The 45592-nt window shown below is 59.8% G+C and carries 41 protein-coding genes; 20 read left to right on the top strand and 21 right to left on the bottom strand.

What is annotated here, in order from left to right; genetic code table 11:
* The first annotated feature begins 19 nt into the window (after positions 1 to 19).
* The 13 genes from JO015_16175 (at position 20) to JO015_16235 (ending at position 14013) form a co-directional block, all read left to right on the top strand.
* Complete coding sequence (locus JO015_16175; protein ID MBW0000635.1) at positions 20 to 1015, top strand: glycosyltransferase family 9 protein; 996 nt, start codon at positions 20 to 22, stop codon at positions 1013 to 1015.
* A gap of 63 nt (positions 1016 to 1078) precedes the next feature.
* The gene (locus JO015_16180; GenBank protein ID MBW0000636.1) at positions 1079 to 2098 is read left to right on the top strand and encodes a glycosyltransferase family 2 protein; all 1020 of its coding nucleotides are present in this window, start codon (positions 1079 to 1081) and stop codon (positions 2096 to 2098) included.
* A gap of 37 nt (positions 2099 to 2135) precedes the next feature.
* On the top strand, positions 2136 to 3047 hold the full coding sequence (locus tag JO015_16185) for a glycosyltransferase (protein MBW0000637.1): 912 nt from the start codon (positions 2136 to 2138) through the stop codon (positions 3045 to 3047).
* Positions 3044 to 4375, top strand: a complete 1332-nt coding sequence (locus JO015_16190; GenBank protein ID MBW0000638.1) for an O-antigen ligase family protein — start codon at positions 3044 to 3046, stop codon at positions 4373 to 4375. The genes JO015_16185 and JO015_16190 overlap by 4 nt, the downstream gene beginning before the upstream one ends.
* 178 nt (positions 4376 to 4553) lie before the next feature.
* Positions 4554 to 5492 (top strand): glycosyltransferase family 2 protein, encoded by a 939-nt coding sequence (locus JO015_16195; GenBank protein ID MBW0000639.1) that lies wholly within the window; start codon positions 4554 to 4556, stop codon positions 5490 to 5492.
* A gap of 32 nt (positions 5493 to 5524) precedes the next feature.
* Positions 5525 to 6361: a glycosyltransferase family 2 protein gene (locus JO015_16200; GenBank protein ID MBW0000640.1), complete on the top strand. Its 837-nt coding sequence runs from the start codon at positions 5525 to 5527 to the stop codon at positions 6359 to 6361.
* Between the two features lie 46 nt (positions 6362 to 6407).
* On the top strand, positions 6408 to 7355 hold the full coding sequence (locus tag JO015_16205) for a glycosyltransferase (GenBank protein MBW0000641.1): 948 nt from the start codon (positions 6408 to 6410) through the stop codon (positions 7353 to 7355).
* A 64-nt stretch (positions 7356 to 7419) separates the two neighbouring features.
* The gene (locus tag JO015_16210) at positions 7420 to 8448 is read left to right on the top strand and encodes a glycosyltransferase family 4 protein (protein ID MBW0000642.1); all 1029 of its coding nucleotides are present in this window, start codon (positions 7420 to 7422) and stop codon (positions 8446 to 8448) included.
* Between the two features lie 85 nt (positions 8449 to 8533).
* Positions 8534 to 9676, top strand: a complete 1143-nt coding sequence (locus JO015_16215) for a glycosyltransferase (GenBank protein ID MBW0000643.1) — start codon at positions 8534 to 8536, stop codon at positions 9674 to 9676.
* Positions 9677 to 9832: 156 nt separating this feature from the next.
* A complete protein-coding gene (locus JO015_16220; GenBank protein ID MBW0000644.1) occupies positions 9833 to 10900 on the top strand; it encodes a glycosyltransferase family 4 protein in 1068 nt (355 codons plus the stop codon).
* A 229-nt stretch (positions 10901 to 11129) separates the two neighbouring features.
* Complete coding sequence (locus tag JO015_16225) at positions 11130 to 12017, top strand: glycosyltransferase family 9 protein (protein ID MBW0000645.1); 888 nt, start codon at positions 11130 to 11132, stop codon at positions 12015 to 12017.
* A gap of 80 nt (positions 12018 to 12097) precedes the next feature.
* The gene (locus tag JO015_16230; GenBank protein MBW0000646.1) at positions 12098 to 13045 is read left to right on the top strand and encodes a hypothetical protein; all 948 of its coding nucleotides are present in this window, start codon (positions 12098 to 12100) and stop codon (positions 13043 to 13045) included.
* 17 nt (positions 13046 to 13062) lie between these two features.
* On the top strand, positions 13063 to 14013 hold the full coding sequence (locus JO015_16235) for a hypothetical protein (protein ID MBW0000647.1): 951 nt from the start codon (positions 13063 to 13065) through the stop codon (positions 14011 to 14013).
* A 38-nt stretch (positions 14014 to 14051) separates the two neighbouring features.
* On the opposite strand, the gene JO015_16240 is transcribed toward JO015_16235, so the two are convergent.
* From JO015_16240 to JO015_16255, 4 genes are all read right to left on the bottom strand, one after another.
* A complete protein-coding gene (locus tag JO015_16240; GenBank protein ID MBW0000648.1) occupies positions 14052 to 14807 on the bottom strand; it encodes a nucleotidyltransferase family protein in 756 nt (251 codons plus the stop codon).
* A gap of 99 nt (positions 14808 to 14906) precedes the next feature.
* A complete protein-coding gene (locus tag JO015_16245) occupies positions 14907 to 15953 on the bottom strand; it encodes a dehydrogenase (GenBank protein ID MBW0000649.1) in 1047 nt (348 codons plus the stop codon).
* 371 nt (positions 15954 to 16324) lie between these two features.
* Positions 16325 to 17407 carry an ABC transporter substrate-binding protein gene (locus JO015_16250; GenBank protein ID MBW0000650.1) on the bottom strand — a complete coding sequence of 361 codons (1083 nt, stop codon included), beginning with the start codon at positions 17405 to 17407 and terminating at the stop codon, positions 16325 to 16327.
* 194 nt (positions 17408 to 17601) lie between these two features.
* Positions 17602 to 18753 (bottom strand): ABC transporter substrate-binding protein, encoded by a 1152-nt coding sequence (locus JO015_16255; GenBank protein MBW0000651.1) that lies wholly within the window; start codon positions 18751 to 18753, stop codon positions 17602 to 17604.
* 143 nt (positions 18754 to 18896) lie between these two features.
* On the opposite strand from JO015_16255, the gene fabD reads away from it, so the two are divergent.
* Positions 18897 to 19835, top strand: coding sequence for an ACP S-malonyltransferase (gene fabD / locus JO015_16260; GenBank protein ID MBW0000652.1), 939 nt, complete (start codon positions 18897 to 18899; stop codon positions 19833 to 19835).
* A 270-nt stretch (positions 19836 to 20105) separates the two neighbouring features.
* Here the strand turns inward: fabD and JO015_16265 are convergent, their stop codons facing one another.
* The 9 genes from JO015_16265 to JO015_16305 form a co-directional block, all read right to left on the bottom strand.
* Positions 20106 to 21947 (bottom strand): DUF2339 domain-containing protein, encoded by a 1842-nt coding sequence (locus JO015_16265; protein ID MBW0000653.1) that lies wholly within the window; start codon positions 21945 to 21947, stop codon positions 20106 to 20108.
* Positions 21948 to 21964: 17 nt separating this feature from the next.
* Entirely contained in the window at positions 21965 to 22171 is a 207-nt protein-coding gene (locus tag JO015_16270; GenBank protein MBW0000654.1) for a hypothetical protein, read from the bottom strand.
* Positions 22155 to 22709, bottom strand: a complete 555-nt coding sequence (locus tag JO015_16275) for a hypothetical protein (protein ID MBW0000655.1) — start codon at positions 22707 to 22709, stop codon at positions 22155 to 22157. Before JO015_16275 ends, JO015_16270 begins: the two co-directional genes overlap by 17 nt.
* A 243-nt stretch (positions 22710 to 22952) precedes the next feature.
* Entirely contained in the window at positions 22953 to 24197 is a 1245-nt protein-coding gene (locus JO015_16280; protein ID MBW0000656.1) for a GAF domain-containing sensor histidine kinase, read from the bottom strand.
* Positions 24198 to 24258: 61 nt separating this feature from the next.
* Positions 24259 to 24939: a response regulator transcription factor gene (locus JO015_16285; protein MBW0000657.1), complete on the bottom strand. Its 681-nt coding sequence runs from the start codon at positions 24937 to 24939 to the stop codon at positions 24259 to 24261.
* Positions 24940 to 25186: 247 nt separating this feature from the next.
* The gene (locus tag JO015_16290) at positions 25187 to 26155 is read right to left on the bottom strand and encodes a hypothetical protein (GenBank protein MBW0000658.1); all 969 of its coding nucleotides are present in this window, start codon (positions 26153 to 26155) and stop codon (positions 25187 to 25189) included.
* A gap of 297 nt (positions 26156 to 26452) precedes the next feature.
* Positions 26453 to 27112, bottom strand: coding sequence for a response regulator transcription factor (locus JO015_16295; GenBank protein ID MBW0000659.1), 660 nt, complete (start codon positions 27110 to 27112; stop codon positions 26453 to 26455).
* A 608-nt stretch (positions 27113 to 27720) separates the two neighbouring features.
* Positions 27721 to 28479 carry a cytidylate kinase-like family protein gene (locus JO015_16300; GenBank protein MBW0000660.1) on the bottom strand — a complete coding sequence of 253 codons (759 nt, stop codon included), beginning with the start codon at positions 28477 to 28479 and terminating at the stop codon, positions 27721 to 27723.
* Positions 28480 to 28648: 169 nt separating this feature from the next.
* A complete protein-coding gene (locus JO015_16305; protein MBW0000661.1) occupies positions 28649 to 29167 on the bottom strand; it encodes a hypothetical protein in 519 nt (172 codons plus the stop codon).
* Positions 29168 to 29229: 62 nt separating this feature from the next.
* Here JO015_16305 and JO015_16310 point away from each other — a divergent pair, with 62 nt between their 5' ends.
* Positions 29230 to 30288: a M23 family metallopeptidase gene (locus JO015_16310; protein MBW0000662.1), complete on the top strand. Its 1059-nt coding sequence runs from the start codon at positions 29230 to 29232 to the stop codon at positions 30286 to 30288.
* A gap of 288 nt (positions 30289 to 30576) precedes the next feature.
* On the opposite strand, the gene JO015_16315 is transcribed toward JO015_16310, so the two are convergent.
* Genes JO015_16315 through JO015_16325 form a run of 3 tightly spaced genes read right to left on the bottom strand, consistent with a single transcriptional unit; the run spans position 30577 to position 34122 of the window.
* Complete coding sequence (locus JO015_16315) at positions 30577 to 32154, bottom strand: DHA2 family efflux MFS transporter permease subunit (protein ID MBW0000663.1); 1578 nt, start codon at positions 32152 to 32154, stop codon at positions 30577 to 30579.
* A gap of 24 nt (positions 32155 to 32178) precedes the next feature.
* Entirely contained in the window at positions 32179 to 33465 is a 1287-nt protein-coding gene (locus JO015_16320; protein ID MBW0000664.1) for an HlyD family secretion protein, read from the bottom strand.
* Between the two features lie 3 nt (positions 33466 to 33468).
* Positions 33469 to 34122: a TetR/AcrR family transcriptional regulator gene (locus JO015_16325; protein ID MBW0000665.1), complete on the bottom strand. Its 654-nt coding sequence runs from the start codon at positions 34120 to 34122 to the stop codon at positions 33469 to 33471.
* Between the two features lie 525 nt (positions 34123 to 34647).
* Here JO015_16325 and hisB point away from each other — a divergent pair.
* The 3 genes from hisB to hisA are packed head-to-tail and all read left to right on the top strand — an operon-like array spanning position 34648 to position 36651.
* Positions 34648 to 35238 (top strand): imidazoleglycerol-phosphate dehydratase HisB, encoded by a 591-nt coding sequence (hisB, locus tag JO015_16330; protein MBW0000666.1) that lies wholly within the window; start codon positions 34648 to 34650, stop codon positions 35236 to 35238.
* A gap of 37 nt (positions 35239 to 35275) precedes the next feature.
* Positions 35276 to 35905, top strand: coding sequence for an imidazole glycerol phosphate synthase subunit HisH (hisH, locus tag JO015_16335; GenBank protein MBW0000667.1), 630 nt, complete (start codon positions 35276 to 35278; stop codon positions 35903 to 35905).
* Positions 35902 to 36651 (top strand): 1-(5-phosphoribosyl)-5-[(5-phosphoribosylamino)methylideneamino]imidazole-4-carboxamide isomerase, encoded by a 750-nt coding sequence (gene hisA / locus JO015_16340; protein MBW0000668.1) that lies wholly within the window; start codon positions 35902 to 35904, stop codon positions 36649 to 36651. The genes hisH and hisA overlap by 4 nt, the downstream gene beginning before the upstream one ends.
* Positions 36652 to 36735: 84 nt before the next feature.
* On the opposite strand, the gene JO015_16345 is transcribed toward hisA, so the two are convergent.
* Positions 36736 to 38931: a carboxy terminal-processing peptidase gene (locus JO015_16345; protein MBW0000669.1), complete on the bottom strand. Its 2196-nt coding sequence runs from the start codon at positions 38929 to 38931 to the stop codon at positions 36736 to 36738.
* Between the two features lie 97 nt (positions 38932 to 39028).
* Here JO015_16345 and JO015_16350 point away from each other — a divergent pair, with 97 nt between their 5' ends.
* Positions 39029 to 39646, top strand: a complete 618-nt coding sequence (locus JO015_16350; protein MBW0000670.1) for an MBL fold metallo-hydrolase — start codon at positions 39029 to 39031, stop codon at positions 39644 to 39646.
* 44 nt (positions 39647 to 39690) lie between these two features.
* Here JO015_16350 and JO015_16355 read toward each other — a convergent pair whose 3' ends face one another.
* The 4 genes from JO015_16355 to JO015_16370 form a co-directional block, all read right to left on the bottom strand.
* On the bottom strand, positions 39691 to 40170 hold the full coding sequence (locus JO015_16355) for a TlpA family protein disulfide reductase (GenBank protein MBW0000671.1): 480 nt from the start codon (positions 40168 to 40170) through the stop codon (positions 39691 to 39693).
* 131 nt (positions 40171 to 40301) lie between these two features.
* Positions 40302 to 40721 carry a beta-hydroxyacyl-ACP dehydratase gene (locus tag JO015_16360; GenBank protein ID MBW0000672.1) on the bottom strand — a complete coding sequence of 140 codons (420 nt, stop codon included), beginning with the start codon at positions 40719 to 40721 and terminating at the stop codon, positions 40302 to 40304.
* Between the two features lie 221 nt (positions 40722 to 40942).
* The gene (locus JO015_16365; protein ID MBW0000673.1) at positions 40943 to 42625 is read right to left on the bottom strand and encodes an MFS transporter; all 1683 of its coding nucleotides are present in this window, start codon (positions 42623 to 42625) and stop codon (positions 40943 to 40945) included.
* 110 nt (positions 42626 to 42735) lie between these two features.
* On the bottom strand, positions 42736 to 44436 hold the full coding sequence (locus tag JO015_16370; GenBank protein ID MBW0000674.1) for an MFS transporter: 1701 nt from the start codon (positions 44434 to 44436) through the stop codon (positions 42736 to 42738).
* A gap of 215 nt (positions 44437 to 44651) precedes the next feature.
* Between JO015_16370 and JO015_16375 the strand changes: the two genes are divergently transcribed.
* On the top strand, positions 44652 to 45284 hold the full coding sequence (locus JO015_16375; GenBank protein ID MBW0000675.1) for a hypothetical protein: 633 nt from the start codon (positions 44652 to 44654) through the stop codon (positions 45282 to 45284).
* Positions 45285 to 45592 lie beyond the last annotated feature (308 nt).

Consider the following 45592-nt stretch of genomic DNA (forward strand, 5'->3'; position numbering starts at 1 on the left):
CCTTTAGGAGCCTGTAAAGATGCATTTTGTTACCTACAAGATCGGGAAGGCGCTTGCGCGACCATTTCTGCGCCGTTCCGGCCCGATCGCTCGTCTACTGCTTCATCGGCGGTTGCTGAGGCGTCCGTGGAAGAGCCCGGTGGTTGAGGTCGTCCGCGACGTGGCATTGGGCGACGTGCTGATGTGTACCCCGGTCCTGAGAGAAGTAAAGCGCCGGAACCCCCGATGCCGCATCCGCTTCTACACAAAATACGAGTCATTGGTAAAGGGGTTGCCCTATATCGATGAAGTCCTGCCGCACGAGCAAGCTCCTCCCGGCGCCGTGTTACTCCGGTATGAGCACGGGGTGCCGCCAGAGGTGCATCTGTCGCGCATTCTCGGCGACAGGATTGGTCTCAACGTCACCGATACTCGTCCGGATTGCGTGGTGCGCGAGGATCTGGTGGAAGGGTATAAGCAGGCCTTAGCGCACTTACCCCGCCCCCGGATCGTTTTCCTGCGCCGCGCCAGCGTCTGGACACCGAACAAGAACTGGCCTGATTCGAACTGGGTGGCATTGATCACCTCGTTGGCACCTAATGCCACCATGATCGAAATTGGCCAGAAGGAAGCGTCCACTCAGGCCATTGCCGGGCTGAACTATGTGGATATGCGGGATCAAACGTCATTGGAGCAACTCGTCGCGCTCATCGCCGTCGCCGATTTGTATGTCGGCCCGGTCTCCGGACCGATGCACATCGCCGTAGCCGTGGGCACTTCGTCGGTGACGCTCTGCGGAGGCTATGAAAGCCCACGCGGCTTACAACACGCCCCGGGCGTGAAGAGCACCGCCAATGTCTTCCTATCCTCGGATCTGCCCTGTGCCCCTTGCTGGCTGCGCGAGCCGTGCCCGATCGGTTTGAAATGCCTGACCTCCATCGCACCCGCGCAGGTCCGGGAAGCGATCGTCGGCGTGCTCGGCACGGCCGGCGATGTCCAGAGCAGTTCAGGAACCGGCTCAGGCCGCCGAGTATAGACCGGCGAAAGGGATCAAGCCTTATTCCGAGTACGCCAATCAGACTACCCAAAGAGATGCACCATGAAGCTTAGCGTTGTTATCTGTACACACAACCCGCGCCCGGCTTTTCTTTCCCGCACGCTGGATGCCCTGCGCGAGCAGACACTCCCGCTGTCCGAATGGGAACTGCTCATCGTCGACAATCTATCAGATCCGCCGGCTTCAACTTTGGCCAGCCTCGATTGGCATCCGGACGGCCACCACCTCCGGGAGGAGGTTCTCGGCCTGACTCCGGCGCGTCTGCTGGGCATCCGGAAGTCACGAGGAGAGCTGATCGTTTTTGTCGATGACGACAACATTTTAGATAAGGATTACCTGGCCAACGCCCTCAACATCTATCACGAGTACCCGTTCCTTGGCGCGTTCGGAGCCAGCATAGACGCTGAATTTGAAGTGGACCCGCCTGCGTCGATCAGGCCGTATCTGGAGAACCTCGCCATCCGGCCGGCTACGCGCGACTACTGGTCGAATATCAAGAGATGGTCCGAGGCTACCCCATTCGGCGCCGGCCTGTGCATTCGACGTGAAGTCGCCGACCTGTACGCAGAGCGTGTTCAGGGCGCTGGACTTCGTTTCAGCCTTGACCGGAGAGGCGTGGTCGGCCTCAACGGGGGCGGGGATATCGACATGGCGTGGACGTCGGTTTCGTTGAATAAAGGTATGGGGTGTTTCGCGCGGCTGCATTTACTCCATTTGATCCCCAAAGAGCGTCTAACCGAGGCGTACATCGAACGCCTGGAAATGGGCTCGGGGTATACCGAAACGATCCTTGAGCATGAACATGCGGAGCATCCGAATGCGCACGTTCTGCAAACCCACAGGAGAACATTCTGGAACACGGCGATTTACTGGGGCCGCTACCTTCGGTCATCCCCGCTCGGCCGGAGGCTGATGAAAGCCAGACGCGCCGGTAACAAGGCAGCGCACGAGGCCGTTGTTAAAGTGAGCTGCATCCAGGCCGCCGGTAAGCCTGTCAAGCAAACGGGTCACGACACCGGGTCCCGAACCGAAGCGCAACCGGTCTCCTTTAAAGGGGCTTAAACGTACCTGCACCCGCATCGGGCGCCCGCTTGAGCGTATGAACGACGCGGAATCGCTTGCAAGAATGAATATCGCCAGTCAACCGGAAGCGAAATCAAGGCAGGTGGGCATCGGCATCTCCACCAAGGATCGCTGGGACGATCTCGCCGTGACCCTGTCCGAGTTGCGCAAAAGCGGATACGGGGACCTTGAAACGATCGTCATTGACGACGGCTCCCGGCAACCGGTACCGCCGGCACTGCGCCGCGATTTTCCGAGGGTCCGTTTTGAAAGGGTTGATACCTCCCTCAATTACGTGGTGCAACGGAATCGACTGGCGCAGATGCTGACTTCAACTTATTACCTTAGCCTGGATGACGATTCTTTCCCGGTGGCCGGTGATCTCGGTGCAGCCGTCACCTGGCTTGAGGAGCATCCGTCCGTGGCCGCGCTGGCATTCCACATCATAAATCGGGATGATCCCGCGCCCCCGCCCGAAACGCTGGGCGAACCGTATCCCGTCCGGTATTACATCGGCTGCGCTCATCTGCTGCGGCGCCGGCAATTTCTCGAACTCGGCGGCTACCTGGAACGCCTGCATTATTTCGGGGAGGAACTTGATTTTTGCCTCAAGGCCTTACGCGAAGGCTTCGGCACGTATACCTTTCCGGGAGTTGTCGTCCGGCACAACCGGACCCCGGTGGCGCGCAACTCAGCCAAGGCGGCCCGCTATTACATCCGCAACGAGGCGATTGCCGGCCTGCTCCATTTCCCCTTCCCGTTTTCGATCCTTCGCGCGGTGAACTGCGTGCGCATCCTGGAGAACCCGAGGTGGAATGTGCACGCCCGCAGCCTGGTGTTGGGCTGGCTGGAAGCATTTATTTGCGGGACCTTTTGGTGGCACCTGCGCCGTCCGTTGTCCATGGCGCAGTTTCGTGCCTGGAAAAAGCTCCCGTTGCCCGTGCAATGATGAATGCGAGCGCCGCACCTGCCGGCTGGATCAAGGGCTTGCCCAGGTGGTTTATGCCCCTGTGGTGCCTTACGATGCCGATCACGTCGTTTTTGCTGATCCCCAGCATCCAGGGGACCCTGCCGGCGTACATGCTGGCGTTTGCCTCGGTGTTCTTCGTGGTGCTGAGCCGCACGGCGGGGGAGGCAAACCCTCAGCGAACCCGTTACTTCACCGTTGCCCTCACCGTGGCGGGGATCTGGTTACTCTTGTTATGCGGGAGCCAACTCGGGCACCTCGTCACGAACCGGCATGACTTCGGCGACATGTCGCTGATCAACACCGACGATACCCGGGTGGCATTCCGGACCGCGCTCTTCACGCAGAGCCTGTATTTCGCCGCGTGCGTCTGCATCGCTTTGTTCTTTCGATTTTTCTTCCGCGAAGAGTGGATCCGGTATGTCCTTTGGGGCGCATGGTTCCTCGCCCTTTACGGGATCTATGAGTGGCTGTACTTCGCGATCTTTCACCAGCCGGGCGATTTTATCGTGAACCGCGCTTACGGCGGGGGCGCCCACACGGCAAGCTGGTCACAGGTGGTCCAGATCGGACCGTTCAGCTTGTTACGCATCAAATCCACCTACGGCGAGCCTTCCTGGTTTTCCGCCGGGGTCGTTCCCTACCTTTTACTTGCCCTGGAGAAAAGGAAAAAATGGCTTACCGTCGCCCTCCTCTTCTGCCTTATCTTCTCGACCTCGACCTCGGCATACCTGGCGTTCCCGTTTGGTTTGATTCTGTATAGCCTTTTCCAGAAAAGGCTGAATGCATCAGTCATCGTGGTAGTTCTTCTATTCGCTGCCGCGTTCGCTACCTTGTATTACGTTTTTCCCGATACTTATGAGGGAATGTTCACCTCCAAGATCAGCGGTGAGAACGACTCCGGCCAGTCCCGGCAGGAGACCGGCCTGGCGCTGGCTGAGACAGCACGGACGTTCACGTTAAACAATCGTATTTTTGGGATCGGTTTTGGGTATTGTTATTCCGGAGTGTTTTATGCAGTGGCTGTAAATACCGGCTGGATCGGCATGGCGATATATTTTTACGCTTTTCTGAAGCCCGTGATTCTGTTACGTACAACCCATGGAGCCCTGGCGTTTAAAGTGGCGGTCGCCGTACTTTTCTTTCTGTTTTACATCTCTGTCTCGGAGCTCTTTCTGCCTACGACGTGGATGTTTTTAGGATTGGCCTACTGGCGCCTTGATCAGCAAAAGTATGGGGGTGAGCCCGCGTCGTCCGGGCAGGCTGAACCTGGCGGCGGCCGCTATCTGCTGCGTCCGGGTGCGACATGAACCCGGCTGTGGCCCGCGCCGGGAACCCGGCTTGCAGGCGGCACCTCCCGGCACCCCGGGGGCGAGGCCGCCCTGGCGGATGCGATCCCTTCGTAAACAACAACCAAGTTGATGACCTGCCTTTCCTGCCCGGCCGGAGGAGGTTTGGCCGGACCGGAATCCAGCCGATTCAGAGATTGTGAAAGTGAATGAGAATGGCCTTGCTGTCTCGGTAATTATACCAAGTTTCAACCGGCCACAACTCACCCTCCGTGCGGTCCAGAGCGTTCTCGCCCAGACTTGGAGCAGGTTCGAGGTATTGGTTATCGACGACGGTTCTCACCCGGACCAGATTTTTCCCATTGGATCGGTCAACGATGAGCGGGTCAGGCTGATTCGCCATCCGGCTAACCTGGGCGTTTCGGCCGCGCGCAACACCGGCGTGAAGGCGGCCCGCTTTCCCCTGATTGCGCTCCTGGATTCCGACGACCACTGGCTGCCGGACAAACTTGCCGGCCAAATCGAAGCGTACGGTAAGCACAGCACAAGAGGTAATCTTCTTATCTATTCCGCTTATTATCTCGAAGAGGGCACCGCCCGGGCGGTCTATCCATTGACCTCACGCCGAAGAAACGAATCTTTAAGTGACTTCCTTTTCCTGGATTGCGGCAGTGTGAATACCAGCAGTTGGCTTACGAGCCGGGCACTGCTTCAGCAATTCCCGTTTGATGTGCATTTATCCCAATGTGAGGATTACGATGTACTTTTGCGTATGGAGGCGGCCGGCGTTGAATTCATCTATTGCAGCGCGCCATCGGTGGTGACCAACTGTGATCCCCGCCGGGGAGACCGGCTCAGCGGGCGCCTGCGCAGGGAATATTATGTAAAATTTCTCGAATTTAACGGCCAGCGGATGACTCCGATGTCCTACGTGGTGCTGGAGTCAATCATTCTTAATGCGGCGCATCGTGGTTCTCTGGGAAGCAAGGTTCATAATCATATCATCCACTTCCTTAAGAGTCCCCGGCTGGGCTGGGCGGCCAGAATTCATCTGGTGATTACTTACCTGGTCCGGCGCTGTGCGGTAAAGGTCAAGGCGCGCCTTCAGAACACGCGTGCGTACGTCAAGGAAAATTAGGTGTGCTCCGGGGATAATCGGATCTGCTTGGCATGAAGATTTCGCTCATCCTGGCGACGAAGAACCGAGTCGAAGAGGTTAGACGATTTGTCGAGTCTCTGGCCGTCCAGGCCCATCGTGATTTGGAGCTGGTGGTCGTTGATCAGAATGATGACGACCGGCTGGAAAGCGTTTTAGAAGACGCGGCGCCGGTCTGCCCTCCCATCCGTTTACGGTGTGAAGCGGGCTTGTCCCGGGCCCGGAACGCCGGTTTGGAGGTTGTCACCGGCGACATCATCGGTTTCCCCGACGATGATTGCTGGTATCCGGAAGGACTGCTGTCGCGCGTTGTCCATGAGTTCGAAAGCCAGCCCGGGTTACACGGTCTGACCGGACGCTCCGAAGACGGCGAGGGTCACCCGTCCGGAGGGTCCTTCAGCCGATCCCGCGGGGGCGTTGATTTCAATAACGTCTGGAAAAGGGGCATCTCGTATACCATTTTCCTGCGGTCGTCAGTCTGTGAGGCGGTCGGCACCTTTGATGAAGAACTCGGCGTGGGAGCGCGGACCCGCTTCGGTTCAGGCGAGGAGACCGATTATCTTATCCGGGCGGTGAAAATGGGCTTTCGGATTCAATACCTGCCCGACCTCGTCGTCTATCATCCCAATCCGGTATTATACACCCGGAGCCATCGCGACAAGGCGTTCCGCTACGGGCTCGGCATGGGCCGGGTGCTGTCGAAGCATGATTACAAATTGTCTTTCAATTTCTTCGCCATCTTCCGGCCGGTCGCCGGGGCACTCCTTTCTCTGCTTACGTTGCGCCCACAGAAAGCCGCGTACCACCTGGCGATCGCCGGGGGCCGCCTCTGCGGTTTATGGTCATCGTGAGATTGGGTGATGCCTGGTTCATTTCCGCAATCGCCTTGTGTTTCTAATGGAAGCTGAAGCGGCCATCCCCATCACCCCGAAACCGGCAACGCCGCCGGACGGTGCGTCTGTGGCCGTCATCGTGGCCACGAAGGGCCGCCCTGAGATCCTCGCGGAAACGCTCCGATCTCTCAGGCGGCAAACCCGGCGCGCCGCGCACGTTTACGTCAGCGTCAGCTCCGCCGCGGATGCACCTGTGGCCGGCGACGGGGCCGAGGGGATCATCGTGCTCGTCGGATCGCCCGGGGGAAGCGCGCAACGCAACACGGCCATTCGCCAGGTGCCCCCCGGCGTGAAGTACATCGCGTTTTTTGATGATGACGTGGAGATGCATCCCTCCTACCTTGAAAATGCCGTCGGCTTCCTCGAGGAAAATCCTGACGTCGTGGCCATTTCCGGCATCATGCTCGCCGATGGGAATATCTCTCGAGAGGCCGCGCGAACCCTGCTGGAACAGGACGCGACCTGGATGCAGGCCGCTGCCTTGCAGGACCGGGGACGCCACCACATACTGTATGCCTGCAACGCGGTCGTCCGGAGCGGGCCGATGCGGGAAACGATGTTCGACGAAAATCTTCCGCTCTACAGCTACGGCGAAGACTATGACCTCTCGCTGCGCCTCAAGAGATTCGGACGGGTTGGGCGCCTTTCCAATGCGATCGGCGTGCATTTGCAGGCCCAAACGGCGCGCGTCTCCGGGCGACGCTACGGCTACGCCACCATCGCAAATAACTGGTATTTCCTGCGGAAAGGGGTGTGCCACCTTCCCGCTCCGTGGAGTTACGTCCGGTTCGTGCTCATTGTCGTCTTGAAGTGCATCTGTCTGAATTTCCGGAACGCGCTGGCCGGGCGATCGCCGCAGCGGGACCCGTGGGGCCAGGTCCAAGGTAATCTGCTCGCCGTGGCGGACATCATGCGCGGCCGCTCTTCTCCCGATCGCATCCTTGATCTCTGAACCTTTGAGTCGCAAACCCGTACGCGTCCACCCCCGGGAGCGAAGTTAAAAACCAAGTAGTCCCATGACGTTGCAACCGTGTGTCAACCTGCGCACGCTCGGATACCACACCACCGGCGTCCAGAGATATCTCCGCAGCCTTTTGCCCTGCCTGCCTTCCGAATTGGAGGCGGTCAAGCCGCAGCATGCCTTGCAGGGCATCAAGGGACATCTCTGGGAACAGTTATACCTTCCTACCCGGCTTCGGCGCCGGCTGTTGTGGAGCCCCGGAAATACCGGCCCGATTACGGTGAGCCGGCAGGTGTTAACCGTGCACGACGCCTCGAGCCTGGATCATCCTGAGTGGTTCGATCGGAAATTCGCGCTGTGGTATTCAGCTCTGCTGCCGCCCCTCATTCGTAAAGTACGCGCGATCATCACGGTTTCTAACTTTTCGAAAGAGCGCATCGTCCGCCTCACGGGCGTAAAGCCGGATCGGGTGCAGATGATTTGCAACGGCGTCGACGAGCGCTTCCGTCCCGCAACTCCGCCGCGGGTCAAGCAGGTGAGCGCAGACTACGGCCTGGACGGCCCATACATCCTGTACGTCGGTTCACTGGAGCCGCGCAAGAATCTGCGTGCCCTGCTGGAGACGTGGCGGGCGGGTGGTTTTGACGGGGCCACGCTGGCGGTGGTGGGAGCCGGCGGCCATTTATTCCCGAAAATGCAGTTTGGTTCCCTGCCGGCCGGCGTCCGCCTCCTTGGCCGGGTAGAGGACGACGTGCTGCCTGCCCTGTATTCCGGTGCGACCGGATTTGTCTATCCGTCGATCTATGAAGGGTTCGGCATGCCGCCGCTGGAGGCGATGGCATGCGGCTGCCCGGTCGCCGTTTCCGACATCCCCGCGCACCGGGAGGTGTGCGGCGACGCGGCGCTCTACTTTGACCCGTTCAAGGCCGAGGAAATGTCGGCCGCGCTGGAGTCGCTCCTGCGCCTTGACGGTCCGCTGCGGGCGTCTCTGGTGCAACAAGGATTGCTTCGTGCCGCCCGTTTCAGCTGGAAGGATGCCGCCGGTGAAACGTGGCGCACCCTCGAACTCGCTGCGTATGGCTGATACCACCGATCAAAAACAGGTTGAACCCGGCGCGGCCGCGCCGTCCGGACTCGGGCGCGTGCAGGAGCCTTCACACGGGCGCAACCTGCGCGTGGCGATCGTCCACCATTGGTTGATCTCGCTGGCAGGTGGCGAACGCGTGGTCAACACCATCGCCGGCCTGTTCCCGGCGGCCGACGTCTTCACCCTGTTTGCCGACAAGCACAACCTTCCGCCCGCGCTGCACAAATGTAAAATAACCACCTCGTTTCTGGATAAAATCCCCGGCGCGCACAGAGTTTATCGCCACCTTCTACCCTTCTATCCGCTCGCCGTTGAAATGCTCGATCTGAGCGGTTATAACCTTATCATCAGCTCCGACAGCGGGCCGATGAAGGGCGTGCTTACAGATCCCGGTTCGACCCACATCTGCTACTGCCATTCGCCGATGCGCTATCTCTGGGATGGGTACCCGGCCTATTCGCGCCAGATGTCTCCCCTGACAAAGGGGCTTTTTGGCCTGATCTCGCATTACGTCCGGAACTGGGACTATGCCGCGGCTCAGAGGGTCGATCATTTCATCGCCAATTCCAACTACGTAGCCGGACGCATCCGCAAGTATTACCGGCGGGACACCACCGTCATTCATCCGCCCATCGACACCTCGCAAAGCTTCCTGGCCGGCAACCATGAAGACTATTACCTGGCGGTAGGACGCCTTGTTCCCTATAAACGCACGGACATTTTGATCGAGGCCTGTTCCAAACTCGGCCGTAAATTGCTCATCGCCGGCGATGGACCGGAAATGAAGCGGCTCAGGAAGGCTTCCGCGAGGAACGTCGAATTCCTCGGGGAAGTCTCCGAATCGCAGCTGCGAAATCTTTACGCTCGCTGCCGGGCTCTCCTGTTCGCCGCGGATGAAGATTTCGGCATGGTTCCGCTGGAGGCCCAATCTTATGGGCGTCCGGTAATCGCGTTCGGGAAAGGGGGGTCGCTTGAAACCGTCATCGGGACCGGAAAGCCGTCCGGAGACCGGAAAGCCGAGCGAGACGGGTTGAGTACCGGCCTCTTTTTCGAAGAACAGACGGCTGCTTCACTCGCTGCGGCGATCCTGGCGTTCGAGTCCTGCGAGGAGACGTTTGTGCCGGAAGCGATCCAGGCGCACGCTCGCAGGTTCGACACGTCGATCTTTGTTGATCGCATGCGGAATTATATAAATTGTGTATTGTACAATACGTCGTGCGCTTAAAATCCAACGCGTTCTTAAAGCTCAGGAGCAACGGGTTCTGCCGTGGAAGGTGCCGGCTCGAGCGGGCGCCAGGTTGTTTTTGACATGCCGGAAGAGTGAGCGACCTGCCGCGTGGGACTAACCGTTTCGTTTCCCAGCTAACCAGATTTGAGCGGTATGCGAATCATGCACATGCTGAATCACACCCGGCCGAGCAACGGTCACGTGCACGTTGCCGTCGACCTGGCGTGTGTTCAGGCGAGGATGGGACATTCAATCTCAGTCGTCAGCGGCGGTGGAGCTTTCGATTCGCTTTTCGAGGCCTATGGCGTCAAGCATATCGTCATAGATCAGGAGCGCCGGCTGCTCAATTTGATGAAGGCGACCTGCAGATTGCGCTCGGCGGTTGCTGCGTTCTCGCCCGACATCATTCACGCCCACATGATGACGAGCGCAGGGCTGGCCTTTCTTCTGCGGCCCTTCATGAAGTTCAAACTCGTAACGACCGTGCATAACGAATTCGAGAAGGTGGCTATCATCATGGGCGTGGGCGACAGGGTTATCGCGGTAAGCAAGGCGGTGGCAGCGAGCATGGAACGGCGCGGCGTTCATAAATCCAGACTTCGGGTCGTGTTGAACGGAACGATCGGTTCGCCGAGGCTTAGCGCTGAAACCCCGCCAACCAAAGACATTGATCGACCGGCGATTACCTTCGTCGGCGGGCTGCACCCACGCAAAGGGGTGGACGACCTGATCACGGCATTCAAGACGGTCTGTGCGCGAGTGCCGTCGGCGTTTTTGTACCTGGTTGGAGATGGTCCTTGCCGGTCCGTTTATGAAGGATTGGCCTCTCGGACCGGGTTCGGCGAACGGATTCGGTTTTGCGGATCCCAGGCCGATCCGCGTCCCTACCTGCTGGGATCCGATCTCTTTGTGCTGGCCTCCCATGCCGAACCTGGTGCGCTGGTTCTGCCGGAAGCCCGCGAGGCGGGCTGCGCCATTATCGCCACCTCGGTTGACGGCATCCCGGAGATGCTGGACGGCGGCAAGGCAGGCATTTTAGTTCCTCCACGGAGACCCGACCTGCTGGCCGGTGCGATCATGGAGGTTCTTGGTGATAAAGCGCTTCTTGCCGAAATGCGGGCTCGGTCCCGCTCGAATCTGGATCATTTTACGGTTGATCGAGCGGCTAAGGAGTACATCTCGGTATACCGCAGCCTGTTAGATGGAAGTCACCGCCCTTGATCGTCGCCGGCGGCGGGCCTGCTGAGATCAAGGATGTTCGGGCCGCGGGCAAGTTTGGTCATTCCATCAATGGTACCCGGTTAAACTCAATGCTCGTTTCAAACTGAGCCGAAAGCTTATGAGGATTCGCGTTCCCGCATACAAAACGTCCGCAGCGATCGTCGATGCGTTGCAACGACGATCCGGACCGGTTGCTCGCCTCCTGTGCAGGCTCCTGTACCCCAACCACATGAAGCGCCCGTGGAACGGACCAACGATTGAGCTGGGGCGCCCCGCGGCCCTGGGCGACGTGCTGATGTGCACGCCGGTGCTGCGCGAATTGAAGCGCCGCAACCCGCAACGTCGTATCCGCTTCTACACGGATTACGGGCCGCTGGTGAAGGGTTTGCCCTACATCGATGAGGTCCTGCCCTACGACCGCAGGCCTGCCAACATTCTCGAACTGGGTTACGAGCACGCCGTGCCGCCCGAGGTGCACATTTCGCGGATCATCGGCGACAAACTTGGTCTCAAGCTGACCGACACCCGGCCGGATTGCATCATTCGGAGCGATCTGGTCGAGGGTTATCGGAAAACGTTGGCCCAACTGCCTGCCCCACGCATCGTTTTCCTGCGCCGCGCCAGTGTCTGGACACCGAACAAAACCTGGCCCGACCCGAACTGGGTGACGCTGATCAACTCGGTGGCGCGCAAGGCTGCCATGATCGAGATCGGACAAAAAGATGCGGCTGCCGGAACCATCGCCAGCCCGAATTATGTCGATCTGCGGGGAGAGACATCACTGGAGGAACTGGTGGCACTAGTTGCGGCCTCTGACCTCTACGTCGGACCCGTTTCGGGGCCAATGCACATCGCCGTGAGCGTCGGAACCCCGTCGGTGACGATCTGCGGTGGTTATGAAAGCCCCCGCGGCTTACAGCACGCTCCGGACCTACAGAGCACCCCTAACGTATTTCTCTCTTCAGATCTGCCCTGTGCTCCCTGCTGGCTGCGCGAACCGTGCCCGATCGGTTTAAAGTGCCTGAACGCAATCTCGCCCGCGCAGGTGGAGAAGGCCATGGACGGCGTACTTGCCGCTCATGCCCCGGTCACCGCGACTGCAATCGCAAGAAGTTGAAAACCAGGGATATGCAACACGCTCGGTCTTCGCGAGACGGCGACCCGTGATCGGTATGCCCTGATAACACTTTTGCGTTCATGTCCATTAAAATAGGATTTGCAATCGTTTCGCATAATCATCCGGAGCAACTTCGCCATCTGGTGGCAACGCTCACCGGGATGTTCGATGGGCCTTCCATTGTGTGCCATCACCATTTCGGCAGATGTCCGCTTCGCCCGGAGGATTTCCCAAGCAACGTGCGCTTTGTCGTGCCGCACATCGATGCCAGGTGGGGCCACGTCAGCCTGCCGTTGGCCGCGTTGAGCGCGCTCAGGCTGCTGAGGCAGTATGGACAGCCGGACTGGTTTTTTCTTTTAAGCGGCAGCGATTACCCGGTACGGCCGGCGGATGAGATCACCAACGATCTTTCCGTCACCGATTATGACGCTTTCCTGGACCACCGTGAAATCCTGTATAACGCGGTCCCGCCTGGCCAACTGTCCCGGTACGGGTTCGGACGTCCTGAGTGGATCCCTTTGGCCTACGACAGGTACTGCGCCTATCGTTTCCGGTTGATCTACCCATCGCGAGCGCTCCTGTATTCAGGTTCTTTTCCATTTTGGAAGAGGCCTTTTCTCATCCGTAAGCCCGGACTGATCCGTTTGATCGAATGGTTTCAGCCCCGGTTAAGGGCGTGTCGTCCTGCGAAGATTTATGGCGGGGATTTCTGGTTTCACGCCAATCGAAAAACCATCGACCGGCTGCTGGATTCGCCTCTGGAGAAACTCGCCCGCTACTATCAAAACATTTACGTTCCTGAGGAATCATTCCTGCACACGGCATTGTGCAATCACGCCGGCCTCCGGATCTGTGCGGATCACAAGCGCTACGAAGACTGGAGCCGCGACGAACCCCATCCGAAATGGCTTGAGGAGTCGGACGTGCCGAAGATCCGTGCATCCGGCGCCTACTTCGCCAGGAAATTCCGGCCGGACGGGATCGTGCGAAGGTTAATCGACGAGGAGGCGCTGCGGATCTCCAGTTAACCACTGCCGGAATCCAGATGTCGGTTAAAGTCGGATTCGCCATCGTCTCGCACAATCACCCGGAGCAACTGTTCCGCCTTGTCAGAACGCTCAACGCGATGTTCGACGCGCCTCCGATTGCGTGTAACCACAACTTCAGCATGTGTTCGTTGCAGCCGGAGATTTTTCCCGGCAACGTACGATTCGTCATTCCGCACGTTAACGCGCGGTGGGGTCACATCAGTATTCCCCTGGCGGCCTTGAGTGCGCTTCGGCTCGTGAGGCAGCATGGACAGCCTGACTGGTTTGTCTTGTTGAGCGGCAGCGATTATCCGGTGCGGCCGGCCCACGAAATCATGCATGACCTGTCCACGACGGGGTACGATGCGTTTCTGGACCACCGTGAGGTTCGTCTCAATTCGCCGTCACCGTCCCCGGCCGGCCCGGTAGTCCGGCACGGATACGAACGCCCGGAATGGGTCGGTGAGGCATACCGCAGATACTGCGCCTATTGTTTCTGTCTACCTTGGCCTTCGCCGAAGCGCCTGCTTTCAGGTGGTTTGCCGTTCTGGAAGAGGCGAGTTCCCATCCGCCATCCCGGGTTGATCCGGATGATTGAACGGCTCCAACCCCGGTTGACGGTTTGCCGGCCGCCGAAGATTTTCGCGGGGGATTTTTGGTTTGAGGCGAATCGGAAGGCCATCGATTGGCTGCTGGATCCTTCCTTGGAGAAGCTGGTACGTTTCTACGAGAGAAAACACATTCCTGACGAATCCATTTTCCATACGGCGCTTTGCAATCACACGGCTTTAGGCATCTGCGCGGATAACAAGCGGTACGCAGACTGGACGGGCGGCGGATCGCATCCCAAGTGGCTCGACCTCTCCGATGTGCCAAGGATAATTGCCTCCGGGGCGCATTTCGCCAGGAAGTTCCTGCCCGGCGGCAGGGTACAAGACTATATCGATAGGAAATTGTTACAGCTATGACGCGCAAAACTATACGGCAAGCGGACCGGTTCCAGGCCTCATGGCCGGGTTCTTCCCACGCGTTCGACAGAACTCCGGGCGGGCGCCGGCGACGCCGCGAGAACCGGGATTAACCGTTGCGCCAGCGCGTAATCTGCGGGCGTCCCGATATCAACGAACCCCCTGACTGCCTTGACGGCAACGGGCTTCAATAAAGAAAGGTATTTGGGTAGAAAATCGCGCTCAAAGGAAAACGCGTCAGGAATTGGATACCTGCAGAAAAGGTCCCGCCGAAGGCAGTAAATCCCCGCGTTGACGTAGCCGCCGGTTGAGCCTTCTTTCTCGTGGAAGCCCGTCATAATACGGCTTGCCTCGTGGATGCTGATCGCCCCGTATCGCGCGACCTCATCCGAATGGGCAATCGCGACGGCGAGGTCAACTCCCGGCGCTTCGAACGGGTGCATCATTTCTCGAAGGTCGGCATCCGCGTAAGTATCACCGTTCAACACGATTACGTGGGGTTCCCTGGCTTGTGCTAACGCCAGTTTGATCGCACCACCTGTTCCCAACGGTTCGCCCTCGACAGAGTACGATATACTGATGCCGTTAAATGCCTCGCCGAAATAGTCCTGAATGGCTTGTGATTTGTACCCGGTTGCAAGGATCACGTGCCCGACCCTTTGCTGATGCAGACGCGTCAGCAACCACCAGAGAAACGGCTTTCCGGCAATGTCCGCCATCGGTTTCGGCAGGTCGCGAACCAATGCGCTTAGCCGGGTGCCTTGGCCGCCTGCAAGCACGACAACCTCAATCATGGTACGTACGAGAAGCCTCCCTGGGCCGTTTAACTGGACCACGCTGTAAAACTCATGGGCAGGCACGTATCAGGCGCCGGATCGACGACGCCTTGCCCGTCACATCACTTTCCAGGAGAGGACGCCTCGTTCAACGAACCGGCAAGTGGAGACGTACTCCGCAAGCTCCTGCAGGCAATTCATAACGCGCTTTCTCTTGAGGGGGTCGACGATAAACATCATAAACCCACCGCCCCCCGCCCCGGACACTTTCCCGGCCCGCGCACCCGCCTTCATGGCGACCTCATAGAGTTCATCAATCCGCGGATTACTGATTCCGTTTGCAACACGTTTCTTCGCGGCCCACGAGGTCTGCATCGCGGTGACCAACCCGTCGAAATCGCCATTCAGGATGGCCCGTTTCATGGTCACCGCTTCGGCTTTCAGAACGTGCATGGCGCGCAAGGCGTTCTGATCGCCCCTGCTTACATTCTGCACCTGCTCATGCATGAGCCTCGCCGACGGCCTGCGCACCGCGGTATAGACCAGGAGAAGGGAGGATTCTAACTCGGCCCGGAGTTTTTGCCTGATCGGCAGCGGGTTGACGATGACCCGGTCGGCATAGAACTCCATAAAATTCAACCCGCCGAACGCAGCAGTGTAGTGATCCTGCTTCCCGCCGGCAAAACCCAGGTCGCCCCGTTCGATCTCGTAGGCGAGGCGGGCGTTCTCGTGCGCACTCAACGGCGCCCCGAGGTATTCACCCAAAGCTTGAACCAGCGCTACCACCAGCGTGGATGACGATCCCAGGCCGGACCCCGGCGGGGCATCGCAGTGGGTCTCGATCGAAATGGATAAAGGTTTCCTATCCCCGAATTCCCTCGCAAACCGGTTGTAGACTCCCGCATGCAATTCCAAGCCTTCCATCGAGGGAAGGGCTTCACCCGTGCGACCGTTCCAGGAGACCTTACCATCGGCCGCGAGCAACTCTACCCGGCCATCGTCGCGAGGCGTAATGGCGGCGTGCGCATACCGGTCGATAGCGGCGTTCAAAACGAAACCGCCATACCGGTCCGAAAAGGGCGAAATGTCCGTTCCCCCACCGGCAAAACCGAGCCGCAGCGGCGCCCGCGCTCTAATCTGGTTAAATGAAACTTCTGATTGCATACACCCGGATCGCCCGATTCTCCTCTAGATTAGAATGCCCGGCCCGTCAACGCCTTGAATCTGCAGGCTCGTTAGACCACTGATAACAAGTCGATCTTAGATAACTCTTCGATCTTTTTATACGCTTGTCGGCCCCCGTGGTTCGGGCTTCCTCGCCAATGACGGACGAAACCGGCCCCTTCCCGGCAGGCCGTCTCCCGGCCCGCCGGCCCTAAGGCCGGTTTAACCGGTTATGGAGCATCGTCCGGCGCCGACATCCCCCTGAGCCGGCATTCTACCGAGATAACTATCTGAATGGTATTACGCGTCCCTGGGCGGCGCGCTGACCCGCCTGCCCTATTTAACCAATTGGCAGATTACACATGGTGAGCTTACGGCGCGATCCGCTCGACGATTTCGAATTTGCCGTCCTTGACCGTGATCACCAAGGCCGGTTTCGACGCGTTCCGTTGCGGGTCAAATGAAATGCGACCCGTAACCCCGGGGCAATCCCGGGTCTGCGCGAGAGCGCTCCGGATCGTCTCCGAATCGATTTTGCCGGTTACGCGCTCGATTGCGCCGGTGAGGAGCATGGCCGCGTCGTAACCGAGTGCACCGAAGGTGTCCGGTATCTGCCCATATTTTTGACGGTAAGCCTGCACGAACCGCTGCACCGCCGGGGCCGGGTCGTCAGGTGAGAAATGGTTCGTGAAGTAGGTATTTTCGGCCGCCTTACCCGCGACCGACAGCAGGGTCTGGTTCGCCCAACCATCACAGCCGAGCACTGGAAACGTCATCCCAAACTGGCGGAGCTGCTTCAGAATCAGAGCGACTTCAGCGTAGTATCCCGGTACGTAAAGCGCATCGGGTTTCACCGCGCGGATGGCGGTAAGCTGGGCCCGGAAGTCGGTGTCACCGGTCGAATAACTTTGCTCGCGCACGATCGCGCCGCCAAGCCGGGTGAATTCCTCTTTGAAAAACCGCGCCAAGTCTACGCTGTAATCCTGCTTCACATCGGTGAGGATGGCGAGCTTTTGCACTTTTAACCGGTCGTGCGCAAACCTGGCAATGACCCGGCCTTGGAACTCGTCGAGAAAACAAACCCGAAAAACGCAGTCACCGATCTCCGTGATGCGCGGGTTGGTCGCGCTCGGGGTGATCATCGGCACCCGGGCCTGCTGGGCAATCGGGGCCGACTCCAGCGTGGCGGAGGAAGTCGCGTCGCCCAGGATGGCAAGCACATGATCCTGCGTGATCAACTTGCGGACCGCGGTGGCGCTCTGGCCCGGCTTGGACTGGTCGTCCTCGGAGATAACGTCGATCTGTTGCCCTGAAATTCCGCCGTTCGCGTTTACCTGCTCAAGAGCAAGCGTAATCCCATTGTGACAACCGATGCCGAACTGCGAAACGCCACCACTCAACGGGTCGACCTCACCCAGATGAATCTGGGCGGTGCCGGGCAAAGCGAATGCCACAAATGAAAAAATGCCACGAATGCCACAAATCAGGACATGCCACAAATGGCGGAATCCTGGGGTTGCGGCTTTTATCCCGGATTGCATTCCCGGCAGTTTTTCGATTGCGGCATTTGTTCGCTTCCGCGGTGGGTGAAGTGCCGCAAATCAAGCTCAGTCATTTGTGGCATTTCACCCGTGGCATTCCGCCTGCGTTAGCCCTTCGGCGGTTTGGCCGAACCCTTCGGCGGTTCGATCGTCTCCCAGTAATGTACCCCGCCATCTTTGATGGTAAGAATCACGGCCGACTTGGTGGCATTACGCTCCGGGTTGATGGTGATGCTGCCTGAAACGCCCGGAAAATCTCTGGTGTCAGCGATCGCGTCACGGATTTTAGCCGGATCCGGTCCACCGGCCCGCTTGATGGCGTCGGCCAGGAGTTTGACGGCGTCGTAACCGAGCGCGGCAAATGCATCGGGCATGGCGTTGTACTTCTTCTGGTACTTTTGCACAAACGTCTGCACAGCCGGCGATTTATCCTCGTTGGAGTAGTGATTGGAAAAATAAGCGCCCTCGATCGCCTTGCCGCCCACCGGGATCAACGAAGAGCCATCCCAACCGTCTCCGCCCACGAAAGTCGCCTTGATCCCGAACTGCCTGGCTTGTTTGGCGATCAATGAGGCTTCGGGATAGTAGCCGGTAATGATGATCACGTCGGGATTTGCCGCCTTGAGATCGGTGAGTTGGGCTCGAAAATCTTTATCGCCGGAGCTGTAGCTCTGCTCACGAACGATCTGTGCGCTGTGTTTCTCGAGGTAATTCTTTGCGATCCCGGTCAAACCGACGCTGTAGTCCTGCTTCACGTCGGTCAGAAAAGCGACTTTCGTCTTTTTCAATTTCTCCAGGACAAACCGGGCGATCACCACGGCCTGAAAATCATCGGTAAAACAAACCCGGAAAACGTAATCGCCCGTTTGGGTGACCCTGGGATTCGTCGCGGCGGTGGCGATCAGCGGGATCTTGGCCGCTTGAGCAATCGGGGCGGCTTCCAGCGTTTTCGAAGACGCGACCTCACCGATCAACGCGATCACGTGGTCCTGGGAAATCAACTTGCGCACGATGGTCGTCGTTTCACCCTGCTTGGTTTGGTTGTCCTCAACAATGAGGTCGATCTTCTTGCCCAGGACACCTCCGGTATCATTGATTTCCTGCACCGCTAATTGGACCCCGTTATTTTGCGAGATTCCGAAGCTGGCGTTATCGCCGGTCAAGGAACCAAACTCGCCAATTTTGATCGTGTCCTGGGCCAGGGCCGTGGCGGCTAGCGCAATGCCCAGGAAAACCGCGGATAGAAACCGACGCTTCATGACGCCGGGTATAACGTTTTGCGCCCGTGCGGTGCAACCGCAAACCGCGAACAACCGGGAGAAGCGCCGGAAGGAAACCGCGGCGGGAATGCCGCCGGCCATTTCAGGATTGCAAAATTGTTCGTGCGGGCATAACTCGGGCCATGGCGAGGAAAATTGCTCTGCTGTTCTCCGGGCAAGGCGCCCAGCAGGCAGGCATGGGTAAAGACCTGGCGCAACGTTATGCCGTTGCCGCCAACCTGTTTGCCCAGGCCGACCGATTGCTCAGACGCTCGTTGAGCCGCATCGCTTTCGACGCGCCCCTGGAAGAGTTGACGCAGACGGCTAACTGCCAACCGGCTCTCTACGCGCACGGGTTAGCTGCGTTAAAGGCGCTGCAGGAAGAGGCTGGTGAGTTTCCAATTGCGGCCTGCGCCGGCTTATCGCTTGGTGAGTTCACCGCACACGCCGCGGCCGGGACGTTTTCCTTCGACACCGGCCTTCGCCTGGTGGCCTTGCGCAGCCAGGCGATGCAGGACGCCTGCCGGCAAACCCGTGGGACCATGGCCGCTTGCGTCGGGGGCCAAGAAGCCGAGGTGCGTGCGCTGGCGGCCCGTACCGGGGTCGACGTCGCCAACCTCAACGCCCCGGGTCAGGTCGTCCTCTCAGGCGAACAGGCAAGAATTGAAGAGGCGATCACCCTGGCAAGAGAATACGGCGTGCGCCGCGCCGTCATGCTGACCGTCGACGGTGCTTTTCACTCCCGCCTCATGGCCAGCGCCGAGGCCAAACTGCGGCCCGCGCTGGAAGAAGCGGAGATTCAGGTCCCGCAAAGCCCGGTAATCGCCAATGTCACGGCGCAGCCCGCCGACACGCCGGAAAAAATTCGCGAAACGCTGGCGCGGCAGGTCACCGGTTCGGTTCGCTGGACCGAGACCATCAATTTCCTCCTGGACGAAGCCGGTTGCGACTTGTTTCTGGAACTCGGTCCCGGCGGAATCCTGTCGGGACTGGTAAACCGTATCCGGAAGGGCGTTGAGGTATTGTCGATATCGGATGTGGCCAGCCTCGAATCGGCCGCACGGGTGGCGGGTAACTGGTAATATCATTCAGACAGTTATCTCGGTAGAATTTCGGCTCAGGGGAGGCGGCGCCGGAGGATGCTCCGTAGCTGGCTGAAGCGGTCTTACGCTCAACGGGCCAGGAGACGGTTTGATGGCCTGAAGGGCCAAAGGAACTTAGCCCAGGGTTTACCCTGGGTAACCGTCAAATCACGGTCGAGCCCTGAAGGGGCGGCAGAACCCGCCGGCAACGCCTTCTGCCGCCCCTTCAGCCACCGGCGGATTTTATGCGCACCCGTTACCCGTTACCCGTTACTTCCGCAGGAGTCGGTCGCTGTGGCGGTAATACACGGAGGAAAGCACGACCAGGGTTGCCCCCAGAATGATGCACGAAACAATCCTGTAAGGTGCCGATACTTCGGACGTGTCCAGCACCAGGACCTTGGCGGCGGTGACGAACAGCAGAACGATCGCCGCCAACCGGTACGACTTGCGCCGGGCAAAAAATCCGTAAACGAGCATGGCCGCGCCGAACATCGCCCAAAGCAGCGAATACGCGACGGAAGCAGCCCGAGGATTGAATTGTGTCGCGGCACGATCGATCTCCAGGTTAAGAAACCCGAACAAGCCCACCACCCAGAGAACCTCGAACCAGGGATAAACGCGCCCCTCAAAGCCGGGTACCGGACGGCTGCGGTCGAGGCTGATGACGGCCGCAAAGCAGGCCAGGGTCACCCCGGCCACAAACCAGCGGCTGATCAGGTGACCCGTCAACGGGGTGTGACCTGTAAGGATCGGATCCCAGAAAAGGCCGACATCCGACAGGAGTAACCGGTGGGTGGCAAACCCTGCGACGATGATCGAGCCAACGAGCAACACCCGATCGCGACTCCGGGCCGCCACCCAATACAGGGCGACGGCCTGGCCTGCACAGAAAACCGTGATCCAACGCTCCGGCAAGGCAACGGCCCAGGTGGTAAGCAGGTAAATCATCCCTTCCGCGATGAGCCAGGTCGCCGCCAGACCCGGGCGCCGCTCCTGCCAGAACCATAAAGCGAGCCCGAGTGCGACCGCTGCATACGCCGCGGTCACGATCGAGACCGGGACTTTGTGAAACTCGAGCAGGTAACCCGAGTTCCAGACGCACAACAGGCCGTTGACCATGCTGAGCCAGAAACCCTGCGGCTTCTCGGTATCCGCACGCACCAGGGCGCGGGCAAACGGCGCCACGCTGTAAAGGAAAAACAAAAACTGCGTAAAGGTGAAAGTCTCCAAAAACCGTTCACGCTGCTCGTGGTTAAGCGCCCAAATGCCGAGGCAGACCCACGAACACGAGGCGCCGAACGCATAGAGCAACGGCCACCGTCGCTGGTAGGCCAGGATCTGCGAGGCCACGTTGAGCACGGCGACGTAAAGAAAAAACAACCAGTGCCCGAACCTCTCCGCCACGAGCACCATCGGGGCCAGGTATCCCCCGAGGAAGGCGAGTACCGCCAGGAACAAGGAGTCCCAGGCGTTTGCCAGCACGAGGCCGAACGCCGCGATAATCAAGGCCAGGATCAGGCTCAGGTAATCGGGCAGCAGATCATAAATCTGCGAACCGGCGTAAGCGGAGAGGTAAAGCAGACCAAGGCCGAGGGCGGCCAAGCCGTTCTCGAGCCCTCCCGGACGGCGGCGCCGCCAGATGTGACCCAGCCCCAGGCAGCCAAGTCCGGCCGCAAAACCGAGCGTAATCTGGACGGGCGGGCCGATCCACCGCTCGTCAAAGGCGTACTTCAGGAAAAAACCGGCACCGAGCAGGATGACGATAACGCCGAGTGCCAGGAACCATCGTTGGCCGACGGCGACTTCGTTGAGGCCGCGACGGACGCGCCCGGCGTCCGGCCGGCCACGTCCTTGCGCTGGAGGAGCGGGTTCCGAAACCACGGGTCGGACCGGTGGCGAGCCATCGTCGCTTCCGGTCCCGGGACGTTCGCTGGTTCGCGCCGTCGACGGAACGCTCGGTAGGGGCGGCGGCAGGCCCAACGCCGAGATCAACCGTCCGACGTCCGTCCGGAGCGCTCGCACTTCCTCATGAACCTGCAGGTCCAGACCGCAAGCGGGACAAACGAACCGTTCAACCTCAGCCGAGCACCGCGGGCACTGTTTCGCCATCCGGCTGCCTCCCAGGCTCAAGCAGCCAACTCGCCGTCACGGCATCGTTCCGTTCGCCATTGACGGACCGCGTAGATGAACATGGCAAGTTCCGATAACCAAGCCAGACGCTGCTCCTGGCTCATCCGGGTAAACTCGGTATGACCATCAAAGTGCTCTGCGCGAAGGTCGCCCCAAACGGCGGAACGGGATCCGGCGTGCTCAGATTCAAGGGTGTCCTTCATCTCGCTTTTGCTCCTCTTCTTCAATTTGCTTCAACGCCTGGATGTCGCTCAGGTCCTTTGGACGGACCGGCTGCACCCGGCGCTTCATGTCTATCAACTTCTGTCGCGATGCAAAGCGAATGGTTCGTCCGCGGATCGACAACTCCTGGGCGTCAGCGACGAGGTAGTCAAAGCTGTTTTCACGGGTGAGGAACATATCAATCTGCCGGTAAGGCTCCCGCGGGCTCCAAAAAGTGAAGACCAAGGCATTTTTTTCGCGGATCAGTTGGTCGATGCGTGCAGGCTGCAGGATAAACTCAGCCGGTACCGGCGCCCTTGGCTCAAGTTCCAACTTGCGTAGAGCCGTCAAGAAACGCTCCAGGTTCGCCCGATCGAGCGACACCGCCACGTCCAGGTCGAGCGTCATACGCTCAACCCCATGCAAGACCGCGGCCACCCCGCCGGCGACCACAAAATGCACGTCGTGATCCACCAGCGCACAAAGCGTCTCCACCAGATAACTGTCCCGTTTAGCGGTCACGTCAAAAGCTTCGCTCAAAGATCGCGAGCGGTCAGGCCTACCCGTTCGGAGCTCTGAGCTCGGCGTTCGGCGTTTGGGGTTCGGGGTTCGGAGCTCATCTTCGCGCTGTGCGCGCCGTGAGACCGTATCAGTTCCGGGTGGCGGGTGTCGAGTGCCGGGTGCCGGGTGCCGGCTCTGCCCCTTTCAGTGCGTGTTCTGCGGGCGGGATCCACCCGCACCCGTCACGCGGCGCCTCCGAACGCCGAACCCTGAACCCCGAACTCACTCTGGGGTACCCGCCGGACCTGCCGCGGCTGCCGTCGAATCAGCCCTGAACGTGCAGCTGACGCAGGTCCCCTGGCCCGGAGCGGGGCCGATTCGGATGGCGGCGCCGACCATCTCCGCGCGGTAGTCCATGATTCGCAGGCCCATGCCTCTTACGGCGGGCCGCTCACCAGCCATTCCGCAGCCATCATCCATAATCGTCAGGGTTACGTCCGGGCCGGATTGCTCAAGCGCGACGCTGATCCTCTTTGCCCGCCCGTGTTTTACGGCATTGCTGATGGCCTCCTGAGCAATCCGGTAAAGGTGTGTCGCCACTTTTGCATCGGCGAGGTAGACCGGGCGCGGGCATTCCCAACGGCACGTGACGTTAAAAAGCTTTTCAGACGCTACCGCCAGCGTCTTCAGAGCCGCCATGAGTCCCTGGGGGCCCGGTTGCACGGGCAACCACCCATGCGCGAGCATTCGCGCCTGCTGCATGGCGTCTCGAAGCAATTTGCCGAGTTCAAGCGCCTCTGCCCGCAAATGCGGATTGCCGGCGAGCTCCTGCACAAGAACCGCATGCCGAAACTCAATGCCGGCAAGCTGCTGGCACAGACCGTCATGCAGATCCTGGCCGATGCGCTGCCGTTCGCGATTGCTGATCAGGAGGAGCTCCTGCTCGAGCGCCGCCCGCTCGCTGGCGGCCGCGATGGTATCCGCCACGGACTGGATGAAAAACCGGTCGTCGTCCGTAAAGTCGCGCGAGGTTTGCGTGTAAGCACCAAGTACCCCGTACGATTTGCCGCGGCCCCAAATGACCACGGCGATGCCGCTGACGATCCCGTGGCCAGACAACAGAGTGGATCCGGGAAAGCACCCCTCGTCAGTCAGGTGTCGAAGCGTTACCGGTCCGGCTGAAACCAAGGTCAAACCTTCATACGATTCCCTGCCGGCGGTAACGGTCGCGTGGCCCACCACCCCCTTTCGCCAGCCTGCGCCCCCCCGCAGGAGCAGCGATCTTTCATCCTCCTGCAATTCCAGCACCGCGCAGAACGGCACGTTGAGCAGGCCAAGTACTTTGGAAACCGCATCGCTCAGCAATCCCGTCATGTCCCGGCTTTGCAGGGCACGCTGCCGCAAGGCGGTCAGCGCGTGCTGCCGGCCGGCGCAGTTTTCGAGGATGACGGCCTGCTCTTCAACCAGCCTCCGGTACCGTTGGAGTCGGGCCCGCAGACCGCCAATCTCGCTTGCAGAACTGTCCATCGGACGCCCGGTTTTCAAGCCGCATTTGGAAAGGGTTGGGGCCGAACCACACGCGTCGTCGTTATCCCTTGTCGCCACGACTGGCAGCCCATCGGGCCGCGTACGAAATAAGTTCGGCAGTCGTTTTGAAATTGAGCTTTTTCTTTATGCTCGCGCGATGCGTATCGACCGTTTTTGCGCTCAGGTGCAACCGGTCGGCAATACGCCGGGAAGAAAGGCCGGTACCGATCAGCTCAAAAATTTCGAACTCACGATCGCTGAGCTGCTCGATTGAGGACCGTTTTCGCTCGGTCTGCCCTCGGGTGAAAATCTCCAGGATACGTGCCGACACGGAGTTGCTGACGTAAATGTCCCCCCTTAAAACCTGGCGGATGGCCTCGATCACCTTCTCGCCTCCGGCCTCCTTGGTAATGTACCCTCGGGCGCCGGCCCGCAGGACCCGCTCGGCGTAAAGTGATTCCTCGTGCATGGAAATGACAAAGATCGGCAGGCTCGGACGCAGGGCTCTGATGTCCTTGATCAATTCCAGGCCGCTTTTTCCCGGCAGCATCAGGTCGACGACGACCAGATCGGGGTCACTGGACTGCAACATTTCCAGCGCCTGGGCGGCGGCCTCGGCGTGACCGCACACCGTCATGCCCGGCTCGCGATTGATCAAATAGGCAAGCCCTTCCCGGGTTATCGGATGGTCCTCTACGATCAGGACCCGAGTTTGCTCTCCAGCCAGCTTTCCCGATTTCATCACGCTCCGTGTACGGGGTCCACTCAACCATCACGGTTCCATCGTCTGAGCCAAGCCGATTCTCAACCGCTCCTCATCCGGGCGCGGTGAAAATCAGGATCTGCAATTTCACCCCACGACGGCTCCAACCGCTGGTGGCGACCTACGAAATCAGCGTTGCATTCAGGTCGCCATTGGTCAAGCTGGGCCGGAGTTGTCGGGCGGGATCTGGACTCCCGGGATCCGATGGTCACCCGACGATTGCGTTCTACGCCGCAGGCGCCGAAAGATTCCGGGCGTGCGCCGCATAGAATGGCGGGCCGGGACCGGGCACAAAGTCGAGCCGGCCGGTCGCGTTGAGCGCGGCGGGCTCCAGGCGCAAATACGCCTCAACCACAGGCCCGTCAGAAATGGCGTGCTTGAGCGAGAAATCCAGCGGCCAAGGGGTCTGGCCTCCAATCGGGATGACGATCAGCAAGCGTTCTTCACCCGGCAACAGGGGCCGGCAAGCCCGCCAGCGACGGGCCGCCGGCAGCCCCCGCCCACCCTGCAAAGGCTGCTCGCGCCAGTCCCGCTCGTCGGGTCGGAAATCCAGGCAACACGTGGGCGAATGGCCCAGCTCCACTTCGAATGCCGCCAACGGCTCACGGCTGGTGTGGTGGAGCGACACGTAAAGGTAATGGCTCAGCGAAGCGCCCATGGGATGAGGGCAAGAAGCAGCCGACTGAACTCGTAACTGGCCCCGTACCCGGGCCGAATTGGCACGGGGCACCGTGACCCCCCAGGCGCGCATGCGCTCCAGCGCAGTCCGCCCACTCGGGCCCTGCAGCCACCGGAGCAACTCGGCCCCGGCGAACACCTCGATGGCTGTCGGCTGGTCCTTCCGCCAATGCTCAAGCCATCGCCGGTCTTCAGGCGCCAGGGCCGCCGGCACACAAAGCGCCCAACGCCACGGGCCACCCGCCCCCTCCTGGATCAGCGTTCGCTGGAAGGCTTCCCGAACCTGCTGGCGCTTGAAACTGCACCAGCGTCCCAGAAAATACTTCGGCTGATAAATGGTTATCGCCAATGGTGAACCGGCTTTCGCTCCACTGACCCGAAGTCTCCCTTGAACATCATAAGGGCTCACCGCCTCAGTGCCAAACTCTCCTCGCAGGAGGGTTTCAACGATTTCGTTGAAGGCCGCCCTCGGTTCCGGCACGAAGAACTCGAGCTGTTCGAATGGGTTTAGACTCATAGCTGACATGTGACCCCACCGGTTCCCCCGGGATTACGGCCGGCGCAAAATCCGAGAATGGCTGCGAACGCTTTGTTGTCGCTTCAGGACTAACGGGCAACCGGCCATCGGCCAACAGACCGGGAGGGGCCACAATGACCTCGAGTGTGGGCAGAACTTGGCTGGCTCCGCAATAAGAAAATCTCCCCGCCCGACACAAGGAACTGCGCTTGCAGTGATACCATCAACAGACCGGCCCGGCAGGAGCCAAGCCGCAGCTACCCTCAGCATGTTTGCGTTCCCGACCGGAGCCCTCACCTACCGCGTGTCCTGCGTCTCTACCCAACGGGCCGCGAAAGAGATGAGCTCGGGCATGGTCCTAAGTTCCAGCTTCTCTTTGATCTTGGCCCGGTGCGCTTCGACCGTTTTCGTACTCAGATGGAGCTCTGCGGCAATGTCCGTAGTGCTTTTGCCGCGGCCGATAAGTTCGAACACCTCAAACTCCCGGTCACTTAACAAACCGAGCGGAGACGACTCCACCCGATGGCCAGCGAAGCTCTCCAGAATGCGAGCCGAGATCTTCTCGCTTACGCAGAGTTGGTTGGCAAGCACCTGGCGAATGGCCTGGACCATCACCGGACCGGTTTCACGCTTCATGACGTACCCGCGCGCCCCGGCACGAAGAACGCGCTCGGCCCAGAGTAATTCGTCGTGCATCGAAAGAACGAGGATCGGCAGAGCCGGGTGAAATGCACGGAGGTCCTTGATCAACTCCAACCCGTTACGGCCAGGCAGCCCGATATCAACCAGCACCAGGTCAGGGTTAAGTTCCGCAGTAGCCTTAAGACCTTCGGCGGCTGTTTCGGCCTCACCGCAGACGCTCAGGTCCGGTTCGCGGCTGATCAAAGTGCGCAGACCTTCCCGGATCATCGGGTGATCATCGACGATGAGGATGCGTTTTGTCGTTAACGGCGGCATGAGGCGAACGTTTCAATCGGGCGCCTGCGCAGGCAGCAATTTTCGAAACGTGCCGATCCGACCAGGAGCGCTTGGAAAACGCTTTCCGCCGGCAAACCTCAACACCCTTTCCCTCGCCTACACGGCGACGTGGAGCCTAAGTTGCCGGAAAACTTACTTGTCCAGCATGCACCCTAGGGTGCGAGACGGGCTAAAACAACTACATCCCTTCCCAAGTCGCAAGCAGGAAAAAGCCTTAGCGCCACAAGGCGGTTTCCTCAATGGCTCTCAGGTCACACGGCGGGCACAGCGACAGAGTTCACACGGCGAACACGGCGAGCCACGGCGAACGCGGCGAGAAGATTAAATCATCCGCAGAACACGCAGAGAACGCAGAAAAGAGGAAACATCCACAGATTACACAGATTGACACAGATTAAGAGGACCTGGCGGCAACTCTAAGACTGACGCTCGCACCCACCCCCCACGCTCGAACTCCGAACTCCGAACTCTTTCCCCCTCTTCCCGCCGTGGTCGCCGTGTTCCGCCGTGGTCGCCGTGTGAACTCTTCCGTTGTGCCCGCCAAACCCGCCGTGCCCGTGGTGTGACCGAACGCCAATCCGTTGCCTTTAAAGCACGACGCTCTCGGACGGGGCATTCTCGATGGCGGCGGCACCGCCGGTCCGTTTGAACTCGCGGTGATGAAACAAGGCCGCTTCGACGATGACGTCCGCCGAGTGGGCAAAGCCCAAGCGGCCGGTGTTGAGCGTCAGGTCATACAAGGTCGCGTCATCGATCTCAGCGTTAAAATAACGCCGCACATACGCGCGCCGCGCGTGATCACGGCTTTTGGCGATGCGAGCGGCTTCGGCCTGACTGACCTGATTTTGGGCGGCCAGGTGCTCGACCCGCCGTGTCCAGGGCGCGACCAACCGGACGTGAAACAGCTGGGGCATGCGCGCGGTAATGATGTTTGCGCCCCTTCCCACCAGGATGACGTGCCCCAGGCTGGCCAGCCGCAGGATGGTTTCAGTCGTAAGTTGTACCAGCGTCCAGGGCGAAGGGGTTAATCCCAGGAGTTCCGCGACGGCCGTATCCACCGGCGGCCGGGCCGCCTCTTCCATAAAGCGGGCCAGTTTGTCGGGCAGGTGGTGATCTTTCAAAACCTCCTCGGCCAGATTCGCATCAAATACGGCCCAGGGCCGGGATTCACTGCTCGTTTCGAGGGCGCGCATCCGTTCAGCAATCATCCCGGCAATCGTAACGGCGCCGGCGCCCGCCTCGCGGGAGATTGTGATCGCCAACGGTTGCGGTTCACGCTGCTTTCCGGGCACAGTCGCGTGCGCCTGCAGGTAATGTCGGAAGGATTCGAGGGGGGAGGTTCGCATAAGCTCCGGTTCTGTTTATTTACCCTACATCAATCACATTTTCATCCTCGCATGCAATCGTTCGTTCCCTCGGCTGCACTGGCCGGCAACGCCCCCATCGCGAGAGGCCGCCCGGTGATGCTGATGGGAACGCTTGCTGCGAAGAAGACCGGCCGCCGGAGCGGATCAGTCAGGGTACAGCCTGGATTGACGCGACCTGCCGCAGTCTGTCATAACCCACGACCAATCCTTCCAGCGTGTACGTCCGTCCTGCCACCATGTCCCGCGTCGAAACGGTACCGTTAAATTCCGCGCGTTCGTCCGGGTTAATGATCGCCGTGCTCAGGGTTTGGCTTACCGGCTGGTCGTCTGACCACTGGACCAGTTTCTTACCCGTGGCATCACGCAGAATAAAATCGTACCGGTGGCTGTTGTTGAAATACAGGTTTACGGGGTTCCTGGACCGGTTGATCAATACCAGCCGCGCTTCGATCGTGCGCGTGTCCGCGAGTCTGACCACCTGCGGATTCACCTCGAGCCTCACCTCAACCCCGTACGCCACCGATCCCCTGACAGCGCCATTAGCACTGCCTTTTACCGGCTTGACTTTGGGGGCCGCCGGCGTGCTTGCACGCCGTCCGAACGGCAACCAGGCGCATCCGGCCAGGAGCAGCAGCATCAGCGCAGAGGAGAACACACGGGTCAGCATGCAAATCGTTTAGCAGAGCCCCGGGAGGTTGCAAACTCTAAGCAGTTTCATACCAGTCGCTTATGCGTGAACATCGAACCGGCGGATGGCTATCCGCCATGCTCCTCCTGGCGACATCAATCGCAGGATTCAGGCTGCCGCCAACCGCCCGGGCGGAGCCATTACAACTGGTACTGCCAACTGATAACGACGGACTCTTAACCGGCCATCCGGAAAACTTTTACCAGTACGTGCGACGCGATTTCGAAGGAGTACGGACGTTCGCGTGGGAAGGCGGCCAGTACGGGTTTGTGCGCAATCCGCACCGGTTCGGCCCCGAGGTCATCTACAGCCGTTTCCACGAGGGGATTGATATCCAGCCACTGCACCGTGACCCCAAGGGCGAACCCGAAGACGTCGTCGGGGCGATCGCACCGGGAGAGGTCGTCTACGCCAACGCACAACCCTCAGGTTCCAACTACGGCCGTTACGTCGTGGTCGAACATCAATTCGAAGGCTGCCCGTACTTCAGTTTGTATGCCCACTTGAAGCTCGTCACCGTTCAAATAGGGGACCGGGTCTCAGCCAAGGCGCCCCTGGGCATCATGGGATATTCCGGCGAGGGCATTGACCGTGAAAGGGCGCACGTCCACCTGGAAATTAATCTGCTGTTAAACGCCGCTTTTGACGCCTGGTACGCCCGGCATTTTCCCGGCGACGGTAACCGGCACGGTTTGTACAATGGCATGAACCTGGACGGCATCGACCTGGGAAGGCTTTACCTGGCTCTCCAACGCGACCCAAACTTGACGATCCCGCAGTTTCTGCACCAGGAAACCGTCTGGTACCGGGTTCGTGTACCGGCAACCACGGGCATGGACATCCTCGATCGTTACCCTTGGCTTTCACCTCAGGGGCGGTTGACGCCCGCTGGATGGGAGATCGCTTTCGCCCAGTCAGGGGTTCCGCTCGATTTCGAACCGGTGCAGGAAGCGCCGCCCGGTCCTGAACTGGTCTGGGTGCATCCGTCAAAGTTCCCGCAGCAAATGCTCACGCGCGGCTACCTGCACGGGACGGTACCCAACTGCACTCTCAGCGCCGAAGGCTTGAACTACCTCGACCTGATTTGCCCAAGGCAGTAGGAAATGCCACAAGCCGAAAAATGCCACAAATGGCAGAAAACTTGATTTACCCCGTGCCGGTCCCAATTCGGCTCATGGCATTGGATCACTGCCGCAAAACACGGAAACAGAGGAATGCTGCTTCGCTTATCCATTTGTGGCATCCTCCTTCAGCCGCAGCGATGACATCGCTGGGCGCCTTGTTTTTCAAGCGGTTTCGGAGGAGCGGTTGAGGTTAGATCGGGGCCTGTTCCATTGGTGGCATTTTTCCGCTTGCGGCATTTGTGGCATGCCTTTTTGTGGCATTCCTTAATGGGCCCCGGCCATCTCCTTCGACAGCGGCCGTGAGGCTTTCTTGAACAGGAAGACCAGCGGCACCAGCAACGCACAGCCGATGACTAACATCCGGAACTGGTCGACGTACGCCCACACACCCGCCTGCTGCTGCAGCACCTGATACATCATGCCGTAAGCCTCATGTTGAGCCGCCACGGGATCAACGCCCCGGGCGGCCAGGGAATGCTGCATGACCGCTAACTGGTTTGTGAACGGCGCATCGTAGGGGGTCATGTGGCCGACCAGCAGGTTCTGGTGGGTCTGCATGCCTCGGGTTACCAGGGCCGTAATCAGCGAGATACCGACGGAGCCGCCAAGATTTCGCACCAGGCTGGTTATACCCGTCGCGTCGCCCATACTCTGGCGAGAAACGGTCGCCATGGAAAACGTCGTCATCGGCACAAAAATCGAGGTGACCGCAAAGCCGCTGATGACGATCGGCCAGATCACGTTGCCCGGAGCAATCGAGAGGTTGACCTCGCCCAGCATGTACATCGTGACCGCGAGCAGTACGGCTCCCTGTGCCATCCAGTAGCGGCCGTCGATCCTGGAGATGATGCGCCCGGCCACCACGCTGCCGACGATCGCGCCCAGGCCGCGCGGGCTCATCACCAGACCGGATTGCAGTGCGGGGTAGTTCATCAGGTTTTGCAGAAACTGCGGTAACACCGCCGTGGTTCCAAACAGGATGGCGCCGACGCTGAAATTGAGGATGACGCCGATCGAGAGATTCCGATCCAGCAGCACCCGCAGATTCACGATCGGGTTAGGCACCGTAAGCTCCCAGATGAGGAAGGCGATGAAACCGACCACAGCGCCGGTGGCCAGGATACAAATGAACCTTGAGGAAAACCAGTCCTCGTCCTGCCCTTTGTCGAGCATCACCTGCAGGCACGCAATCCAGAGCGCAAGGAGGCTGAAGCCGATGTAATCGATGCGCCCCGGCTTGCTTTCCTTCAGGTAGGGGGGATCCTCAAGGAAGAGAAAGCACAAGGTTGCCGCCAGGATGCCGATCGGCAGGTTGATGTAGAACACCCAGCGCCACGTAAGGTTGTCAGTCATCCAGCCGCCGAGGGTCGGCCCCAGGATCGGGGCCACCACGACGCCCATGGCATAAACCGACATGGCCGAACCCCGCTTTTCAGGCGGGAACGTTTCCAGCAGGATTGCCTGGGCGATCGGCTGAAGGGCTCCGCCCCCGGCGCCCTGGAGGATGCGCGCGAGGATGAGCATTCCCAGGCTGTTCGCCATCCCGCACCAGGCGGAAGCCAGCGTGAAAATGCAGATGCAGCTGATGAGAAACTTGCGGCGCCCAAAATACCGTCCCAGCCAACCGGTCGCCGGCAGGACGACCGCGTTGGAGACGAGGTAACTGGTCAGCACCCAGGTGGCTTCGTCGGCGCTCGCCGACAGGTTGCCGGCGATATGATTCAACGCGACGTTCGCTACCGAAGTGTCCAGCACTTCCATAAACGTCGCCGCCATCACGGCGCCGGCGATCAGCCACGGGTTGGCCTTTGGACGCCATTCTTTAGTACCTGGACCCGCCATGAAACAATAACCTTTACGGCCTGATTAACCCTGCCCTTTGACCCGCTTGGGCCGGCTCCGGAACCAGAGCGCCAGCAGCATCACGGCGACGGTCGCACCCGCTATCACGATCAGAGCGAAGGATGAATAGTGAAAATCCTGAACCTTCACCGCCGGCACCACCGATTCTCCCGGACCTAACGGCAGCCCCGACTGCGGCAATTCGTCAAAGACGATCTTCACCGGCACACGCTGGACCACTTTGACGTAGTTTCCGGTCGCGTTCTCCGGCGGCAGCAGGCTGAACCGAGCGCCGCTGCCGGCCTGGATGCTGTCGACGCGCCCGTGAAATTTCTGCCCGTGCAGGGCGTCAATCTCGATCTCAACCGGTTGGCCGGGACGCATCAGGTCGAGTTGGTTCTCTTTAAAGTTCGCCGTCACCCAAACTCTTGCGGGAACGAGCGCGAGCAACGTCTGCCCCGTCTGGATGTAATTCCCAGGTTCAACGGCTTTCTTGGTCACGCGCCCGTCTTCGGGTGCACGGATTTCGGCGTACGACTCGTTGAGTTTGGCCGTCTGCAGATCGGCATCGGATTCCTCGGTTTTTGCCTGAACGCTCTTGAGCAAGGCGGCGTAAGTACTGACCGTGGCGCGCGCCTCGGCGACTTGAGCCTGGTCGCTGGCCACCTTCTTCAGGTTGGCCTGCAGTTGCGCCTGGGCGCTGTCCGTCGCGGCGCGGGCGGCGTCAAGATCCTGCGCGGACATCACCTTGGTCCGGAACAACTCCTGGGTGCGCTGAAAATCCCTGGCCGCTTTTTCCGCCTGGGCCCGGGATGCATCCGCGGTGGCTTGATCGGACTCCACGGTGGCTTGCAGGGAATAGACGTGCGCGACGGCCTGATCAATGGAAGCCCGCACGGCGCCTTCCTGGGCGCGCGCGCTTTCCAACGCGGCGTCTTTCTGCTTTCTGGCGGACGCCAGGTCGCGGTCATCCAAGGCCACCACGAGGTCCCCTTTTTTGACGGTTTGGTTGTCGCTGACCAGCACGCGGTCGACGCGCCCGGCCACCTTGGGCGCCACGTTGATGATGTGACCGTCGATGAACGCGTCATCTGTGCTCTGGTAGCCCTGGCCGTGCGCGTAGTAGTACGCGCCGGCAACGGCAGCCAATGGGACCAGGACCATCAGGAACAGGGTCAGCCGCAGGCTGCGGCGTCCCCCCTTTCCCTGTGGTTTGGCCGTGACCGGTTCTTCACGCGCCGGCGGCCGTTGCGCCGGACGTTCTGCAGGGCCTTTGCGGACAGCCGGCTCGGTTTCGATCTGTTGTGCCATACGTTACGATTGCTTGGCGGGCGCGCAGGTCTCGATGCCCCGCACGAAAATTTCGACTAAGGTTTGTAAGTAAACGTCCCGGGGGCAGCTTCGGGGGCCGAAAGTCGACCACCGCAGGACCGCGCTGTGGAGCGCATCCCGCAGGACTTCAACGGCGCCCATCGGATCAACTTCAGGCCGAACCAGGCCGTTTTGCTGGCCCTGGCGCAACCAGTCCGCAATCCGCTCCTTGATCGGCACAATCGCGCCGATGATTGTGTCCTGAATATCCTTCGGCAAAAGGTGACCCTCCCCGATCACGATGCGGGCCACGGCTTCCCGGCGTTCCACCACGCCGACGTAAGCCTTGACGTAATGAAAAATGGCCGCGCGAAGGTCATGGTCTTCGAACTGGTGATTGTCCATAAATGCCACTTCGGCCTTGAGCGTCTCGGAGATGACGGCCCGAACCAGATCCGACCGCGTCCGGAAGTGGCGAAACAAGGTGACCTCGTTAACGCCGGCGCGGCGGGCGATCTCCCGGGTTGTCGCTGACTGAAACCCGAGTTCGGTAAACGCTGCGTCGGCGGCCCGCAACAACTTCTGGCGGGTACAATCGACGCCCGGGGATCGTCCCGGGTCAGCTTCAAGACCGGTAAGGAGCTGGTGCTGTGCCATGCAAGTACTTACCTACAAATCCGGGAAAAATGCAAGTGATTACTTGCGTTGTGGGAATGCCACAAGTGAAGACCGGTGCCGGGTGTCCGTCATACGGCGGGCACAGCGGGTTTGGCGGGCACGACGTAAGAGTTCACAAGGCGAACACGGCGGGCCACGGCGAACACGGCGGAAAGAGGAGGAAAGGGTTCGGAGTTCGGAGTTCGGAGCGGCAGCATGGGGGTTAGGTGCGAGCGTCAACCTTAGAGCTGCCGCCAGATCCTCTGAATCTGTGTCAATCTGTGTAATCTGTGGATGGATCCTCTTTTCTGCGTTCTCTGCGTGTTCTGCGAATAATTCTGTCTTTCCGCCTGGTGAGCGTGACCTTCGGGGGCGATCGGGCCTGGTTCCACGACCTCTCCGAACTCCGAACCCCGAACTCTTCTCGCCGTGGCTCGCTGTGTTCGCGGTGTGATTCATCTGCGGCATTCGCGGCATTTTTCGGCTTGTGCCATTTCAAAATGTGCTAGTCTGGCCGACGCCCCAATGAACAAACGTCAGGCTACCCTGCGCCGCGAGACGGGTGAGACCAGGATCGGCGTCACTCTCGAGCTTGATGGTTCCGGAAAATCCGAGATCCACACCGGCGTGGCATTTTTCGATCACATGCTCACGCTCCTGAGCAAACACAGCCTGATCGATCTGCAGGTCCGGGCTGAGGGCGATTTAAGCGTGGATTACCACCACACCGTGGAGGACACCGGAATCGTTCTTGGTGAATGCCTCAAACACGCTCTGGGCACGAAATCCGGGCTCCGGCGGTACGGTTGGGCGTTACTGCCGATGGACGAAACGCTCGTCGAAGTTGCGCTCGACCTGAGCGGCCGTTTTTACCTTGCGTTTGAAGCGCCTGACTTCCCGCAGCCGATCGGGACTTTCGATTTTCAGCTGGTGGAAGAGTTTCTGCGCGGTTTTGCCGCGAACGCAGGGATGAACCTTCATGTGACGGTCAAGCGCGGCCGAAACGCGCATCACGTTGCTGAGGCGATCTTTAAAGGGCTGGCTAAAGCTTTGGACCAAGCCTGCCAGGTTGATGCACGGGTTATCGGGGTACCAAGTTCAAAAGGAATCTTGTAAAACCATTTTTGAGAGGTAGAAAAAGCGGGGAGCACGGATGAACCCTCGGTTAGGCTTAATTGATTACGGCTCGGGCAACCTGCGGAGCGTGACGAAGGCGCTGGAACGCGTCGGCGCACAGGTGGCCCGGCTTGGTGATGGTGGCCAGATTAGTGATTTCGCCGCCCTGGTTTTGCCGGGGGTCGGTTCGTTCGGAGATTCGGTTAAGCAGCTGCACGCGCGGAGGATGTTTGAGCCCGTGCGAGAGTGGATCAGAGAAGGACGGCCTTTTCTTGGCGTCTGCCTCGGTTACCAGCTCCTCTTCGAACGCAGCGAGGAAAGCCCGGGTGTAGCCGGGTTGGGTGTCTTGGCCGGAGTCGTAAAGCGGTTTGCCGCCGGCACCCCCGGCACCCTTAAGGTGCCGCACATCGGCTGGAACCAGGTAACCTGGCGCCGTGCGGTCCGTGAACGTTTCACCGCGTTACCGGAACGCGCCTACGTGTACTTCGTGCATTCTTATTATCCGGAACCGGCCGATGCTTCAGTCGTCGCGGGCACGGCAGAGTACGGCGCCTCTTTTGCCGCCGCAGTCGCAACCAAGAACGTATTCGCAACGCAGTTTCACCCCGAAAAAAGCCAGGATGCGGGTCTAACCATCCTGCAGGAGTTTGTGAGGTCGTTGGCATGATTATTCTACCCGCCATTGATTTATACGACGGTCAAGTGGTCCGGCTTCGCCAAGGCAAGCTGGAAGAAAAACAGGTCTATTCCGACGACCCGCTGGCGTTTGCCCGTTGTTGGGAAGAAGAAGGAGGCAATTGCCTCCACGTAGTCGACTTGAATGCCGCCTTCACGGGTGAGCAGAAGAATCTGCACATCGTCAAGCGGCTGGTCGGATCACTGAATATCCCCGTGCAGGTAGGCGGGGGGGTGAGGTCGATGGAAGCGGCTGCCGCGTTGCTTGAGGCCGGTGCCGCTCGCGTGGTGGCGGGAACCAAAGCCGTCCAGGATCCGGAGTTTGTGCCGGCGTTGACCGAAAAATTCGGGGGCGCGCAGGTTGCCGTCAGCGTCGACGTGCGGGATGGCAGGGTTGCCGTAAAAGGCTGGGCGGAGACCACCTCCTTGCACGCGCTGGACTTCGTGCGCAGGCTCGATCAGCAGGGGGTCGGCACCCTGATTTTCACCGACATTGCGACTGATGGGATGCTGACGGGGCCGAGCATCCCGCAACTGATTGAGGTGCTCAGGCATTTCCGCGGTCAGGTTATCTCCAGCGGTGGCGTCGCCAGCATCGAAGACGTAAGATCACTCGCCGGTCTTCACGGCCTGTACGGGCTGATCATCGGCAGAGCAATTTTCGACGGGACGATCGACCTGGGCGAAGCCGTGGCGGCTGCGGCCGTGGCCTCCGCTGCGCAAGGCGCCGTCGGTTAGCTACGAAGGCACGAGTAACGGAAGAATGCAGCCCCGGGGCGGTTGTCTCCCCATTTGTGGCATTCTTCCGCTTGTGGCATTCTTTCAGCGGGCGGCGCTACGCGGCACTTTCGTCTGCTCAATCAGGTCGGACAAAATGTTCACGGTCTCGCGTTTGATCGCATCGGCCTGTACGTTTCCGGCTTCCTCATCGTCGTTTGACGCGAGTTCATCTTCCGAGCGTTCCGCCCCGTCCGCCTTTGCCTTTTTGGCGGCAAGTGAATTCGGATCCTTGTCGAGCCGCTTCAACTGCGGCTTGTCGACGTCAGCCAGCGCCAGTTCATAATAACGGTCGTGATCCTGCGCCTCGGCTTTTTTCTCGTCTTCCTTCTCTTTATCCCGCTCACCCGTTTCATGCTCCAGTTCGTCACGCCGGATTTTTTCGTTCAGCGACAAACGGTTGTTCTTCACGCGGTCATTCACATGCTTGACGTCCTGCACGATGTCCTGGAGAACAGGATCCTGGCTGGTGCGCCCAATGGATTTGCGCCGGATATCATCCACGAAAAGCGGCTTGCGATTGTTGGCCAGGTCGATCGGGGCCGGTTCCACTTCATCATACGGCAGCGCGTGTTCCAGGGCCGATTCGCCAAACTCCGGACTGTCCGTCAGTGACGGAAGGACGATGTCGGAAATCACGCCACGAAACTGGGTCGAGCCGCCGGCAACCCGATAAAATTTCTGGACCGTCAGCTTAAGGGCCCCCGCCTGGTTGGCTGAACTGCTCAGCATGGGCATGAACCGTCCGAGTTCCAGCATCGTTTGGACCGTGCCTTTGCCGAAGGTACTTGAGTCACCGACGATCAGCGCGCGCCCATAATCCTGCAGCGCCGCCGCGAAAATCTCGCTGGCTGAAGCGCTTAGCTTGTTGACCAGCACCACCATCGGCCCGCTGTAGGCGACGCCGGCGTCTCGATCTTTCAAGACATCGATGTCACCATTGGCGTCCTTGACCTGCACGACCGGCCCTTGGGTGATAAAGAGGCCGGTCATCTTGATGGCCTCGTCCAGCGAACCGCCCCCGTCCCGCCGCAAATCAATCGCCAGGGCCTGAATGCCTTCCTGCTGGAGGCGTTTCAATAAGGCCGCCACGTCACGAGAGGTGCTCTTGCCGGTCCGCGACTTTTCCATATCCTGATAAAAAGACGGCAGTGTAATCAGGCCGATTTTCTGCGTGGTGCCGTCCGGGAGATCGCGTTCGATGATTTCGGCCTTCGCTTCCTGTTCCGTCAATTTGACGTTGTCACGAATCAGTTCAACGACCTTCCGCTTGGATGGATCCGGGGCTGTGCCGGGGATCACCTGCAGGCGGACCAGGCTGCCCTTTTTCCCGCGGATCATCTCGACGACTTTATCGAGCTTGAGGTCGACCGTATCGACGAAATTGTCTTTCCCTTGCGCCACCCCGGTAATGCGATCGCCGACGCCGAGTTTGCCGCTCATCTGAGCCGGTCCCCCGGGCAGCAAACGGGCGATTTTAGCGTAACCGTCCTCCGAACGAAGCTCCGCCCCGATGCCGGTCAGCGAGAGGCGCATGTTGATTTCAAAGCTTTCCAGGTCCGATTTGCCGAGATACTCCGAATGCGGGTCATACGTCAGGGCAATCGAATTCAGGTACGTCTGGAGTACGTCGTCATCGTCGCGTTCCTCCAGGCTCTTCAGCATCTGATCGTACCGCCGCCCCACCACCTTGGGCCCGGGTTCCGTGGCCAGCTTGTTAAGCTTTTCCTGGAGCAATTCCCCTTCAATGCGGTCGCGCCAAAGCGTATCCGCCTCGGTCATGTTTGCCGGCCAGGGCTCCTTTTTGCGATCCAACGCGATGGTACGGTTGCTCTTGAAATTGTACTCCTTTTTAAGCAGCACCCGGATCTTCGCGATCCGGTCCTCAACACGCTGCTTGAATAGGGCGTAGATTTCCCGGGCCGGCTCGACATTGCCGACCAACAAGTCTTGCGCCATGCTTGGCCCGTACTTCTGCTTGATGTCGTTAATGTCCTCCTGCGTGAAAAACAGCCGGTTATAGTCCAGGTTCTCCAGGTACGTGTCCAAAATCTTCTGCGCCGTTGCGCCGTCGATTTTCTGCCGGCTATAGTGGCCTTGCTCCAACAGCTTTACCACGGTCGTCGCAATCTGCCGGGAGTCGGAGGCGCTGATCTTCGCGGCCGCTCTTTGCTGAGCGAATAAGGGATTAAAGGGAAAAGACAATGCGATCGCGGAAATCGCGACACAAAGAGTTTTCATGCAATTACTAAACGGCAGTTTTCAAAGCAAGAGCTTGTGACCCGAGGAAATCTCATCCCTTCAAGGTTTACGTTAAACCGTGCAATGTCCCTGCGTTATGCTTGAGATTCAATCTTTTATTGGGGGTATTTTCGAAACCAACGGTTACCTCGTGCGGGCGCCTGAGGGCGACTTGCTCGTGGATGCGCCCACGGGTGCCCTGGAGTGGTTGGAGCGGGAGGGGCGCCAACCGGCGGTGCTGCTCATCACTCACGGCCATCTGGATCACATCGATGACGCCGCCAAAATCGTCCGCCGATACGGCTGCCGGCTCGGGTGCCATCGCGATACCGTTCCGATGCTGACCGATCCCGAGTTTTTCCGCCGCCTCGGTTTCAGCCTCGAAGTCGAACCCGTACAGCCCGGTTTTCTGATTGAAGAATCCGAAAGTACCCCGGTGCTCGGTCTGGACTTCAAGGTGCTGCTGGTGCCCGGCCATTGCCCGGGAAGCCTCTGTTTCTATCACCCGCCCAGCGCCAACCTCTTCAGCGGCGACGTCCTGTTCGCCGGGAGCATCGGGCGGACGGACCTGCCCGCCGGCAATTACCCGGAGCTTATCCAGGGGCTTCACGACAAGGTCCTGCGGCTCCCGGATGAAACCCGCGTTTTACCGGGGCATGGTCCCGCCACGACGATCGGGAAAGAGCGCCGGTCCAACCCTTTTCTGGTCATTTAGCTTTCAGCCGTCCACCTCGCCCGGCGCCCGCCAAATGATCCGGTTCAGCGCAGGATCCCTTGCAGGTCTTCATCCGCCAAATCCAGGGGATGCCCCGTCCAGACCACCCTGCCGGTCCGGTCGACCAGGAAGGCTTGCGGGATACCGTCCACCCCAAAACGGCTGTAGAGATTGCGCGACGTGTTGATCGCCACCCGGTACTGCATCGGGAGTTGTTGTTGGAAGCGCCTGACGGTTGGCTCGTCCTCGTCCGTTACGCCGATTACCTCAAGACCTTGCGGATGATAACGGGCGTAGAGGTCGTTGAGATGGGGAATGCTCCTGCGGCAGGGCGGACACCACGTCGCCCAAAATTCAACCAGCAACGGTTTCTTCTCCAAATCCGGTTTATTATCGCCCAGGTAAGTCAACGCCAGTGACGGCAGCCGGTCACCCGGCTTGAGAGTCGATTCCTGGCCGCGAATCAAAAAGATCGAGCCGAGCATCAGTACACCGACAATCAGGAGCGGGATCAGTTTTTTCATCGCTGCTTGGAACAAGGGACCATTACCGATCGACCTTGTTATTTCAATATTTTCAAGGGCAGGTAAGAACCGGGCCCTGAGGTGCTCCCCCCCTTTGCGCGTCCCGCCTCTCGCCAAGCGCTGATAACGGCTCAAGCCGGACCCTTGCGCGGGCCGCGCGCAAGTACGACCCGGCCTTCGGCGACCGGTTCATCCGCCACGCAGGCCCGGACATCGCACAAAAACAGGCCTTGCAAATCCCCGGTCTTCCTGGCGGAAAACACGACGCGTTCACGCGGGCGGACGGGCCGGATGAATTTCATCGATTGAATGGCGGCGAGCAACAGGACGTGATCCGCATCCCCCAGGGCCACACCGGCGGTCTGAGCCATTCCTTCCGCCAGGAGCACACCGGGCACCAGCGGATTGCCGGGAAAATGTCCCTGAAAAAAGGATTCCTCACCCGAAAACACCTTCGTGGCCGTAGCGGCTACGCCCGGTTCATGCCGCTCCACCTCGTCGATGAAGACAAACGGCTCACGGTGAGGCAGGCCAAGCGCGATCGGATCCATGGAATAATGCCGCGACGCAACAATGCCACAAATGCCACAAGTGAAAAAATGCCACAAATGACCGACCCCGTTAGGAAGGTTCTCCGGTCTTCGTACTCGCAGCCTTTCTAAAAAAACAGCCTGCAAATGGAATACTGCCAGGAGCGCCGCAGATGATGGACCGCCATTTGTGGCATTTTTTCACTTGTGGCATTTGTGGCATTGTTCCGTCGTGGCATTTCCTACCGGGCCCATTCCGCCGCGCTCAGGTCTTCAGTCGCCCCGGGCGGATTCGGCGCCGGCATCGGCATGTGGCGGTGCAACGATAATTCACGATTCACGCTGAGGTAAATTCCCTGCTCAATCGGTCCGGATCCGACGTGCAGCGACGCGGCCCGGTCGATGATTGCCTTCTCCGCCACCGTCAGCCGCTCATTTTGCAGCAGGTGCTCGGTCCAGGAGGGCACCGTCATCTCGATGCGGAAAGTGTTGGGGCGCATAAGATCCTCGTGCAATCCCCAGCCGTAGGCGCCGTTGCGCAGGTGAATGAGGCGGACTTCCCGCATCAGCACCATAAACTCGCTGCCCCGGTTCCAGTCGACCTCGAACTGGTACGTAATGATCACCGGCCCGTCGTGCGGCTGCGGCGTGTGAATCAACCTGTGCGAGGAGGGGGTGACCGGGGCAGGGTCAAAATTCAAATCCTGCGTAAAGTCGATCGACAGCGGGATGGCCAGAACAAGGCTGACGAGCAGCGAAGCCGCGGCCGCCAGCAGCGTGATCTTCAGGCCGAGGTTAGCGGCCGCCACGCCCCAGAGAACGCTGCCGAGAGCCGTCGCGCCTTGGCCGACCATCATGATGGTGGCATTCATTCTTCCCCGCGCCCAGGCGGGCATCGCGCGCTGGCTGGCGACCCAAAGCTCGGATGCGGCCATGGTCCACGCAATGCCGGCCAGCGCCGCGGTGAACATTAAGAACGAGCGGTTCTGAACGAGGGCCATTTGCACAAAAACCAGCGCGAGCAGCAGGTTTGCCAGGATGGTGATCTGATTCGATTTAAGCCGCGATCTCGCCCGCGGAATCACGAAAATGGCGCCGAACACCGAACCGATGCCCATGCACGTGAAAAGCAGGCCAAGGCTGGATGCCCGCAGGTGCAGCGCTTTCAAACCTACCACGGGCAGTAACGCCGGAATGATACAGATGAAAAACGTAAAAAGAATGTTCCGCGCCAGCACCACTTGGATGCTCGGCGTGAAGCGCACGTAGCGCACGGCGGTAGCAAAGGACTCAAAGAAATTTTCCAGCGGAAGTTTCGATTGGCGCTGCCGCGGGTGCCAGGCCAGCAAAGTGGCCACAACCGCCAGAAAGCAAACCGAGTTAGCTGCAAACACACAGTTCGCTCCCAGCAGGGGCAGCAGAAAGCCGCCGATCGCCGGCCCGATGATACTGGAAATGTTCAGCTGCAATCCGCTCAGCGTCGCCGCTGACGGCAACTCCTCGTCCGAAACGATCTCCGGGACGATCGCGGTCCAGGCCGGCGCATTGAATGCAAAGCCGACCCCGGTCAAAAAGATGGCACCCAAAATCACATACGGGTTCAGCAGGTGCGCAAAGCCGGCCAGGGCGAGCAAACCGGCCGACGCCGACAGCCAAAGGTTCATCACGCTGAGCAGCCTGCGGCGGTTGACCATGTCGGCCAGGGCCCCCGCTGGAAGCGTAAACAGAAAAAAGGGCAGGGACGCCACGGTCGACATCAGGGACAAAAGCACCGTAGACGAACTCAGGCTGTTAACCACCCAGGTGGCGGCGGTATCGTGCGCCGAAACCATGGTGCTGGAAACCACGCTGGCGAGCCACAAACGACGAAAAACCGGATTGCGGAGCGCGCGAAAGGTGGAAGTTGACGCGGCTGACATCTTCATGGCGAGCTAGGCAGGAAATCGGCTCGTTACGCCCCCTTCCTCGACACTCGACGATAAATTTCCTCGCCCCAACCGCAACCGAAACCTGTGCCCCTCACCCGTTCGAGGCATCACGCATCCGGCGGCGCCTTCCCGATTGCCTCCGGCTCGGCCGAAACCATTTCCGCTCCGGCCGATTTGATGTTAACGGCCGGCGCAACCGGGAGCAGCGTCCGGCGCGGCAACAGTTCCCGCGTGATCGAAAGGTAATGTTTGACCACCGGCCGCCGGTTGCCGGCATTAAGCTTCCAGGTGCGCTCCCAGATGTCTAACTCGCTGCGAGTCATGCGCTCATGCTGGTGCAGGTGTTCCGACCAGGAAGCGATGATCATCTCCGTCCGAAACCGGTTGCGCTTTTCCAGGTCTTCATCCAGACGCCAGCTGGAAGCGCCGTTCCGCAGGTTGATCAGCCGCACTTCGCGCATGAGTTCCAGAAATTGCGCTCTGTCCTCCTCGCGGATGTCGAATTCCATGCTCACGGCCACAGGGCCGTCGTGCGGCTCGGGCGCGTGCAGCATGCGATGATGCACCGTGGTGAGCGGCGCGGGATCGGTGTTGAGTTGGTTGGCAAAATTGATCGAGAGCGGCACCGCCAACCCCAGGCTGAGAAAAAGCAGCAGCGTCGCCGCGAGCAGCGCGAACTGGATTCCGGCTGACGATGCCAGCGCGCCCCACACCAGGCCGCCCAGCGCCATGCCCCCTTGAGAAACCATCATGTGCGTGGCGTTCATCCGGCCCCGAGCCCAGGCCGGCATGGCGCGCTGCCCCGCCACCCACAACTCCGAGGCCGTCAGCGTCCAGCTTACCCCGGCGAGGGCCGCCACCAAAAGGAACGCGTTCGTGTCGCGAACCCAGACCATCAGGAGAAACACCGCACCCAGCAGGCTGGTGGCCAAGATCGTTAACGTATTCGGAGAATAGTGGGCTCGCGCCCGCGGGATGATAACCATCGCGCAAACCACGGATCCGATCCCCATGCTGGTGAAGAGCATGCCCAGGTGAGTCGAACCGAGGTGCAGTTCGCGCAGCCCCACCACCGGTAACAGAGCCGGAATCGCCGCAATAAACACCGCAAACAGGACGTCTCGAGCCAACACCACCTGCATGCCGGGCGCATAACGGACGTACCGGATCGCGCTCGCAAACGATTCAAGGAAGCTTTCCAGCGGCACCTTGCTCTGGCTCGAGGTGGGGCGCCAGAAGCTCAGAGCGATCACGAGCACGAAAAAACAAACCGAGTTTAACCCGAACACCGCCTGTGCGCCGAACAAGGGAAGCAACAGACCGCCCAGCGCCGGGCCGATGATCCCGGAAATGTTCATCTGCACCCCGCCCAGCGTCAGCGCTGAAGGCAGCTCTTCTTTGGTGACCAGTTCCGGGATCACCGCCGACCATGCGGGCGCGTAGAAGGCAAACCCCGCACCGATGGCGAACACGCAGATCAGGATCAAGGCCGGGTCCAGCACATGCACCGCCTCGAGCACACCAAGCGCCGCTGCCGCCGCTGACAACCAGACGTTGATCCAAATCAACAACTTCCGCCGGTCGATCATGTCAGCCAAGGCGCCGGCGGGCAGCGTAAAGAAAAAGAACGGCAGCGCAGCCACGGTTGACATGGCTGAAATCAGAAAGCTGGAACTGGTGATCGTATTCATGATCCAGGTTGCCGCCGTGTCCTGAGCCGACACGCAGCAACCCGAAATGATGCTGGCTATCCAGAGCCTGCGGTAGACCGGATTGTGCAGTCCCCGCCAAATCGAAGTATCACTCATGCAAGGTTTATCCTATCCGCACGACCCCCCCGAACCGGACTCATGGCGGCTGCGTTCATATTTTCCATAAAAACTATGAAATCCGGCCGGAAGGTGCCCTTAAACTTCCTTGTCTCTGCCAGTGTGCAACCGTGAAGAAGCTTGACTTGCACCCCGATTCCCCGTGCGGTTGAACTTTCCCCCTCATCGGTTTTTAAGCCGATCCGTCCGTCCCCATGTTGCGCAAACGTTCTCCAAAAATCATCCTCGAAGGTACCCGGCTCACCGGCAAAACCGACCTGGCCTTCGCATTGAACGAACACCCCCGGATCATGGGTGCCCGCAAGTACCGCTACCATTCGCCGATCATCTCCGCAGAATGGAACGGCCTGACCCGCGATCCCTGGGGTGCAAGCCTGATCAATTTTGAGCCTGAGTACGAAGGCATCGTCATGGAAACGTACCGGACGTGGGCCCGGCTCTTTGAACTCTATGCTTATTACTCGTGGATCGTGGACCGTTTCCATATCTCGACTCAGACCTCCCGTTGGATCTATGCCGGGCACCGGTATGACTTTACCTGGCTGGAAACGCGTTTGGTCCGCCTGGGATTCCGGTTGATTTTTTGCTGGCGCGAACCCGGGTCCTTTGAACTCGCGCGAAAACGGCGCCTCCAGGTTTCCAGTAACCCGGCCCAATACGATAACCTGGCCCTCTTCGTGCGAGAACAAGAGGTCATCCAGGAATACATCGACCAATCGCTGCTGCCGAAGCTGGTGGTGAATCTCACCGACAATAATCTCTCCCGCGCGGCTGACGAAATCGCCGATTGGATGGAGGCAACCGGCGGCCTCACCGCACCCGACTAGGTCACACGGCGGGCACAGCGGGTTTGGCGGGCACAGCGAGGAGGGCGGGCACAACGACTGAGTTCACACGGCGAACACGGCGAACCACGGCGACCACAGCGGGAAGAGGGGGGAAAGAGTTTGGAGTTCGGAGGCGTCGTAGAACCGGGTCCGATCTCCCGCGAGGGTCACGTTCACATGGTGGGAAGACCGAATCATCCGCAGAACACGCAGAAGAACGCAGAAAAAGATCCACGAAACCGGAGCTTGACACCGGCAGCTCGCCCCCATGCTGCCGCTCCGAACTCCGAACTCCGAACTCCGAACTC

This window comes from Verrucomicrobiota bacterium, from assembly GCA_019247695.1.
Classification (GTDB): Bacteria; Verrucomicrobiota; Verrucomicrobiia; order Chthoniobacterales; family JAFAMB01; genus JAFBAP01.

Excerpts from the sequence above, each read along its gene's own strand:
- JO015_16175 (MBW0000635.1), top strand. The coding sequence starts at position 20 with ATGCATTTTGTTACCTACAAGATCGGGAAGGCGCTTGCGCGACCATTT.
- JO015_16180 (MBW0000636.1), top strand. The coding sequence starts at position 1,079 with ATGAAGCTTAGCGTTGTTATCTGTACACACAACCCGCGCCCGGCTTTT.
- JO015_16185 (MBW0000637.1), top strand. The coding sequence starts at position 2,136 with ATGAACGACGCGGAATCGCTTGCAAGAATGAATATCGCCAGTCAACCG.
- JO015_16190 (MBW0000638.1), top strand. The coding sequence starts at position 3,044 with ATGATGAATGCGAGCGCCGCACCTGCCGGCTGGATCAAGGGCTTGCCC.
- JO015_16200 (MBW0000640.1), top strand. The coding sequence starts at position 5,525 with ATGAAGATTTCGCTCATCCTGGCGACGAAGAACCGAGTCGAAGAGGTT.
- JO015_16205 (MBW0000641.1), top strand. The coding sequence starts at position 6,408 with ATGGAAGCTGAAGCGGCCATCCCCATCACCCCGAAACCGGCAACGCCG.
- JO015_16210 (MBW0000642.1), top strand. The coding sequence starts at position 7,420 with ATGACGTTGCAACCGTGTGTCAACCTGCGCACGCTCGGATACCACACC.
- JO015_16220 (MBW0000644.1), top strand. The coding sequence starts at position 9,833 with ATGCGAATCATGCACATGCTGAATCACACCCGGCCGAGCAACGGTCAC.
- JO015_16225 (MBW0000645.1), top strand. The coding sequence starts at position 11,130 with ATGAAGCGCCCGTGGAACGGACCAACGATTGAGCTGGGGCGCCCCGCG.
- JO015_16230 (MBW0000646.1), top strand. The coding sequence starts at position 12,098 with ATGTCCATTAAAATAGGATTTGCAATCGTTTCGCATAATCATCCGGAG.
- JO015_16235 (MBW0000647.1), top strand. The coding sequence starts at position 13,063 with ATGTCGGTTAAAGTCGGATTCGCCATCGTCTCGCACAATCACCCGGAG.
- JO015_16240 (MBW0000648.1), bottom strand. The coding sequence starts at position 14,807 with ATGATTGAGGTTGTCGTGCTTGCAGGCGGCCAAGGCACCCGGCTAAGC.
- JO015_16245 (MBW0000649.1), bottom strand. The coding sequence starts at position 15,953 with ATGCAATCAGAAGTTTCATTTAACCAGATTAGAGCGCGGGCGCCGCTG.
- JO015_16255 (MBW0000651.1), bottom strand. The coding sequence starts at position 18,753 with ATGAAGCGTCGGTTTCTATCCGCGGTTTTCCTGGGCATTGCGCTAGCC.
- fabD (MBW0000652.1), top strand. The coding sequence starts at position 18,897 with ATGGCGAGGAAAATTGCTCTGCTGTTCTCCGGGCAAGGCGCCCAGCAG.
- JO015_16265 (MBW0000653.1), bottom strand. The coding sequence starts at position 21,947 with ATGGCGAAACAGTGCCCGCGGTGCTCGGCTGAGGTTGAACGGTTCGTT.
- JO015_16270 (MBW0000654.1), bottom strand. The coding sequence starts at position 22,171 with ATGAAGGACACCCTTGAATCTGAGCACGCCGGATCCCGTTCCGCCGTT.
- JO015_16280 (MBW0000656.1), bottom strand. The coding sequence starts at position 24,197 with ATGGACAGTTCTGCAAGCGAGATTGGCGGTCTGCGGGCCCGACTCCAA.
- JO015_16285 (MBW0000657.1), bottom strand. The coding sequence starts at position 24,939 with ATGAAATCGGGAAAGCTGGCTGGAGAGCAAACTCGGGTCCTGATCGTA.
- JO015_16290 (MBW0000658.1), bottom strand. The coding sequence starts at position 26,155 with ATGAGTCTAAACCCATTCGAACAGCTCGAGTTCTTCGTGCCGGAACCG.
- JO015_16295 (MBW0000659.1), bottom strand. The coding sequence starts at position 27,112 with ATGCCGCCGTTAACGACAAAACGCATCCTCATCGTCGATGATCACCCG.
- JO015_16300 (MBW0000660.1), bottom strand. The coding sequence starts at position 28,479 with ATGCGAACCTCCCCCCTCGAATCCTTCCGACATTACCTGCAGGCGCAC.
- JO015_16305 (MBW0000661.1), bottom strand. The coding sequence starts at position 29,167 with ATGCTGACCCGTGTGTTCTCCTCTGCGCTGATGCTGCTGCTCCTGGCC.
- JO015_16310 (MBW0000662.1), top strand. The coding sequence starts at position 29,230 with ATGCGTGAACATCGAACCGGCGGATGGCTATCCGCCATGCTCCTCCTG.
- JO015_16315 (MBW0000663.1), bottom strand. The coding sequence starts at position 32,154 with ATGGCGGGTCCAGGTACTAAAGAATGGCGTCCAAAGGCCAACCCGTGG.
- JO015_16320 (MBW0000664.1), bottom strand. The coding sequence starts at position 33,465 with ATGGCACAACAGATCGAAACCGAGCCGGCTGTCCGCAAAGGCCCTGCA.
- JO015_16325 (MBW0000665.1), bottom strand. The coding sequence starts at position 34,122 with ATGGCACAGCACCAGCTCCTTACCGGTCTTGAAGCTGACCCGGGACGA.
- hisB (MBW0000666.1), top strand. The coding sequence starts at position 34,648 with ATGAACAAACGTCAGGCTACCCTGCGCCGCGAGACGGGTGAGACCAGG.
- hisH (MBW0000667.1), top strand. The coding sequence starts at position 35,276 with ATGAACCCTCGGTTAGGCTTAATTGATTACGGCTCGGGCAACCTGCGG.
- hisA (MBW0000668.1), top strand. The coding sequence starts at position 35,902 with ATGATTATTCTACCCGCCATTGATTTATACGACGGTCAAGTGGTCCGG.
- JO015_16345 (MBW0000669.1), bottom strand. The coding sequence starts at position 38,931 with ATGAAAACTCTTTGTGTCGCGATTTCCGCGATCGCATTGTCTTTTCCC.
- JO015_16350 (MBW0000670.1), top strand. The coding sequence starts at position 39,029 with ATGCTTGAGATTCAATCTTTTATTGGGGGTATTTTCGAAACCAACGGT.
- JO015_16355 (MBW0000671.1), bottom strand. The coding sequence starts at position 40,170 with ATGAAAAAACTGATCCCGCTCCTGATTGTCGGTGTACTGATGCTCGGC.
- JO015_16360 (MBW0000672.1), bottom strand. The coding sequence starts at position 40,721 with ATGGATCCGATCGCGCTTGGCCTGCCTCACCGTGAGCCGTTTGTCTTC.
- JO015_16365 (MBW0000673.1), bottom strand. The coding sequence starts at position 42,625 with ATGAAGATGTCAGCCGCGTCAACTTCCACCTTTCGCGCGCTCCGCAAT.
- JO015_16370 (MBW0000674.1), bottom strand. The coding sequence starts at position 44,436 with ATGAGTGATACTTCGATTTGGCGGGGACTGCACAATCCGGTCTACCGC.
- JO015_16375 (MBW0000675.1), top strand. The coding sequence starts at position 44,652 with ATGTTGCGCAAACGTTCTCCAAAAATCATCCTCGAAGGTACCCGGCTC.